The sequence below is a fragment of the Nocardioides lentus genome (assembly GCF_039529515.1).
GTDB lineage: Bacteria > Actinomycetota > Actinomycetes > Propionibacteriales > Nocardioidaceae > Nocardioides > Nocardioides lentus.
The window spans coordinates 508,598-564,708 of sequence record NZ_BAAAMY010000001.1 but is presented as its reverse complement, the minus strand read 5'-3'; the positions used below and the strand labels follow the sequence as shown (position 1 = coordinate 564,708).

52 protein-coding genes and 1 pseudogene (1 of these 53 cut by a window edge) are annotated in these 56,111 nt (G+C 75.5%); 23 read left to right on the top strand and 30 right to left on the bottom strand.

Annotated elements, in window-relative coordinates:
- The 5 genes from ABD158_RS02760 to ABD158_RS02740 all read left to right on the top strand — a co-directional run.
- Positions 1–678, top strand: the end of a protein-coding gene (locus ABD158_RS02760) for a class I SAM-dependent methyltransferase (protein WP_344003371.1). Its footprint begins 693 nt before the window's first position; 678 of the gene's 1,371 nt are visible here — the last part of the coding sequence; its start codon lies off the left edge, out of view; the stop codon is at positions 676–678.
- Between the two features lie 10 nt (positions 679–688).
- The gene (locus ABD158_RS02755; RefSeq protein ID WP_344003368.1) at positions 689–2,020 is read left to right on the top strand and encodes a class I SAM-dependent methyltransferase; all 1,332 of its coding nucleotides are present in this window, start codon (positions 689–691) and stop codon (positions 2,018–2,020) included.
- Positions 2,021–2,270: 250 nt separating this feature from the next.
- A complete protein-coding gene (locus tag ABD158_RS02750) occupies positions 2,271–3,344 on the top strand; it encodes an NYN domain-containing protein (protein ID WP_344003365.1) in 1,074 nt (357 codons plus the stop codon).
- Positions 3,345–3,361: 17 nt separating this feature from the next.
- Entirely contained in the window at positions 3,362–3,631 is a 270-nt protein-coding gene (locus tag ABD158_RS02745) for a hypothetical protein (RefSeq protein WP_344003362.1), read from the top strand.
- A gap of 3 nt (positions 3,632–3,634) precedes the next feature.
- Positions 3,635–4,009 (top strand): hypothetical protein, encoded by a 375-nt coding sequence (locus ABD158_RS02740; protein WP_344003359.1) that lies wholly within the window; start codon positions 3,635–3,637, stop codon positions 4,007–4,009.
- 82 nt (positions 4,010–4,091) lie between these two features.
- On the opposite strand, the gene ABD158_RS02735 is transcribed toward ABD158_RS02740, so the two are convergent.
- Genes ABD158_RS02735 through ABD158_RS02705 form a run of 7 tightly spaced genes read right to left on the bottom strand, consistent with a single transcriptional unit; the run spans position 4,092 to position 13,187 of the window.
- Positions 4,092–5,273 (bottom strand): acyl-CoA dehydrogenase family protein, encoded by a 1,182-nt coding sequence (locus ABD158_RS02735; protein ID WP_344003356.1) that lies wholly within the window; start codon positions 5,271–5,273, stop codon positions 4,092–4,094.
- Entirely contained in the window at positions 5,270–7,243 is a 1,974-nt protein-coding gene (locus ABD158_RS02730) for an acetyl/propionyl/methylcrotonyl-CoA carboxylase subunit alpha (protein WP_344003353.1), read from the bottom strand. The genes ABD158_RS02735 and ABD158_RS02730 overlap by 4 nt, the downstream gene beginning before the upstream one ends.
- Positions 7,240–8,808, bottom strand: a complete 1,569-nt coding sequence (locus ABD158_RS02725) for an acyl-CoA carboxylase subunit beta (protein ID WP_344003350.1) — start codon at positions 8,806–8,808, stop codon at positions 7,240–7,242. The genes ABD158_RS02730 and ABD158_RS02725 overlap by 4 nt, the downstream gene beginning before the upstream one ends.
- Positions 8,805–9,986 carry an acyl-CoA dehydrogenase family protein gene (locus ABD158_RS02720; protein WP_344003347.1) on the bottom strand — a complete coding sequence of 394 codons (1,182 nt, stop codon included), beginning with the start codon at positions 9,984–9,986 and terminating at the stop codon, positions 8,805–8,807. Before ABD158_RS02720 ends, ABD158_RS02725 begins: the two co-directional genes overlap by 4 nt.
- Positions 9,983–11,749 (bottom strand): acyclic terpene utilization AtuA family protein, encoded by a 1,767-nt coding sequence (locus ABD158_RS02715; RefSeq protein ID WP_344003344.1) that lies wholly within the window; start codon positions 11,747–11,749, stop codon positions 9,983–9,985. Before ABD158_RS02715 ends, ABD158_RS02720 begins: the two co-directional genes overlap by 4 nt.
- A complete protein-coding gene (locus ABD158_RS02710) occupies positions 11,746–12,582 on the bottom strand; it encodes a TIGR03084 family metal-binding protein (protein ID WP_344003341.1) in 837 nt (278 codons plus the stop codon). Before ABD158_RS02710 ends, ABD158_RS02715 begins: the two co-directional genes overlap by 4 nt.
- The gene (locus ABD158_RS02705) at positions 12,579–13,187 is read right to left on the bottom strand and encodes a TetR/AcrR family transcriptional regulator (protein WP_344003338.1); all 609 of its coding nucleotides are present in this window, start codon (positions 13,185–13,187) and stop codon (positions 12,579–12,581) included. Before ABD158_RS02705 ends, ABD158_RS02710 begins: the two co-directional genes overlap by 4 nt.
- 161 nt (positions 13,188–13,348) lie before the next feature.
- On the opposite strand from ABD158_RS02705, the gene ABD158_RS02700 reads away from it, so the two are divergent.
- From ABD158_RS02700 to ABD158_RS02690, 3 genes are read left to right on the top strand one after another with little or no spacing between them, the layout of a single operon-like run.
- Positions 13,349–14,194 (top strand): DUF4282 domain-containing protein, encoded by an 846-nt coding sequence (locus tag ABD158_RS02700; protein WP_344003336.1) that lies wholly within the window; start codon positions 13,349–13,351, stop codon positions 14,192–14,194.
- Between the two features lie 48 nt (positions 14,195–14,242).
- Positions 14,243–14,989, top strand: a complete 747-nt coding sequence (locus ABD158_RS02695; protein WP_344003333.1) for an RDD family protein — start codon at positions 14,243–14,245, stop codon at positions 14,987–14,989.
- A gap of 46 nt (positions 14,990–15,035) precedes the next feature.
- Complete coding sequence (locus ABD158_RS02690; RefSeq protein WP_344003330.1) at positions 15,036–15,794, top strand: SDR family oxidoreductase; 759 nt, start codon at positions 15,036–15,038, stop codon at positions 15,792–15,794.
- A 133-nt stretch (positions 15,795–15,927) separates the two neighbouring features.
- Here ABD158_RS02690 and ABD158_RS02685 read toward each other — a convergent pair whose 3' ends face one another.
- Positions 15,928–16,599, bottom strand: coding sequence for a histidine phosphatase family protein (locus ABD158_RS02685; RefSeq protein ID WP_344003328.1), 672 nt, complete (start codon positions 16,597–16,599; stop codon positions 15,928–15,930).
- A 117-nt stretch (positions 16,600–16,716) separates the two neighbouring features.
- Here ABD158_RS02685 and ABD158_RS02680 point away from each other — a divergent pair, with 117 nt between their 5' ends.
- Positions 16,717–17,265, top strand: a complete 549-nt coding sequence (locus ABD158_RS02680; protein WP_344003326.1) for a hypothetical protein — start codon at positions 16,717–16,719, stop codon at positions 17,263–17,265.
- Between the two features lie 76 nt (positions 17,266–17,341).
- Here the strand turns inward: ABD158_RS02680 and ABD158_RS02675 are convergent, their stop codons facing one another.
- The 4 genes from ABD158_RS02675 to ABD158_RS02660 form a co-directional block, all read right to left on the bottom strand.
- A complete protein-coding gene (locus tag ABD158_RS02675) occupies positions 17,342–18,829 on the bottom strand; it encodes a hypothetical protein (RefSeq protein ID WP_344003324.1) in 1,488 nt (495 codons plus the stop codon).
- A 136-nt stretch (positions 18,830–18,965) separates the two neighbouring features.
- Positions 18,966–19,685, bottom strand: coding sequence for an ABC transporter ATP-binding protein (locus ABD158_RS02670; RefSeq protein ID WP_344003321.1), 720 nt, complete (start codon positions 19,683–19,685; stop codon positions 18,966–18,968).
- 76 nt (positions 19,686–19,761) lie between these two features.
- Complete coding sequence (locus tag ABD158_RS02665; protein ID WP_344003318.1) at positions 19,762–21,987, bottom strand: 3-hydroxyacyl-CoA dehydrogenase NAD-binding domain-containing protein; 2,226 nt, start codon at positions 21,985–21,987, stop codon at positions 19,762–19,764.
- A 175-nt stretch (positions 21,988–22,162) separates the two neighbouring features.
- Positions 22,163–23,404, bottom strand: coding sequence for an acetyl-CoA C-acetyltransferase (locus tag ABD158_RS02660; RefSeq protein WP_344003315.1), 1,242 nt, complete (start codon positions 23,402–23,404; stop codon positions 22,163–22,165).
- A gap of 114 nt (positions 23,405–23,518) precedes the next feature.
- On the opposite strand from ABD158_RS02660, the gene ABD158_RS02655 reads away from it, so the two are divergent.
- Both ABD158_RS02655 and ABD158_RS02650 read left to right on the top strand, forming a co-directional pair.
- Positions 23,519–24,565 (top strand): DUF7218 family protein, encoded by a 1,047-nt coding sequence (locus tag ABD158_RS02655; RefSeq protein ID WP_344003312.1) that lies wholly within the window; start codon positions 23,519–23,521, stop codon positions 24,563–24,565.
- 198 nt (positions 24,566–24,763) lie between these two features.
- On the top strand, positions 24,764–25,120 hold the full coding sequence (locus ABD158_RS02650; protein ID WP_344003309.1) for a YciI family protein: 357 nt from the start codon (positions 24,764–24,766) through the stop codon (positions 25,118–25,120).
- Positions 25,121–25,151: 31 nt separating this feature from the next.
- Here the strand turns inward: ABD158_RS02650 and ABD158_RS02645 are convergent, their stop codons facing one another.
- Positions 25,152–25,706 carry a dihydrofolate reductase family protein gene (locus tag ABD158_RS02645; protein WP_344003306.1) on the bottom strand — a complete coding sequence of 185 codons (555 nt, stop codon included), beginning with the start codon at positions 25,704–25,706 and terminating at the stop codon, positions 25,152–25,154.
- A gap of 309 nt (positions 25,707–26,015) precedes the next feature.
- Here ABD158_RS02645 and ABD158_RS02640 point away from each other — a divergent pair, with 309 nt between their 5' ends.
- The 4 genes from ABD158_RS02640 to ABD158_RS02625 are packed head-to-tail and all read left to right on the top strand — an operon-like array spanning position 26,016 to position 29,651.
- Entirely contained in the window at positions 26,016–27,035 is a 1,020-nt protein-coding gene (locus tag ABD158_RS02640; protein ID WP_344003303.1) for an ABC transporter ATP-binding protein, read from the top strand.
- Positions 27,032–27,823: an ABC transporter permease gene (locus tag ABD158_RS02635; protein WP_344003300.1), complete on the top strand. Its 792-nt coding sequence runs from the start codon at positions 27,032–27,034 to the stop codon at positions 27,821–27,823. Before ABD158_RS02640 ends, ABD158_RS02635 begins: the two co-directional genes overlap by 4 nt.
- On the top strand, positions 27,820–28,992 hold the full coding sequence (locus tag ABD158_RS02630) for a sensor histidine kinase (RefSeq protein ID WP_344003297.1): 1,173 nt from the start codon (positions 27,820–27,822) through the stop codon (positions 28,990–28,992). The genes ABD158_RS02635 and ABD158_RS02630 overlap by 4 nt, the downstream gene beginning before the upstream one ends.
- Positions 28,989–29,651 carry a response regulator transcription factor gene (locus ABD158_RS02625; RefSeq protein WP_344003294.1) on the top strand — a complete coding sequence of 221 codons (663 nt, stop codon included), beginning with the start codon at positions 28,989–28,991 and terminating at the stop codon, positions 29,649–29,651. Before ABD158_RS02630 ends, ABD158_RS02625 begins: the two co-directional genes overlap by 4 nt.
- Positions 29,652–29,732: 81 nt before the next feature.
- Here the strand turns inward: ABD158_RS02625 and ABD158_RS02620 are convergent, their stop codons facing one another.
- Together ABD158_RS02620 and ABD158_RS02615 are read right to left on the bottom strand one after the other, a co-directional pair.
- Positions 29,733–31,208, bottom strand: a complete 1,476-nt coding sequence (locus tag ABD158_RS02620; RefSeq protein ID WP_344003291.1) for a DEAD/DEAH box helicase — start codon at positions 31,206–31,208, stop codon at positions 29,733–29,735.
- Positions 31,209–31,368: 160 nt separating this feature from the next.
- Complete coding sequence (locus ABD158_RS02615; protein WP_344003288.1) at positions 31,369–31,779, bottom strand: RidA family protein; 411 nt, start codon at positions 31,777–31,779, stop codon at positions 31,369–31,371.
- Between the two features lie 50 nt (positions 31,780–31,829).
- On the opposite strand from ABD158_RS02615, the gene ABD158_RS02610 reads away from it, so the two are divergent.
- Positions 31,830–32,282 (top strand): MarR family winged helix-turn-helix transcriptional regulator, encoded by a 453-nt coding sequence (locus ABD158_RS02610; protein WP_344003285.1) that lies wholly within the window; start codon positions 31,830–31,832, stop codon positions 32,280–32,282.
- Here ABD158_RS02610 and ABD158_RS02605 read toward each other — a convergent pair.
- On the bottom strand, positions 32,242–33,471 hold the full coding sequence (locus ABD158_RS02605; protein WP_344003282.1) for a macrolide family glycosyltransferase: 1,230 nt from the start codon (positions 33,469–33,471) through the stop codon (positions 32,242–32,244). The genes ABD158_RS02610 and ABD158_RS02605 overlap by 41 nt on opposite strands.
- 73 nt (positions 33,472–33,544) lie before the next feature.
- Between ABD158_RS02605 and ABD158_RS02600 the strand changes: the two genes are divergently transcribed.
- Positions 33,545–34,153: a TetR/AcrR family transcriptional regulator gene (locus tag ABD158_RS02600; protein WP_344003279.1), complete on the top strand. Its 609-nt coding sequence runs from the start codon at positions 33,545–33,547 to the stop codon at positions 34,151–34,153.
- 43 nt (positions 34,154–34,196) lie between these two features.
- Here ABD158_RS02600 and ABD158_RS02595 read toward each other — a convergent pair whose 3' ends face one another.
- The 10 genes from ABD158_RS02595 to ABD158_RS02550 all read right to left on the bottom strand — a co-directional run bounded on the left by ABD158_RS02595 (position 34,197) and on the right by ABD158_RS02550 (position 43,932).
- Positions 34,197–35,165: an endonuclease/exonuclease/phosphatase family protein gene (locus ABD158_RS02595; RefSeq protein ID WP_344003277.1), complete on the bottom strand. Its 969-nt coding sequence runs from the start codon at positions 35,163–35,165 to the stop codon at positions 34,197–34,199.
- Between the two features lie 74 nt (positions 35,166–35,239).
- On the bottom strand, positions 35,240–36,178 hold the full coding sequence (locus tag ABD158_RS02590) for an endonuclease/exonuclease/phosphatase family protein (RefSeq protein WP_344003275.1): 939 nt from the start codon (positions 36,176–36,178) through the stop codon (positions 35,240–35,242).
- 68 nt (positions 36,179–36,246) lie between these two features.
- Complete coding sequence (locus ABD158_RS02585; protein ID WP_344003273.1) at positions 36,247–37,404, bottom strand: CaiB/BaiF CoA transferase family protein; 1,158 nt, start codon at positions 37,402–37,404, stop codon at positions 36,247–36,249.
- 169 nt (positions 37,405–37,573) lie between these two features.
- A complete protein-coding gene (locus ABD158_RS02580) occupies positions 37,574–38,212 on the bottom strand; it encodes a TetR/AcrR family transcriptional regulator (RefSeq protein WP_344003270.1) in 639 nt (212 codons plus the stop codon).
- 18 nt (positions 38,213–38,230) lie between these two features.
- Positions 38,231–38,992: an amino acid ABC transporter ATP-binding protein gene (locus tag ABD158_RS02575; RefSeq protein ID WP_344003267.1), complete on the bottom strand. Its 762-nt coding sequence runs from the start codon at positions 38,990–38,992 to the stop codon at positions 38,231–38,233.
- The gene (locus ABD158_RS02570; RefSeq protein ID WP_344003263.1) at positions 38,989–39,885 is read right to left on the bottom strand and encodes an amino acid ABC transporter permease; all 897 of its coding nucleotides are present in this window, start codon (positions 39,883–39,885) and stop codon (positions 38,989–38,991) included. Before ABD158_RS02570 ends, ABD158_RS02575 begins: the two co-directional genes overlap by 4 nt.
- Entirely contained in the window at positions 39,882–40,763 is an 882-nt protein-coding gene (locus ABD158_RS02565; RefSeq protein ID WP_344003260.1) for an ABC transporter substrate-binding protein, read from the bottom strand. The genes ABD158_RS02570 and ABD158_RS02565 overlap by 4 nt, the downstream gene beginning before the upstream one ends.
- Before the next feature lie 72 nt (positions 40,764–40,835).
- Positions 40,836–41,759 (bottom strand): hypothetical protein, encoded by a 924-nt coding sequence (locus ABD158_RS02560; protein ID WP_344003257.1) that lies wholly within the window; start codon positions 41,757–41,759, stop codon positions 40,836–40,838.
- Positions 41,759–42,793: a hypothetical protein gene (locus ABD158_RS02555; protein WP_344003254.1), complete on the bottom strand. Its 1,035-nt coding sequence runs from the start codon at positions 42,791–42,793 to the stop codon at positions 41,759–41,761. The genes ABD158_RS02560 and ABD158_RS02555 overlap by 1 nt, the downstream gene beginning before the upstream one ends.
- Complete coding sequence (locus ABD158_RS02550) at positions 42,790–43,932, bottom strand: sulfotransferase family protein (RefSeq protein WP_344003251.1); 1,143 nt, start codon at positions 43,930–43,932, stop codon at positions 42,790–42,792. Before ABD158_RS02550 ends, ABD158_RS02555 begins: the two co-directional genes overlap by 4 nt.
- Positions 43,933–43,962: 30 nt before the next feature.
- Between ABD158_RS02550 and ABD158_RS02545 the strand changes: the two genes are divergently transcribed.
- From ABD158_RS02545 to ABD158_RS02530, 4 genes are all read left to right on the top strand, one after another.
- The gene (locus tag ABD158_RS02545) at positions 43,963–44,691 is read left to right on the top strand and encodes a pirin family protein (RefSeq protein ID WP_344003248.1); all 729 of its coding nucleotides are present in this window, start codon (positions 43,963–43,965) and stop codon (positions 44,689–44,691) included.
- A gap of 77 nt (positions 44,692–44,768) precedes the next feature.
- Positions 44,769–45,824: a sigma-70 family RNA polymerase sigma factor gene (locus ABD158_RS02540; protein ID WP_344003245.1), complete on the top strand. Its 1,056-nt coding sequence runs from the start codon at positions 44,769–44,771 to the stop codon at positions 45,822–45,824.
- Positions 45,821–46,567, top strand: a complete 747-nt coding sequence (locus ABD158_RS02535; protein WP_344003242.1) for a DinB family protein — start codon at positions 45,821–45,823, stop codon at positions 46,565–46,567. Before ABD158_RS02540 ends, ABD158_RS02535 begins: the two co-directional genes overlap by 4 nt.
- Positions 46,568–46,639: 72 nt before the next feature.
- Positions 46,640–47,656 carry a DUF2332 domain-containing protein gene (locus ABD158_RS02530; protein ID WP_344003239.1) on the top strand — a complete coding sequence of 339 codons (1,017 nt, stop codon included), beginning with the start codon at positions 46,640–46,642 and terminating at the stop codon, positions 47,654–47,656.
- A gap of 3 nt (positions 47,657–47,659) precedes the next feature.
- On the opposite strand, the gene zwf is transcribed toward ABD158_RS02530, so the two are convergent.
- Entirely contained in the window at positions 47,660–49,123 is a 1,464-nt protein-coding gene (zwf, locus tag ABD158_RS02525) for a glucose-6-phosphate dehydrogenase (RefSeq protein ID WP_344003236.1), read from the bottom strand.
- Positions 49,124–49,257: 134 nt separating this feature from the next.
- Here zwf and ABD158_RS02520 point away from each other — a divergent pair, with 134 nt between their 5' ends.
- Both ABD158_RS02520 and ABD158_RS02515 read left to right on the top strand, forming a co-directional pair.
- A complete protein-coding gene (locus ABD158_RS02520; protein ID WP_344003233.1) occupies positions 49,258–49,785 on the top strand; it encodes a hypothetical protein in 528 nt (175 codons plus the stop codon).
- A 13-nt stretch (positions 49,786–49,798) separates the two neighbouring features.
- A complete protein-coding gene (locus ABD158_RS02515) occupies positions 49,799–51,319 on the top strand; it encodes a flotillin family protein (RefSeq protein ID WP_344003230.1) in 1,521 nt (506 codons plus the stop codon).
- Between the two features lie 24 nt (positions 51,320–51,343).
- Here the strand turns inward: ABD158_RS02515 and ABD158_RS02510 are convergent, their stop codons facing one another.
- From ABD158_RS02510 to ABD158_RS02500, 3 genes and pseudogenes are all read right to left on the bottom strand, one after another.
- Complete coding sequence (locus tag ABD158_RS02510) at positions 51,344–52,807, bottom strand: NAD-dependent succinate-semialdehyde dehydrogenase (RefSeq protein ID WP_344003226.1); 1,464 nt, start codon at positions 52,805–52,807, stop codon at positions 51,344–51,346.
- A 239-nt stretch (positions 52,808–53,046) separates the two neighbouring features.
- The gene (locus tag ABD158_RS02505; RefSeq protein ID WP_344003224.1) at positions 53,047–55,776 is read right to left on the bottom strand and encodes a LuxR C-terminal-related transcriptional regulator; all 2,730 of its coding nucleotides are present in this window, start codon (positions 55,774–55,776) and stop codon (positions 53,047–53,049) included.
- 7 nt (positions 55,777–55,783) lie between these two features.
- Positions 55,784–56,111, bottom strand: a pseudogene (locus tag ABD158_RS02500) (TerC family protein); the annotation flags it as partial.

Genomic DNA, 56,111 nt, shown 5'->3' with positions numbered 1-56,111 from the left:
CTGCTCGACGTCACCGAGGTCGGGCCCGGCACCCGGGTGCTGGAGATCGGGACCGGCTGGGGCGAGCTCGCGATCCGCGCCGCCGCCCGCGGCGCCTCGGTGCACTCGGTGACGCTGTCGACCGAGCAGCAGGCGCTGGCCCGCCAGCGGATCGAGGCCGCCGGCCACGGCGCCGCGGTCGACGTCGAGCTGTGCGACTACCGCCTGGTCGACGGCACCTACGACGCGGTGCTCTCCGTCGAGATGATCGAGGCGGTGGGCCACGAGTACTGGTCGACGTACTTCCGCACCATCGACCGGGTCCTCGCGCCCGGCGGTCGGGTCGGCATCCAGGCGATCACGATGCCGCACGACCGGATGCTCGCCACCCGTCGCACCTACACGTGGATCAACAAGTACATCTTCCCCGGCGGCTTCCTGCCGTCGGTGCAGGTCCTCGACGAGGTCACCCGCGCCGACACCGACCTGCGCCTGACCGGTCGGCTCTCGATGGGCCGGCACTACGCCGAGACCCTGCGCCAGTGGGACCGCCGCGCCGACGCCGCCGCCGAGGAGGTCCTCGGTCTCGGGTTCGACGAGACGTTCCTGCGGATGTGGCACTTCTACCTGGAGTACTCCCGCGCCGGGTTCGCCTCGGGCTACCTCGACGTCAACCAGCTGCTGTTCACCCGCCCCTGAGAGGGACCCCATGAGCTCGCGCACCACCGCCGGACCCACCGGCCCCACCTCCTCCGGCCCGCTGGCCGACCGCCCGGTCGCCGACCTCCTGGCCTCCGCGCTCGAGCCGTTCGTCGGCGGCGAGCTGCCCGTGCGGCTGCGCGGCTGGGACGGCTCCGAGGCCGGCCCCGTCGGCGCGCCGCTGGTCGAGGTCCGCACCCCCGACGCGCTGCGCCGCCTGCTGTGGGCGCCCGGCGAGCTCGGCGCCGCCCAGGCCTACGTCACCGGCGAGATCGAGGTCCACCACGACCTCGACGACGCCCTGACCCACGTGTGGTCCGTGGCCGCCGAGCGCGGGCTGTCGGGCATCCGGCCCACGCCGCCGACCCTGCTGCACGCCCTGCGCACCGCGCGCGCCCTCGGGGTCGTCGGCCGTGCCCCCGCCGCGCCCGCCTCCCAGGCCAAGCTGACCGGCCGGCTGCACTCCAAGCGTCGCGACCGCCGTGCGATCAGCCACCACTACGACCTGTCGAACGAGTTCTACTCGCTGATCCTCGACCCCCACATGGCTTACTCGTCGGCGTACTTCACGCGCCCCGGCGACGACCCGTCGTACTCGCTGGAGGACGCGCAGGCCGACAAGCTCGACCTGGTCTGCCGCAAGGTCGGGCTCCGGCCCGGCATGCGGTTCCTCGACGTCGGCTGCGGCTGGGGCTCGCTCTCGCTGTACGCCGCCGAGCACTTCGGCGCGCAGGTCGTCGGCGTGACGATCGCCGCGGAGCAGAAGAAGTTCATCGACGCCCGGATCGCCGAGCGCGGCCTGGCCGACCGGGTCGAGATCCGGCTGCAGGACTACCGCGAGGTCCCGGAGACCGACTTCGACGCCGTCGCGAGCCTCGAGATGGGCGAGCACGTCGGCCAGGGCAACTACCCGACGTACGCCGAGGTGCTGCGGCGCGCGGTCAAGCCGGGCGGACGTGTGCTGGTGCAGCAGATGTCGCGCTCCGGCGGCCGCAACGGCCACCCCGGCGGCGGACCGTTCATCGAGTCCTTCATCGCCCCCGACATGCACATGCGACCCGTCGGCGAGACGGTCGCGCTGCTCGAGGCCGGGGGCCTGGAGGTCCGCGACGTCCACGGCATGCGCGAGCACTACGTGTGGACCGTCGACCGCTGGCTCGAGACCTTCGAGAAGAACGCCGCCCGCCTCACCGAGCTCGTCGGCGAGGAGGTCGTCCGCGTCTGGCGCCTCTACCTCGTCGGCGGCCGCATGGCCTTCCGCGACGGCCGCATGGGCGTCGACCAGATCCTCATGGTCCGCCCCGGCGCCGACCACACCCTCCCGCGGGTGCGGGAGTTCTGAGGGCGGCCGGACCCCGCTCCCGGGCCCAGCTCCCGGACCCCGCTGCCGGGTAGTCCCTGACGTTCCGACCCCCCACGAGGCCCGATCACGGCCACGACGTCAGGGACCATCCCGCCCGCCGAATCCCGGGCCCCGGTGCCGGGTAGTCCCTGACGTTCTGACCCCCCACGAGGCCCGATCACGGCCACGACGTCAGGGACTACCCCGGGGGACGGGGGCCGACGGGGCAGGTTCTGGGAGAGTGGGCGCAATGAGCACTGCGATCGAAGAGCTGCCCGGCCGCGTCGCGGTGTACGTCGACTTCGAGAACCTCGTCATCAGCCTGTACGACGCGACGCACGGCGAGGGCGCCTGGCGCCGCGACGACGCCCGCAAGCGCGCCACGCCCGCGATCGTGGACAAGCTGGAGTCGGCGCGCCTCGACCTCGACGCGATCATCGACTACGCCGCCTCGATGGGCGTCGTGACCATCTGCCGGGCCTACTGCGACTGGACCGTGCCCGCGTTCGCGGCGTACGGCCGGGCGCTGACGCGCCGCTCGGTCGACCTCGTGCAGATGTTCCCGATGTCGGGCTCCAAGAACGGCGCCGACATCCGGCTCGCCGTCGACGCGCTGGAGGACCTCGAGCGGTTCCCCTACCTGACCCACCTGATGGTCGCGGCCGGCGACTCCGACTACGTCCCGCTCGCCCAGAAGGCCCGCCGCCTCGACCGCCGCGTCATCGGCGTGGGCGTCGCCGGGTCGGTCGGGCGCTACTGGGAGCTGGCCTGCGACGAGTTCCGCCAGTACGACGTGCTGGTCACCCTCGACGACGACGACGACGACGACGACACCGCCGACGAGGCGACGGACGAGACGGCCGGATCGGGGACCGAGCCCGCGGCCGACGGGTCGACGCCCGACGCCGCCGACGCCCCCGCCGAGGGCACGAAGCCGCAGGTCACCCGCCGCCGCCGCGGCGCCCGGAAGTCGGCCGAGGGGACCCCCGGGGAGACCACGGGTCAGGTCGCCGAGGAGCCTGCCGAGGAGGACTCCCCCGCACAGGGCTCCGCCCGCGGCCGTCGCTCCGACGACCCCGCCCGCACCGCTCGCAAGCTGCTGCTGCGCGCCCTCAAGCTGGGCCACGAGCAGCGCACCGACGACTGGGTGCCGCTGTCCATGGTCAAGACCCTGATGCTGCGCCTGGCCCCCGACTTCTCCGAGCGCGCGATCGGCTTCCCGACGTTCAGCGCCTTCGTGGAGTCGCACCGCGAGATCGTCATGTACGACACCGACCACAACGCCGCCCGCCTCGCCTCGATGGGCAAGCCCCGCAAGGGTTGAGCGACTAGCCTCCCGCCATGGCGACCATGACGCCCCGCGAGGCCGCGGACTACCGGACCCGGGCGTTCCTCGGCTGGGGCGCCGCGCTCCTGGGGCTCGCGCTCGTCCTCTGGATCCTTCGCGGGCTCTACGCTCCCGGCCCCGTCGGGGACTCGAACGACGCGACGATCTACGGCGTGCTCACCCTGGTGGCCCTCGCCCCGGGCGCCGTGCTGACGTTCGTCGGCCTGGTGGCCGTCGGCGTCCGCCTCGGGCTCGCGGCGCACGGCGTCGAGCCGCGGGACTGAGCCGTGCGCGTCGCGCCGGCCGCCGTCCTGCTGGTCCTCACCGGGCTGGTCGCGGGCTGTGGCGGCGGCGACGACGGGACCGACGACCGGCGTCCCGACGACTGCGCCGCCCGCCTCGGGCTCGACGGCGACGTGTACGAGCCGCTCGGCCGGCCGCCGCAGGGCGCCGGCGTCGGCCGGGCCGACCGCGCCGAGGTGCTGGGCTGCGAGGACGAGGTCGTCGCGGAGGTCGCCGTACGGCGGCTGCCCCCGCGCGGCGCGACCGAGCTGCTCGCCGTGCGCTCGGGTCCCTACCGCGGCTTCTACCTCCGCGAGGACGCGGCGCCGAGCCCGGTGCCGCTCCCCCCGCCGTCCGCGACCGCCCCCGACCCCGGGTAGTCCCCCACGACGATGCCGCCGGCGGGGCCCTGCGGCCGTTTCGTGGGGGACCACCCGGCCGGGGCCGGGCGGGCAGCGGACCTCAGTACGACTTGGGCAGGCCCAGGGAGTGCATGGCCACGTAGTTGAGGACCATCTCGCGGCTCACGGGCGCGATCCGGGAGGCCCGGGACGCCACGAGCAGCCCTGCGATGCCGTGCTCGGAGGAGATGCCGGCGCCGCCGTGGGTCTGCACGGCGCGGTCGACGGCGTGGCAGGCGGCCTCGGCGGCGGCGTACTTGGCGATGTTCGCCGCCTCGCCGGCGCGCTCGTCGAGACCGGCGTCGCAGAGCGCCGCCGCCTTCTGGTTCATCAGCCGGGCCATCTCGATCTCCATGTGCGACTCCGCGAGCGGGTGCGCGATGGCCTGGTGGGCGCCGATGGGCTGGCCGAAGACGGCGCGGTCCTTCGCGTACGCCACGGCGCGGCCCAGCGCGTGCCGGGCCAGGCCGAGGGCGAACGCCGCGGCCATGATCCGCTCGGGGTTGAGCCCGGCGAACAGCTGCAGCAGGCCGCCGTCCTCCGAGCCGACCACGGCGTCGGCGCCGAGGCGGACGTCGTCGAGGAAGACCTGGAACTGCTTCTCCGGGCTGACGATCTCCATCCCGATCGGCTGCGCGGTGAAGCCCGGCGCGTCGGTCGGCACGACGAACAGCACCGGCTTGAGCCGTCCCGTGGCGGAGTCCTTCATCCGGGCGACGACGAGCACGTTCGTCGCCTCGTCGACGCCGGAGATCCAGATCTTCTGGCCCCTCAGCACGTAGTCGTCGCCGTCGCGGGTCGCGGAGGTGGTGATCGCGTGGGTGTTGGTGCCGGCGTCGGGCTCGGTGATCGCGAAGGCCATCGTGCCGGTGCCGTCGCAGATCCCGGGCAGCCAGCGCTGCTTCTGCGCACTCGTGCCGAACCGGCCGATCACGGTGCCGCAGATCGCGGGCGACACGACCATCAGCAGCAGCGGGCAGCCGGCCGCGGCGAGCTCCTCGCAGACCGCGGCGATGTCGCCGATCCCGCCGCCGCCCCCGCCGTACTGCTCCTCGACGTTGATGCCGAGGTAGCCGGCCTTCGCGATCTCCATCCACAGCTCGGTGGACTTCTCCCCCGCCCGGGCGCGGTCGGTGAACCACTCGCGTCCGTACGACGCGGCGAGCCTGGCGACCTGCCGTCGCAGCTCGGTGCGCTCCTCGGTCTCGTCGTACGTCTGCGCGATCTCGGTCAGCTGCGTCATCGGTCCGGCCCTTCGTCGGTCTCCACGACCACGAGCACCTCGCCCGCGGCCACCTGCACCCCCTGCTGCACCGCCACCGACGCGACGACCCCGTCGGCCGGCGCGCTCACGGTGTGCTGCATCTTCATCGCCTCGAGCACGAGCAGCGGCTGGCCCGCCGTCACGGTGTCCCCGACCGCCACGTCGAGGCGGACGACGGTCCCCGGCATCGACGCCGTCAGGCTCCCCGACGCCACCGCGTCGGCCGGGTCGGTGAACCGCGGCACCTCGCGCAGGTGCACCGAGCCGAGCGGGCCGTCCACGAAGACGTCGCGGTGACCCGGCAGCGCCGCGGGGTCGAGGACGACCTGCGCCCACGACGCGACCCCCTCCCAGGTGAGGTCGACGCGCCACCCGTCGTCGGCCCGGCGCACGCCGGCGACCGTGAGGTCCGCCGACGGGTGCTCGATGCCGCCCCCGCGGGCGGGCACCCAGGCGACCTCGTGGGGGTGCTCCTGACCGACGACCTCCCAGCGGGTGACCTGCGGGGCCGCGCGGACGTTGCGCCACCCCGGCGGCACCCGGTGCTGCACCCCGTGCCGGTCGCGCCGCCGTTCCACGGCCTCGGCCACCACGGCGTGGGTGGCCGCGAACGAGGCCGCGACCCGGTCCGCCCGCGACGGACCGGAGAGCTCCGGGTGCTCACCGAGGAAGGCGGTCGTCGGCGCCCCGGCCAGGAACGCCTCGGACGTCAGCACGGCGACCAGCTGGTCGCGGTTGGTCGCCACGCCGTGGATCCGCGCCCGCCGCAGCACGCCCGCGAGCGACCGGGCGGCCGCCGTCCGGGTCGGGCCGTGGGCGACGACCTTCGCGAGCATCCCGTCGTAGTACGGCGTGACGTCGTCGCCGGCGGCGTACGTCGCGTCCACCCGTACGCCGGCCTCGCGCGGCACCTCGAACGTCACCAGCCGCCCGGTGGTCGGCCGGTGGTCGTGGTGGGGCTCCTCGGCGTACAGGCGCACCTCGATCGCGTGCCCGGACGGCGCCGGGACCTCGACCGGGCCGGTGCCGCCCTCGGCGGCGACCAGCTGGAGCTCGACGAGGTCGAGACCGGTGACCGCCTCCGTGACGGGGTGCTCGACCTGCAGGCGGGTGTTCATCTCGAGGAACCAGAACCGCTCGGCGTCCGCGTCGTACAGCAGCTCGACGGTGCCGACGCCGCGGTAGCCGAGGGGCTCGGTCAGCGCGAGCGCCGCCGCGTGCATGGCCGCGCGGACGGCGTCGGGCAGGTCGGGGGCCGGGGCCTCCTCGACGACCTTCTGGTGACGGCGCTGCACCGAGCAGTCCCGGTCGCCCAGCACCTGCACGGCACCGTGGCCGTCGGCCCAGACCTGGACCTCGACGTGGCGCCCGCGCTCGACGTACGGCTCGACGAAGACCTCGCCCGAGCCGAACGCCGCCGCGGCCTCCGCCGCGGCGCCGTCCAGCGCCTCGGGCAGGTCGGCGAGGTCCCGCACCACGCGCATCCCGCGACCGCCGCCGCCCGCGCTGGCCTTGACCAGCAGCGGCAGGTCGGCCTCGGTGGGGTCGGTGACCGAGAGCACCGGGACGCCGACGGAGGTCGCGTGCCGCTTGGCGGCGACCTTCGAGCCCATCAGGTCGATCGTCGCGGGCGGCGGGCCGACCCACGTCAGCCCGGCCGCCTCGACGGCGCGGGCGAAGCCGGCGTCCTCGGCGAGGAACCCGTAGCCGGGGTGGACGGCGTCGGCGCCCTGGTGCTCGCCCCAGGTGAGCAGCGCGTCGACGTCGAGGTAGGTCTCGGCGGGCGTCGCGCCCGGGAGCCGGACCACGAAGTCGGCCTCGGCGACGTAGCCCAGGTCGGCGTCGGCCCCGGAGCAGACCGCGACGGTCTGCACGCCGAGGCGGCGGGCGGTGCGGAAGACCCGCGAGGCGATCTCGCCGCGGTTGGCGACCAGCAGTCGGGTGATCACGGGCGGAACACCCCGTACGCCGTCGCGCCGGTCCAGGCGGTGTTCTCGGCCACCGACAGGCAGATCCCCAGCACCGTGCGGGTGTCGCGGGGGTCGATCACCCCGTCGTCGTACAGCAGCCCACTCAGGACGAACGGCAGGCTCTGCTCCTCGACCATCTGCTCCACCATCGCGCGCATGCCGGCGTCGCCCTCCTCGTCGTACGGGGCCCCCTTGGCCTCCGCGGCGGCCCGCGACACGATCGACAGCACCCCGGCGAGCTGCTTGGGGCCCATCACCGCGGACTTCGCGTTGGGCCACGCGAAGAGGAAGCGGGGGTCGTAGGCGCGGCCGTTCATGGCGTAGTTGCCCGCGCCGTACGACGCGCCCATCAGGACCGTGAAGTGCGGGACGGTGGAGTTCGAGATCGCGTTGATCATCATCGCGCCGTGCTTGACGATGCCGCCCTGCTCGTAGTCGGTGCCGACCATGAAGCCGGTCGTGTGGTGCCAGAACAGCAGCGGGGTGCCGGAGGCGTTGGCGAGCTGCACGAACTGGGTCGCCTTCTGCGCCTCCTCGCTGAACAGCACGCCCTGGGCGTTGGCGAGGACGCCGACCGGTCGCCCGTGCAGCCGGGCCCAGCCGCACACGAGCGAGGTGCCGTAGAGCGGCTTGAACTCGTCGAAGGCGACCGGGTTGTCGACGCTGACGCCGTCGCAGACCCGCGCCACCACCTCACGCGGGTCGAACGGCTCGGTCAGGTCGGTCGGGGCGAGCTCGAGCAGCTCCTCGGGGTCCGCGTCGGGCTCCGCCCAGTCGTAGGTCGGCGGCGCGACCGGCTTGTGGCGCTCCCAGCGCGCGACGACCCGACGGGCGATCCGGATCGCGTCGTGCTCGTCCGCGGCGAGGTGGTCGGCGAGCCCGGAGACGCGGGCGTGCATCTCGGCGCCGCCGAGCGACTCCTCCTCGGCCTCCTCGCCGGTGGCCATCCTCACCAGCGGCGGCCCGCCGAGGAAGACCTGCGCGGCGCCGCGGACCATCACCGTGTGGTCGCTCATCCCGGGCACGTAGGCGCCACCGGCGGTGGCGTTGCCGAACACCACGGCGAGGGTCGGCTCGCGCCGGGCGCTGGCGCGGGTGAGGTCGCGGAAGATCCGCCCGCCGGGGCTGAAGATCTCCTTCTGCGTGGGCAGGTCGGCGCCGGCGGACTCGACCAGGGAGATCGTCGGCAGCCCGTTGCGCTCGGCGACCTCGTGGGCGCGGAGCAACTTCTTGAGGGTGAACGGGTTGGTCGCGCCGCCCTTGACCGTCGGGTCGTTGGCGACGACGAGGCACTCGGTGCCCTCGACGACGCCGATGCCGGTCACGACGCTCGCGCCGACGGTGTAGTCGCTGCCCCACCCGGCCAGCGGGGACAGCTCGAGGAACGCCGAGCCCTCGTCGACGAGCAGCTCGATGCGCTCACGGGCGGTGAGCCTGCCGCGGGCGCGGTGGCGGCCGACGTACTTCTCCCCGCCGCCGGCGACCGCCTTCGCGTGCTCGGCCGCGAGGGCGTCGAGCTGGTCGTGGATCGTGGTCTCGCTCATCGCGCTCCTCCGTAGCCAAGCAGTCCGGCGGCCAGGTCGGCCAGGACCTCGGTCGACCCGCCGCCGATCCCGAGCAGCCGGGCGTCGCGGTAGTGGCGCTCGACCTCGCCGCGCACGTAGCCGGCACCGCCGTGGAGCTGCACCGCCGCGTCCGTCACGTACGCCGCGCACTCGACGGCCGTCTGCTTGGCCAGGCAGGCGTCGGCGACGACCCGCGGCTGGTCCGCGGGCCCGGCGGCGCGGTGCTCGGCGACGACGTGGTGGACGTAGGTGCGGGCGACCTCGACCCGCCGGTGCATCTCGACGAGCCGGTGGCGCACGACCTGGCGGCCGGTCAGGGGCCGGCCGAAGGTCTCCCGGTCGCGGCACCAGGCCGCGGCCAGGGCGAGCGCGCGGGCCGCGATGCCGTAGCCGTGCACGGCGAGGACGATCCGCTCGGTCACGAACTGCTCGCCGATCTGGGCGAACCCGCCGCCCTCCTCGCCGATCAGGTGCCCGACGGGCACGCGGACGCCGTCGAGGGCGACCTCGCCCGTGTCGGAGCAGTGCCAGCCCATCTTGGGCAGCGGCCCGGTGACGGTGACGCCGGGGCGGTCGGTCTCGACCACGAGCAGCGACACCCCGCCGGCGCCGGGGCCGCCGGTGCGGACGGCCACGGTCAGGAAGTCCGCCCGCACCGCGCTGGTGATGTAGGTCTTGGCGCCGTCCACGACGTACTCGTCGCCCCCCGGGCCCGGGACGCGCCGCGCGCGCGTGCGCAGGTGGGCCACGTCGGAGCCGCCGTCGGGCTCGGTGATCGCCAGCGAGCCGATCGCCTCCCCGGCGAGCGTGGGCCGCACGAAGCGGTCCACGAGGTCGGCCGAGCCGTGCGCCGCGAGGTGCGGCAGCGCGATGCCCCCGGTGAACAGCGCCGCCAGCAGCCCGCTGGAGGCACCCTCGGCGAGCATGCCCTCGGTCACGGCGACCACGTCGGCGAGGTCGCCGCCCTGGCCGCCGACCGCCTCCGGGAAGGAGATGCCGAGCAGCCCCTGCCGCGCCGCCGCGACGTGGAGCCCGCGCGGCACCAGGCCGGCGGCCTCCCAGTCGTCGAGGTGCGGGACGACCTCGCGGCGGGTGAACTCGGCCGCGGTGGCCCTCAGGTCAGCGTCCAGCGGGCTCGGGTCCAGCAGGCTCGTCACGGGGTCTCCTCCAGCAGGTCGACGGGGACGGCCACGCGGCGCCCGCGGGCCCACTCCCCCAGGCCCTTGGCCTGGGGGTCGAAGCGCGACGACGCCGCGACGCCCTCCCCGAGCAGGCCGGGCAGGAGCACGTTGACGCCGCCGAGGCGCGGCAGCGGGTGGACCTCGACCGGCAGCCCCCGCGCCTCGGGGAGCAGGGCCGCGACCCACTCCGGCGTCACGGTCGCGAGCAGCCACCCCACGCGCGCGTCGTACGACGGGCCGCCGCGGCGCACCCACAGCCCGAGGTTGGCGTCGCCCCCCTTGTCGCCGGACCGTGCGTGCACGAACGTCCCGAGCGGCACCTGCGCGGTCGGTCCCGTCACCGGGTCTCGTGGCCCACCCCCGGAGGTCGAGGCGCGAGGGCCCCCCGGGCCCGAGCCACGAGACCCCGCGAGCCGACCACCGGCGTCGGGGACGACCTCGCGGCGCCCGTCGGCGTGGACCACGACGACCTCGACCTCGTCGCGGTCGACCCAGGCCGCGCGGTGGACGCCGTAGGGCGTGGCGGGGGCGGGCGGGGCGAGGGGCGCGAACCCGGGGTAGGAGCCGAGGGCGAGCTCGACCACGGCCGCGGTGAACTCCCGGTCGACGGGCGCCTTCTCGGGGTCGCGGACGGTGCAGCGCAGCAGCAGCGACGCCCCCTGCTCGGTGTCGGCGTCGGGGTCGGGCAGCGCGGAGCGCGACCAGGTGACCGAGGCGGCCCGCAGGCGGGGCTCGAGCTGCGTGCGGACCCACGCCTCCTTCTCGGCGAGGTCGAGTCCGGTGAGCACGAGGTCCACGTGGTTGCGCATGCCGCCCAGCGCGTTGACGGACACCTTGAGCCGCGCGGGCGGGGCCTCGCCGACGACCTCGGAGACGCGCACCCGGCCCGGCCCGTCGTCGTCCAGCCGCACCGTGTCGAGGCGGACGACGACGTCCGGGGTGACGTAGCGGGCCGACTGCACCTCGTAGAGCAGCTGCGCGGTGACGGTGTCCCGGGTGACGAGCCCACCGGCGCCGGCCTGCGTCGTAACCACGGCGGAGCCGTCGGCGGCGACCTCGGCCAGCGGGAAGCCCAGCGGCGTCGCGTCGCGGGGCAGGTCGAGGAAGCCCGAGAAGTTGCCGCCGGTGGCGTGGGTCCCGCACTCCAGGACGTGGCCGGCGACGGTCGCGCCGGCCAGGGCGTCGAGGTGGGCCGGGTCGTCGTAGGACCAGCCGTGGTGCCAGGCCGCGGGCCCGACCACGAGCGAGGCGTCGGTGCAGCGACCGGTGACCACGACGTCGGCGCCCGCCACGAGCGCCGCGGTGATGCCGGCGGCGCCGAGGTAGGCGTTGGCGGTGAGCAGGTCGGGGTGCGCGTCCACGTCCCGGGTCCGCACGAGGTCCCGCACGTCGTCACCCTCGACGTGCGCGACGTCGACGTCGAGGCCGAGACCGGCGGCCACCTCGCGCAGGCGCACGGCGAGGCCGGCCGGGTGCAGCCCGCCCGCGTTGGCGACGAGCCGGGCGCCGCGCTCGAGCAGCAGGCCGAGGCAGTCCTCGGCCTGGCGCACGAACGTGCGGGCATAGCCCAGCGCGGGGTCGCGCAGCTGGTCGCGACCGAGGATCAGCATGGTCAGCTCGGCGAGGTAGTCCCCGGTCACGACCGCCGGCACCGGGTCCCCGGTCAGCAGCTCGCGCATCGCGCCCAGGCGGTCGCCGTAGAAGCCGGAGCAGTTGCCGACGAGCAGCGGCGCGCTCACGCCCGCGCCCCGCTGCCGGCGCCGGGCGGGCCCGCGAAGCACTGGGCGACGTCGAGCCAGGCCTCGGCGACGTCCCCGGTCGCGACCAGCGCGAGGGCGGAGCGCGGGCGCCGCTGGGTGACCCGCAGGCAGAAGTCGTAGGCCGGGCCGGTCACGCGCTGCTCCGCGTCCTCCGGTCCCCAGGTCCAGCGCGCGCCCGACGGGGCGACGAGCTCGACGCGGACCTCCGCCTCGGGCACCGGGCGGCCGTGCGCGGCGAAGGCGAAGCCGCGGGTCCGGACGCCGAGGTGGGCCACGTGCCGGATCCGGTCGGTCGGCTCGGGCGCCGCGCCGAGGGCCTCGCGCACGTCGTGGGCGTGGGTCCAGGTCTCCATGAAGCGCGCGGTCGCCATGGAGGTGGCCGACATGGGCGGTCCGAACCAGGGCATCCGCGTGCCGCCCGGCAGCGCGCGCAGCGCCGCGGCGAGGTCGGCACGCGCCGTCTCCCAGCGGGCGAGCACCTCGGTGGCGGGCCGGTCGCCGGCGGCGAGCGCGGCGGCGTCGACGAAGCCGTCCGGGTCGCCGAGCGCGTCCGTCACGACGGCGTCCCACGCCGCGGCGTCGCCGGCGGCCGCGCGGGCCGCCAGGGCGGCGACGTCGTCGGTCCAGGTCAGGTGGCCCACCTGGGTCGCGACGTCCCAGCCCGGCGCCGGCGTCGGTCGTCGCCAGCCGCCGGCGTCGTCGGCCAGGGGCACCAGCCGGGCCGCCAGCGCCGCGGACTCCGCCTCCAGGTCGCCCAGCACCTGCTCCAGCACGGACGCCGCGCCGGGCCCGGTCGTGGTCGGCTCCGTCATCGCGGGCTCCCCGGCAGCTGGTCGTCGAGGACGCGGGCCCACCGGTCCAGCACCCGGTCACGGCGTCGGCGGTCGTCGCTGAGGGTGGCGGCCAGGCCGAGCCCGCGCACGAGGTCGAGGGTGGCCTGCACCAGCTCGCGCTGGGCCTCGTCGGTGTCGTCGGCGCCGAGCAGCTCGACGGTCGTGCGGTGGGTCTGGCGGCCCAGCCACTGCTCCAGGGGAGCGACGGCGGCCATCAGGGTGCGGTCGGTGCGGGCGGCGACCCACAGCTCCAGCGCCGCGGTGAACGCCGGGCCGGTCACGTGGTCGGCCAGCATCGCCAGCACCGCGCGGGTGCGGCCCTCGCCCGCGGGCAGGTCGGCGGCCGCGACGGCCAGCTCCGCCGTGCGGCGCTCGGCCACGTGCTCCACCGCGGCCAGCACCAGCGCCTCCTTGGAGGGGAAGTGGTGCAGCTGGGCGCCCCGGCTCACCCCCGCCCGCTGCGACACGAGGGTCGTCGAGGTGCCCGCCCAGCCGCGCTCGAGCAGGCACTCGACCGCGGCCTCGAGCAGCCGCAGGCGCATCACGCGGGTGCGCTCGCTCTGCGGGACCCGCGTCGTCGTCACGCCCGCCACCCTCGCCCGTGACGACACAAACAGTCAAGACTGACTTTTACCGGTCGGGTCGTTCACGTTTGCCGGTCCGGACCACCGGGGAGGAGCCCCGCGCATGCGGCACACTCGGGCCGCACGGACCCGCCCACGACACCCGACCACGCGAGGTGCCCATGTCCCAGTACGGCTCCCCGCCGCCCTCCGACCCCTCCGACCCCTCCGGGGGCGACCCGGCGGCCGACCGGGCGGCCGACGACGGCCGCACCCGGATCCCCGGCGAGCGCACGCCCGACCCGTCGCCCACGCAGCAGTGGGAGATGCCCCCTCGTCCCCGGGAGCCCCGGGAGCCGTCCGCGGACGCCGCGGGCACCCCGGACCGCCCGGGCGCCACCCCGGCCCCGGGCGGCTGGGACGAGGCCCCGGGCTCCTGGCAGCAGCCGGCGGAGCGTCCCTCGTGGTCGCAGCCCTCGCCGTACGGCGACGAGAGCCGCACCCGCGCCACCGAGGCCGCCGAGCCCCGCGCGCAGCAGGCTCCCCCGGCCGCCGCCCCGGCCGCGTCGTACGGCCCGCAGCCCGGCCCGTACGGCCAGCCCTCCCCGCAGGGCGGCTGGGACCAGCAGCAGCCGGGGCCGCAGGCGGGCTGGGACGAGCAGCACGGGCAGCCGGCGGGCCCCCAGACGGGCTGGTCGTCGTCGGGGCCGGCGGCCTCGCTCCCGGGTGCGGGCGAGGCAAAGGGCTTCGTCGGCGCACTCCTGGACTTCTCGTTCTCGACGTTCGTGACGCCGATGATCGTGCGGTTCGTCTACCTGCTCGCCGTGGTGGCCCTCGGTCTCGGCTTCCTGTTCTCCCTCGTCGTGGCCGTCGTCTCGGGCTCGGTGCTGCTGATCCTGGCGACGCTGGTCCTCGGCCCGGTGCTGGTCCTGATCTACCTGTGCTTCATCCGACTCACCCTCGAGCTGTACCTCGCCATCACCCGCATGAGCGAGGACGTCCACCGTCGGCTCCCCGACCCGTCCTGACCACCCCGAGCACCCGCACACCGCTCCCCTCCCGAGAGGACCCCACGCATGTCCCAGTACGGCAACACCCCCGAGGACCCCGACCCCTACGGCGGCCAGGGCGGCCAGCAGCCCGGCGGCTACGGCCAGCAGGGCTACGGCCAGCAGCAGCCCGGTGGCTACGGCGACCAGCAGGGCTACGGCCAGCAGGGCTACGGCGACCAGCAGGGCTACGGCCAGCAGGGCTACGGCGACCAGCAGGGCTACGGCCAGCAGGGCTACGGCCAGCAGCAGGGCTACGGGTACGGGCAGCAGGGCGGCTACGGCCAGCAGCAGGGCTACGGCCAGCCCGGCTACGGCTACGGCGCGCCCGCCGCGTACGCCCACTGGGGCAAGCGCGTCGGCGCCTTCCTGATCGACGGCCTCTGCGTCCTCGGCGCCTACATCCCCTTCTACCTCGTCGGCGGCCTGATCATCGGGGGCTCCGACGGGACCGGGGGCGCGGCGGCGCTCGGGAGCATCGTCGTGCTGCTCGGCGCGCTCGCCGGCCTCGGCGTCTTCATCTGGAACACCTGCCTCAAGGGCGGTGGCACCGGCTGGTCGATCGGCAAGGGCGTCATGGGCATCCGCCTCCTCAGCGAGCAGACCGGTCAGCCGATCGGCGGCGGCATGGCCTTCGTCCGCTACCTGGCCCACATCCTCGACGGCCTGCCCTGCTACGTCGGCTACCTCTGGCCGCTGTGGGACGCGAAGCGCCAGACCTTCGCCGACAAGATCCTGTCGACGATCGTCGTGGAGCAGCCCAAGCAGTCCTGACCGGACGCGTCACCGGCCCGGGACGTCGCGCTGACATCCTGGGCCGGTGACGACCACCCTGATCACCGGCGCCAGCTCCGGACTCGGCGCCGAGATGGCCCGCCAGCTCGCCGCCCGCGGCGAGGACCTCGCGCTGTGCGCCCGCCGGCTCGACCGGCTCGAGGCCCTGCGCGACGAGATCACCGCCCGTCACCCGGGCCGCCGCGTCGCCCTCCGGGCGCTCGACGTCACCGACGCCGACGCCGTGCCGCGGGTCTTCGACGAGCTGCGCACCGAGCTCGGCGGTCTCGACCGCGTCGTCGTCAACGCCGGTCTCGGCAAGGGCGCCCCGCTCGGCACCGGCCGGGCCGACGCCAACCGCGAGACCGCGGTGACCAACTTCGTCGCCGGGCTCGCCCAGGTCGAGGCGGCGATGACGGGCTTCCGCGCCCAGGCCTCGGGCCACCTGGTCGTGGTGTCCTCGATCGCGGCGCTGCGGGGCCTGCCCGGGTCGACCACGGCGTACGCCGCGTCCAAGGCCGGGATCGCGCACCTGGCCGAGGGGCTGCGGCTCGAGCTGCTCGACACCCGGGACCGGATCGACGTGACCGTGCTCTTCCCCGGTTACATCGCCTCGGAGATGAACGACCGCGCCGACGGCCGGGGGGCCGGACCGATGATGGCGTCGACCGCCCGCGGGGTCGCCTCGATGGTCCGGGCGATCGAGGCCCGGAAGGCGTCGGCGTACGTCCCCGGGCTGCCGTGGGCGCCGCTGGCGGTCGTCCTGCGGCACGCGCCGCTGCGGCTGCTGCGCCGCCTGGTCTGAGTGCCCGCCCGGGCCGGGACGGTGGTCCCCCATGCACCACCGTCCCCGTCATCGGAGGCTCTCATCCGACGCACAGGTCTGGCTAGCAGCTCGCGCCCGGCGTGACCCCCGTGTGACCCGACGGGTCCCGTGCTCAGCGGAAGGTGCGCTCGACCCGCTCGAGGTGGGAGTGGTCGTTGAACGAGACCAGCGACAGGCCGCGCGGCGCGAGGGCCACCTTGGTCACCGAGGTGTTGACCACGACGGAGTTCATCCGGCTCCAGGCCGACGCCCACGGCCGCGCGTCCTGCTCGGGCCCCCACCCGGCCCACAGCGCGGCGCTGACCCAGGCGATCGGCCCCCCGCAGGTGACGACGACGGCGGTGGCGTCGGGCGCGAGACGGGAGACCAGGCCCAGCTTGGCGCGAGCCACCCGCCGGGCGAAGTCGCCGAAGGTCTCGGCGTACTCGTGGTCGTGGGCCCCGGAGGCCCAGCGCAGCCACGCCTGCTCGGTCCACTCCTGGAACTCCGCCCGGGTCGGCTCGGCGTCGCCGAAGACCGGCTCGTGGCGGGCGAGGACGGAGGCGTGGTCGAGGTCGTTCCAGCCCTCGTCCTCGAGGACGTCGACCGGCTGGTCGTCCGTCATCGCGGCGACCGTCTGGCGGTGCCGGTCGAGGGTGCCGGTGGCGACGATGGCGGGGTCGACGCGGCTCGCCGACATCGACGCGCCCAGGCGTCGACCCTGCTGCCACCCCAGCGGCGAGAGGTCCCCCGACGGAGCGTCGAGGGAAGCCTGGGCGTGCTTCACGAAGTAGAGGACGCCCATGGCCGTATCCTCCCGCCGTCGCGGGACTCCCGGGGGTCGAACGGGCTTTTTGCACTACGGTGCACACGCGTCCTCGTCGGGCGCAGCCGGGCCGCCGCACCCCCAGGAGGACACCCCGTGGGCACCACCCGTCGCAGGACCCGTGCCGCCGTTGCGCTGGCCGTCGTACCGGTGCTCTGGCTGGGGGCGTGCGGGCTCGACGAGCAGGCCCAGCAGGTGGCGGACGGCATGACCACGGCCCTGTCGCAGGGCGACGACGACGAGGCCGCCCGCGACCTCGCGCAGTGCACCGCGGAGCGGTGGGTGGGCGAGACCGGCGTCGACCGGCTGCGCGAGGACGGGCTGGTGACGGGCGAGCAGGACGTGGTCGCCGACAACGTGCGCGCCACCTCCGAGGGGCGACGCCCGGTCTCGCAGGAGACCGCCCGCGACTACGCCCTGGCCCGGGTGTCGTGCCTCGACCTCGACGCGCAGGCGCTGGCCACCCGCGACGAGTTCCCCGGGGCCACCGCCCGGCAGCGCGACGACTACGCCGACTGCCTCAAGGAGATCGACACCGACCTCATGGAGGACGCGCTCACCCAGCGCACCCTCGGCAACGCCGACGCGCCGGCGGTCGGGCGTCTCGAGCGCCAGGTCCAGCGCTGCCGCGAGACCCTGCGCTGAGGTCACGGCACCGACCCCGACCCGGACCCCTCCCCCAGCGGCCCGGGCGGGTCCGCGCACCGGCGAGGGCGGGTCCTCAGGCGGCGACGGTCGTGACCACGCGGGCGCGCCGGTGCGGGTCGCACCACGCGTCGCGCGCCCGTCCCAGCCGCACGGCCGACCACAGCACGAACGGCGCCGCGAGCAGCAGCGGCAGCCGCCAGTCCGGCACCTGGGTCAGCGCCGCGAACAGCACCCCCGTCAGCGTCGTGGTCAGCGCGAGCTTGGCCGAGTAGACGACCATCACCGGTGGCGGCGCCGGGGTGGCGCGGGCGCTGCGCAGGTCCACCGCGTACGGCGCGCGGGCCGACCACGTCATCGACGCGGTCACCGCCTGGGCGACCACGACCACCCAGGCGCTCCCCACGGCCGCCGCCTCGGCGGCGGTCGGGACGCCGGCGCGGAGCGTGGCGAGCAGCAGGGTCACGCCCGACGCCGCGAGCAGCGCCTCGGCCAGCACCGTCGCGCGGGCGCCGAAGACCCACCCGGGCGCGACCGGCAGCGACTCGCGCCACAGGGCGCCGCGGCCGTCGAGGCACCAGGCGTTGACCCCGAACAGCAGCGCCCCGCCCGACGCCACGAGACCGGGCAGGATCACGGCGCTGCTCCACGGCATCGCCCCGAGCACGGCCACCAGCCCGGGCACGACGGCGAGGACCGCCAGTCCCCTCCGCATCGGGACCGCCCGCCAGACCGACGCCCGGTCGACGCGCAGCAGCGCCCCGAGGTCGGTGCGCGGGTCCCGTCGTACGGCGCGGCGACCGGTCTCGGCCTCGGCCTCCTCCCGCGGCGCGCGACGGGCGGCGAGGGCCGCGGCGCCGGCGCCGGCGACCACGGAGCCGACGCCGAGCGCCACGAGCACCGCGAGCGTCGCCGCCCAGCGCCACGAGAAGCCCGCCTCGCCACCGACCCCGGCGAGCACGAGCTGGTCGGTCGGCAGCCGGTCCAGGACGTCGGTCAGGCGTCCGGCGAGGTGCAGGCCGCCCAGCACCGCGCACGCCGCGCCGAGCAGCCCGCGCACCGCCCACACCCCGTGCCGACGTCGGCGCAGCGCCTCCAGCAGCCACGCGGCGACCTGGGCGAGCGCGGTCGCGCTCAGCAGCCACGCCACCACGACGGCCTGCGCGGCGACCAGGTACTCCGGCCCCACGGCGTAGGCCGTCGCGCCGAGCAGCAGCCAGGCCTGCAGGATCCAGGCGATGTTGAGCGGCGCCATCACGAGGGCGCCGAGGTGGTCGGTGGTGGTGCTCACGGGGTACGGCGTGGCCGCCTCGCGCGGGAGCAGCTCGCGGCCGCCGCCCGAGGCCACCGCGGAGACCAGCGCGAGGGCCAGGAACGCGGCGTGCGCGGTCGGCAGCACCACGAGCACCTCGAGGGCGCGCTGGTCGTCGCGGCCGCCGAGCTGCCCCGCGAGGGCCGGGGCCACGGCGACGGCGAGCGTGCCGAGCAGCAGCACCGGGAGCAGGCGGCGACCCCGCCCCGAGGTCGCGCCGCCGCGCAGCCGCAGCAGGTGGCCGAGGTCCACGACATGGCGACCCCCGGGGAGCCGGTCGAGCCGGTCACCCAGCCGGTCACCCAGCCGGTCACCCAGCCGGTCACCCAGCCGCCGTCCCCGGCCGGGCCCGTGCCGCGGCCGGGCCGGGCGCGGGCCGGGCCGCGGCTCAGTCGAGGAGGCTGCGGTAGGCACGGGCGCCCTCCTCGCCGGTCATGGCGGCCGCGTCGAGCACCGCGACCCGGGAGCCGCCGCGCAGCACCACGGCCTCGCCGCAGGCCTGCACCGCCAGCTCGCGCAGGTGGGTCGACAGCAGCACCGTGGCCCCGCGCGAGCGGGCGTCGGCGACGACGTCCATGGTCGCCTCGACGCCGACCGGGTCGACGCCGTCGAACGGCTCGTCGAGCAGGAGCACGTCGGGGGCGTGGAACGCCGCGAGCAGCACCGAGAGCCGGCGGCTCATGCCGTGGGAGAAGCCGGAGGTCACCCGGTGGGCGACGTCGCCGAGCTCGAAGCGCTCCAGCAGGTCGCGGGCGCCGGGCTCCCAGTCCCGCAGCCGCCGCAGCCGGGCCGCGAGCTGGAGGTGCTCCCACGGCGTGGCGCGCGGGACCAGCCCGCCCACGTCGGGGCAGTAGCCGACCGCCCGCTTGACCCCGAGCGGGTCGCGGACCGCGTCGCGCCCGGCCACCCGCACCTCGCCCGCGGTCGGCGGCACCACGCCCGCCAGGACCCGCATGGTCGTGGACTTGCCGGCGCCGTTGCGCCCCAGCAGGGCCGTCGCGGCGCCCGCCCGCGCGACGAGGTCGACGCCGTCGACCGCGACCACGGGGCCGAACCGGACGTGGAGGCCGCGGACCTCGACCGCCGCGGGCGGCTGCTCGTCGTGCACCCGAGCAGTCTGCCCGCGCCGGGGCCCCGCCGTACGCCGAACGCCGGCGCCGGCGTCGGCGCCGGCGTCGGCGCGCTCAGCGGGGGAAGTCCTCCCCCGCGGCCGCCATCTCGCGCAGGCGCGCGGTGGGGCGGAAGCGGTCGCCGTAGGCGTCGGCGAGCTCGTCGGCCCGGGCCACGAACGCGGCGAGCCCGCGCTCGCCGGAGCCGTCGGCGGTGGGCCGCTCGTAGCCGGTCATGAACTGGGCCGCGCCGCCCGTGTGGGCGGGGAAGCCGATGCCCATGATGGAGCCGATGTTGGCGGCGGCGGCCGAGGTGATGACGCCCTCCTCGAAGCACTTCGCGGTCTCGATCGCCTCGGCGAACAGCATCCGCTCCTTGACGTCCTCGAACGGCACGGCGTCGAGGCGCGAGCCGAACTCGTCGGCCAGGCCCGGCCACAGGCCCGCCCGGCGGCCGTCGGCGTAGTCGTAGAAGCCGGCGCCCTTGAGTCGCGAGGGCCGCTCGAGCTCGAGCATGCGGTCGACGACGGCGTCGCCGGCGTGGGCGGCGTACGGCGTGCCGTCGCGCTCCGCGGCCGCCGCGGTGGCGGCGCGGATCTTCTTCATCAGGTCCATGTTGAGCTCGTCGGAGAGCTGGAGGGGGCCCACGGGGTAGCCGGCCTGCGTCGCGGCGCGCTCCAGCGACATCGGCATCACGCCCTCGGCGAGCATCGCGAGGCCCTCGTTGACCATCGTGCCGATGACGCGGCTGGTGTAGAAGCCGCGCGAGTCGTGGACGACGATCGGGGTCTTGCGGATCGCCTGCACCACGTCGTACGCCGCGGCGAGGGCCGCGTCGGATGTCTCGCGGCCCCGGATGATCTCGACCAGGGGCATCTTGTCGACGGGGCTGAAGAAGTGCAGCCCGATGAAGTCGGCCGGGCGGGCCACGCCGTCGGCGAGCTCGGTGATCGGCAGCGTCGAGGTGTTGGAGCACAGCAGCGCACCCTCGGCGAGGTGCGGCTCGACCTCGGCGAAGACCTTCGCCTTCAGGGACGGGTCCTCGAAGACGGCCTCGATGACGAGGTCGCAGCCGGCGAGGTCCGAGGGGTCGGCGGTCGGGGTGATCAGGTCGAGCAGCGCCGCCTTCTTCTCCGGCGTCGAGCGACCCTTCGCGATCGCCTTGTCGAGGAGGGTCTCGGAGTAGGCCTTGCCGCGGTCGGCGGCGGCCTGCTCGACGTCCTTGAGCACCACCGTCATGCCGGCCTTCGCGCAGACGTGGGCGATGCCCGCGCCCATCATCCCGGCGCCGAGCACGCCGACCTTCGTGGGCCGGAACGGCGGGAAGCCGTCGGGGCGCAGCGAGCCGGCGTTGATGGCCTGCAGGTCGAAGAAGAACGCCTGGATCATGTTCTTCGACTGCTGGCCGGTGATGAGGGAGGTCAGGTAGCGCGACTCGATCCGCGAGGCGGTGTCGAGGTCGACCTGGGCGCCCTCCACCGCGGCCGAGAGGATCGCGCGCTGCGCGCGGTAGACCGCGCCCTTGGTCTGCTGGCGCAGCAGGGCCGGGAACGCCGGGAGGAACTGCGCGAGCTTGGGGGTCGAGGGCGTGCCGCCGGGCATCCGGTAGCCGGCGCGGTCCCAGGGGTTGGCGGCCGCGTCGGCGTCGTCGCGGTGGTCCAGGACCCACGCCTTCGCCGCGGGGACGAGGTCGTCCGCGGAGGCGACCAGCTCGTCGACGAGGCCCTTGTCGCGGGCCTGGGAGGGCGAGAAGCGGGTGCCGGGCAGCAGCACCTCCATCAGCGCGGACTGCAGCCCGAGCATCCGGGTGACGCGGGTGACGCCACCGCCGCCGGGCAGCAGGCCGAGGGTCGCCTCGGGGAGCCCGAGCTGGACCTTGCGGTCGTCCAGGGCGATGCGGTGGTTGGCGGCGAGGGCGATCTCCAGGCCGCCGCCGAGCGCGGCGCCGCCGATCGCGGCGACCACGGGCCGCGGGAAGGTCTCGAGGCGGCGCAGGGCGGCCTTGACCTCCTCGACGGTCGCGAACAGCTCGGCCGCGTCCTCGGGGCGGGCCTGCTGCATGAGGCCGAGGTTGCCGCCGGCGAAGAAGGTCTTCTTGGCGCTCGTGATGATCACGCCGACGACCTGCTCGACCTCGGCGTGCAGCCGCTCGACGACCGCGGTCATCGACCGGCGGTACAGGTCGTTCATCGTGTTGGCGCTCGCGCCGGGGTCGTCCAGCGTCAGCGTGACGATCCCCTCGGAGTCGCGGTCGTAGCGCACCGCGGTCTGGTCGGTGTCGTCCTGGGCGATGGTGCTCATGGGTTCTCCTCGGTTGGCGCCGGGCCGCGAGACCATGGTCGCGGTGGCGCGGGGCTGCCTGTCGTCTCACCGGGTCCCGACACGCTCGGTCGCGACCTCGTTCCTCGGTCGCGCTCGCTGCTCGACCACCGTGGATCGCCTCGGTGGTGGCGGGGCGTCGGACCTCCTTGGTCGGTCAGACGCGCTCCACCACCGTGGCGATCCCCATCCCGCCGCCGACGCAGAGCGTGGCGAGGCCGCGGCGCAGGTCGCGGCGCTCCAGCTCGTCGACGAGGATGCCGAGGATCATCGCGCCGGTCGCGCCCAGCGGGTGGCCCATGGCGATGGCGCCGCCGTTGACGTTGGTGATCTCGTGGCTGATGCCCATGTCGGACATGAAGCGCATCGCGACCGCCGCGAAGGCCTCGTTGATCTCCCACAGGTCGATGTCGGAGGTCTCGAGACCGGCCTTGGCCAGCGCCTTGCGGGCCGCCGGGGCGGGGCCGGTGAGCATGATCGTCGGGTCGGCGCCGGACACGGCGGTCGCGAGCACGCGGGCCCGCGGGGTGAGCCCGGCCAGCTCGCCGGCGCGCTCGGAGCCCATCAGCACCAGGGCCGCGCCGTCGACGATGCCCGAGGAGTTGCCGGCGTGGTGGACGTGGTCGATCCGCTCGACCCAGTGGTACTTCTCGAGCGCCACGTCGTCGAAGCCGGCCTCGGCGCCGACCGTGGCGAAGCTCGGCTTCAGCCCGGCCAGGGAGTCGGGGCTGGTGTCGGGGCGGACGAGCTCGTCGTGGTCGAGCACGGTGAGGCCGTTGCGGTCGGTCACCGGCACGACGGAGCCCGAGAAGCGGCCGTCCGCCCACGCCTTCGCGGCCCGGGCGTGGGACTCCGCGGCGTAGGTGTCGACGTCGTGGCGGCTCCAGCCGCCGAGGGTGGCGATCAGGTCGGCGCCGATGCCCTGCGGCACGAAGCCGGTGGTGAGGGCGGTCGCGGGGTCCATCGCCCACGCCCCGCCGTCGGAGGCCATCGGCACGCGGCTCATCGACTCGACGCCGCCGGCGAGGATCAGGTCCTCGAAGCCGGAGCGCACCCGCTGGGCGGCCTGGTTGACGGCCTCGAGGCCGGAGGCGCAGAAGCGGTTGAGCTGCACGCCGGCGACGGTGTCGGGGTAGCCCGCGGCGAGCGCCGCGGTCTTGGCGATGTCGGCGCCCTGGTCGCCGACCGGGGTCACCACGCCGAGGACGACGTCGTCGACGAGGGCGGGGTCGAGGCCGGGGTTGCGCTTCCGGGTCTCGTCGAGCAGGCCGACGACCAGGTCGATCGGCTTGACCTCGTGCAGCGCTCCCGCGGCCTTGCCCTTGCCGCGCGGGGTGCGGAGGTGGTCGTACACGTACGCCTCGGGGGCTCCCCCGGCGCTGCCTGTGGTGCTCGTCATGCAGCGATCATGACACCGATGGTGTCACGATCGGAAGGTGATGCGGGCCACTCCCGCCTCGCGGTGCGACCCGGCACCGGGCGACGCTGACACCGGTGCTGTCACGATACGGCCGTGAGCACGTCGTACGACCCCGGCACCGCGGGCCCGCCCGGCGACGCGGCGCCGCTGCTGACCCTGGCCGAGCTGACCGCGCGCGTGGGGATGAGCGTGCGGACGATCCGGTTCTACACGACCCGGGGGCTGGTGCCCCCGCCGATCCGCCGGGGCCGGTCGGGCTACTACTCCGCCGAGCACGTCGCCCGGCTCGGGCTGGTCGCGGAGCTGCAGGAGCACGGCTTCACCCTGGCCGCGATCGAGCGCTACCTCGCGGGCGTGCCCGACGACGCCACCCCCGACGAGCTCGCGCTGCAGCGGGCGATGCTCGCGCCCTGGACCTCGGCCGACCTGACGCTGCTGTCCACCGACGAGCTCACCGCGCGCGCCGGCCGCGAGCTCGGCGAGGACGACCTCGCCACCCTGGCCGGCCTGGGGATCGTGACCCCGACCCCCGACGGACGGCACCGGGTCGGCGTCTCCCAGCTGCCCGTGGGCCTCGACCTCATCGACCTCGGCTTCCCGCCCGAGGCCGCCCACGCCGTCGCCGGGGTCTACGCCGCCCACGGGCGGGCCATCGCCGACGAGCTGTACGACGTGTTCCGTCGTCAGGTCTGGCCGGCCTACCGCGACGCCGGCACGCCGCCCGCGCTGCTGCAGCAGGTCGTGGAGCGGCTCAAGCCGCTGTCGGTGGCCGGACTCGTGCGCGCCTACGAGGAGGGCATGGACTCCACCCGGCGCGAGAACATCGCCCGCCGGGCCGGTGGGTACTCCCCCTCCATGGCCGACAAGAAGCACGAGGACGACCCGTCGCTGAAGGACCCGGACCTCTACGAGGAGCTGCGCGAGCAGGGCAACAGCCCGGAGAAGTCCGCGCGCATCTCCAACGCCAAGGCCCGCTCCGACGCCGGGGACGGGCCCGATCCGTCGAAGCGCGGCGGCGCCCACCCGTCGTACGAGGAGTGGACGGTGGACGAGCTGCGCGAGCGGGCCGCCGAGCTCGACATCGACGGCCGATCCACCATGAACAAGGACGACCTCGTCGCGGCCCTGCGCGACCACTGACGCCGAGTCGTCACCAGCTCCCGCCCCACCCCCGCCGACCCGGCGCGAGCTCCCGCCCCACCCCCGCCGACCCGGCGCGAGCTCCCGCCCCACCCCCGCCGAGTCGGCGCGAGCTCCCGCCCCACCCCCGCCGAGTCGGCGCGAGCTCCCGCCCGGCCGACCCTGTCCTCATCGCTCGGCGCATGGCACCGTGGGGCGATGAAGTACCTCCTGCTCTTCTGGACCGACGCCCTCCCCGAGGGCTCTCGGCACCCCGAGGGCTTCGGGACCGAGGCCGACCACCGGGCGTGGGCCGACTTCCAGGCCCAGCTCGAGGCCGCGGGCTCGTACGTCGACGGCGGCGACCTCGAGCCCCCGCCGTCGGACCGCTTCGTGCGGCCCGACCTGGCGACCGGGGACGGACCCGAGGTGGCGGCCTCCGGCCCCTCGGTCCTCACCGGCTACTACGTCGTCGAGGTCCCCGACGAGGCGGCTGCGCGCACCGTGGCCGCGTCGGTGCCGCTCCACGGCACGGTCGAGCTGCGACCGATCGTCGACCACGACGGCGAGTGGTGAGCCCTCCGGGGTGACGCGACCCGGACGCCGCTCAGGCCCGGGGGGTCAGCACCAGCACGGTGATCCCGGACGCGAACGGGACGCGGTCGCTCACGGTGAGGTGGGTGGCGCCGTCCGTGCCGGGCAGCACACCGTCGAGCAGTCGGTCGCCGGCGCCCGCGACGCAGGGGAACAGCCACAGGTGCAGCTCGTCGAGCAGGCCCTCGCCGATCAGCGTGGCGTCCAGCTCGCCGGTGCCGAACTTCAGCAGGTCCCCGCCCTCGGCCGCCTTCAGGGCGCGGACGCCCGCGGCGGTGTCCTCGCCCAGCCACGCCCCGTTCCACCCGGAGAAGTCGCCGCCGGTGCGGGAGGCGACGTGCTTGGGGCGGGCGTTCATCGCGTCGGCGCCCGGGTCGCCAGCCATCGACGGCCACACCTCGGCGAAGCCCTCGAAGGTCTCGCGTCCGAGCAGGAGGGCGTCGGCGCGGTCGTCCAGCCGGGCGCCGTACGCCGCGTGCTCGTCGTCCCAGTAGGGCGAGCCCCAGACGTGGGGGTCGGAGACGACTCCGTCGAGGGTGACGAACGTGGACTCGATGAGGGATCGCACGGGCTTCTCCTGTCGTGGGCCCGGAGGCGTCCGGGCGGGTGTGCTCGGGTCGACCGGCGGTCCGACCCGGAATCATCGTCCGGCGGGAGCTAGCGCCGACTCGGCGGGCAGACGGCGGGAGCTCGCGACGACTCGGCGGGCGGACGGCGGGAGCTCGTGCCGACTCGGCGGGCAGACGGCGGGAGCTCGCGCCGACTCGGCGGGCAGACGGCGGGAGCTCGCGACGACTCGGCTCTGCCTGCGGGGGGAGGTCGGGTTCTGCCTGTGGGCCGATGCGCCGGTGGGGGTGGCAGGAGCAGAGTCGTCCCCATGACCTCCACCACCGACCTCGCCGTCACCGTGCGGGGCCTGCGCAAGTCGTACGGCGGCCGCGCGGTCGTCGACGGCCTGGACCTCGACGTCCCCGCCGGGCAGGTCGTCGGCCTGATCGGCGCCAACGGGGCCGGCAAGACCACGACCGTCGAGTGCCTCCAGGGGCTGCGACGTCCCGACGCCGGGGAGATGCGGGTGCTGGGCCTCGACCCTCGGCGCGACGCCGCCCGACTGCGGCGCCTGGTCGGCAGCCAGCTGCAGTCCTCCGCCCTGCCCGACCGGCTCCGCGTCCGCGAGGCCGTCGCCCTGTTCGCCGAGGCCGGCTCCCGCGACCCCGCGACGGGCTCGGCCCGACGCGGGGACGACCTGCTCGCGCAGTTCGGGCTCGCCGAGCGGCGGCGCTCGCCGTTCGCGGGCCTCAGCGGCGGCGAGCAGCAGCGCCTGTTCCTGGTGCTCGCGCTGCTCAACCGCCCGCGGCTGGTGATCCTCGACGAGCTCACCCAGGGCCTCGACCCGGCCGCCCGCCGCGAGGTGTGGTCGGCGGTCGCCCAGCTGCGCGACGAGGGCACCACGGTCCTGCTCGTCACCCACGAGCTCGCGGAGGCCGAGGCGCTGTGCGACCACGTCGTCGCCATGCGCTCCGGGCGGGTCCTCGACGCCGGCAGCCCCGCCGAGCTCGTCGCCCGCCACGCCGCCCGCGCGACCACGGCGTTCACGCTGCCCGGCGCCGCCGACGCCCTCGCCGCGGTCCGCGCGCTGCCCGGCGTGCGGACCGCCACCGCGCAGGGCGACCTCGTCACCGTCGAGGGTGACCGGCGCAGCATCGCCCACGTCGGCGCCTGGCTCGTCGCCCGCGGCCCCGACGCCGTGCCCGCCGACCTGCGCGTCGACGTCCCGGACCTCGAGTCCGCCCTCCTCACCCTCCTCGACGCCCCCGAGCACGACCCGGGCCCCGCGGGCGCCACGAGCGCTGTGGGCGACCCGGCCACCTCCTCCCTGATCGGAGCCACCTCGTGACCACCGGCACGCCCTCCCCCACCGCAAGCCGCACCGCCGGCCGCACCCGACGGGTCGCGCCGGCCTCCCAGCGCCTGCTGGTCACCGAGCTGCGGCTGCTGCTGCGCGACCCGCTGACCCTGACGTTCGTGTTCGTCTTCCCGGTGGTCTCGATGCTGATCATCGGCGGCTCGTTCGGCACCGAGCCCGACGCGGTGTTCCCGGTCAACCCGAGCCACTGGTACGTCGCCTCCTACATCGCCACCGTCCTCGCCTCCACCGGCCTCGTGATGGTCCCGGTGCACATCGCCTCCTACCGGGAGCGCGGCGTGCTCCGCCGCTTCGCCGCGGCCGGGTTCCCGCGCTGGTCGTTCGCGTCGGCGCAGATGCTGGTCGGCCTCGTGACCGTCGCCCTCGGCGTCGTCGCGCTGCTGCTCGTCGCCTGGCCCGTGTACGGCGTGCCCGCGGTCGAGGACGTCCCCCGCGCGGTGGCCGGGGTGGTGGCCGGTGCCGTGCTGTTCCTGGCGCTCGGCACGCTGCTCGGCTCCGTGCTGCCCTCGGCCCGCGCGGCGCAGGCCGTGGGGCTGATGCTCTTCGTCCCGTCGTTCCTGCTCGGCGGGGGCGGCCCGCCGACGGCCGTCATGAGCGACACGCTCGCCGCCGTCGCGGAGTGGACGCCGCTGGGTCTGGTCACCGAGTCGGTGCGCCAGCCCTGGCTGGGCCTCGGCGACGGCACGACCGAGCTGCTCGTCGTGTGCGGCGCGGCCGTGGTCGCGCTCGCCCTCTCGGCCCGCCGCACGGCGCTGTGAGTCTCGCCCCCGGCGTCGGCCCGGGCACCGGCCCGGGTGCCGCCCCCGCCTCCGCGCTGAGCCGGGGCGAGTGGTGGGCGGTCACCGTGGTCCTCGCGGCACTGGTCCTCGTCGGGGCGGCCTCCAGCGGCCGGCCCCCGGCCGTCGTGGTCGCCGCGACCGTGGTCGCCCTCGGCCTCACCGCGGCCCTGCGCCACGCGGGGGCCCGGACGCTCCTGGTCGGCGTGGTCGTCGTCAGCGCCGCCGTCGCCCTGCTGTGCTCGGGCGGTTCCGGCACCGTCGGCTGGCTGGCGAGCTGCGTGCTGGTGGTGGTCGCGTCGTTCGGGGCGGGGCTCCGCCACGGGCTCGCGCTGGCGGTCGCGTGGCTGGCGGTCTTCGCCGGCAACGCGGCGGCGGTCCCGGAGCCCGGCTGGGCGGCCTGGGTCGGTGGGCTGGCCCTGACGGTCTTCGCCTGCTGGTCGATCGACCGGCAGCGCCGCCTCGTCGCCGAGCTCGAGGCGGCGCAGGCGGGTCTCGCGGCCCGGGCGGCGTCCGAGGAGCGCGCCCGCATCGCCCGCGAGATGCACGACGTGACGGGCCACGCGCTGACGGTCTCGCTCCTGCACATCACCGCCGCGCGCCTCGCCGTGGAGGACGAGCCCGAGGTCGCCGCCGCCGCCCTGGCCGAGGCCGAGCGGCTCTCGCGCCGCAGCCTGGAGGAGGTCCGCGCCGCGGTCGGGGTGCTGCGCGACGGGTCCCCGCCCGGGACGCCGCTGCCAGGGGCCGCGGACCTGCCCGCGCTGGTCGACGCGGTCGCCCGGAGCGGCGTCGGGGTCACGCTGAGGACCACCGGCGACCTCGGCTCCCTGCCCGGTGTCGCCGGCCTCGCGGCGTACCGGATCGTGCAGGAGTCGCTCACCAACGTCGCCCGTCACGCCCCGACCGCCCCCACCACCGTCGAGCTCGAGATCGGCGGGGACGGCGGCGACGAGGGTGGGTGCGTCCGGCTCCGGGTGGACTCGGCGGCACCGGGGCGTGACGTCGGCGCCGGAACCGGCCTCGCCAGCATGCGCGAGCGCGCCGAGGCGCTCGGCGGCCGGCTCTCGGCCGGGCCGGGAGGACCCGGCTGGCGCGTCGAGGCCACCTGGCCCCGGCAGCCGGCCGGGTCGCGGCCCCGGGTGGGACCATGACCGCCGTGACGCGGGTGCTGCTGGTCGACGACCAGGAGCTGGTGCGGACGGGGCTGCGGGGGATCCTGCGGCCGCGGCTCGGCTTCGAGATCGTCGGCGAGCTCGGCTCGGGCGCGGACGTCGTGACGGCCGTCGGGGCACTGGCCCCGGACGTGGTCGTGATGGACGTGCGCATGCCCGAGGTCGACGGCGTGGCCGCCACCGCCGCGCTCGCGGCCTCGGGCTCGCGGGTGCCCGTGCTGGTCCTGACGACGTTCGAGGACGACGAGGTGCTGGCCGGCGCGCTGCGGGCGGGCGCGGCCGGGTTCCTGCTCAAGGGCGTGCCGGCCGAGGACCTCCAGCGGGCGGTCCACGCGGTCGCCGCGGGCGAGCACTGGCTCGATCCCGCGGTGACCGGACGGGTCCTCGCGACCTACCGCGACGGCGCCGCGACCCTGCCCGCCGCGCGTCTGGAGGTGCTGACGGGCCGGGAGCGCGAGGTGCTGGCGCTGGTCGGCGCCGGGCTGTCCAACACCGAGATCGCCGCCCGGCTCGTGCTCGGCGAGGGGACCGTCAAGACCCACGTCGGCCACGTCTTCGCCAAGCTCGGCCTGCGTGACCGCGCGGCCGCCGTCGTCTGCGCGTTCGACCACGGCCTGGTCCGGCCCGGGCCCCGCTGAGGCCCGTCGTACGCCGCTCCGCGCGGCCGTTGGGGCGCTGCGGCCGGCGGCAGGAGCCGACGGGGGCTCAGCGGCGGCGGCTCAGCGGCGGCCGGAGCTGAACGACGCGGGGCTGTGGCTGCCGGAGCCGGAGCCGGTGGACGCGCCGGAGCGACCGCGGCCACCGCCGGAGCGGGAGCGCCCGCCCTGCCCGGCCGGCTTCTGCCCGCCCGAGGACGAGCCGCCCTGGCCGGAGCCGCCGCGACGACCGCCGCCACCCGAGCCCGAGCCCGAGCCGCCCGAGCCCCCGGAGCCCGAGCCGCGACGCCGGTTGCGCCCGCCTCCCGCACCGCCGCCGCTGCGGGCCGGCGGCTGGGCGGGACGGTCGAGCACGACGCCGCCGAGCACGACGGTCCGCTCGCCGGGGGCGAGCTGGGCGAGCACCGGGTCGGCGGTGCCGGAGATCTTGGTGGTGGTCGGCTTGATGCCGGCCGCACGGGTCAGGGCGCGCACGTCGCGGACCTGCTCGTCGAGCATCAGCGTCACGACGGTGCCGGCGGCGCCGGCGCGCGCCGTGCGACCGGAGCGGTGGAGGTAGGCCTTGTGCTCGACCGGCGGGTCGGCGTGGATCACCAGGGCGACGTCGTCGACGTGGATGCCACGGGCGGCGATGTCGGTCGCGACCAGCGTCTCGGCCTTGCCGGAGTGGAAGGCGTCGAGGTTGCGGGTGCGGGCGCCCTGGGACAGGTTGCCGTGCAGCTCGACCGCGGGCACGCCGCGCTTGTTGAGCTGCTTGGCCAGGCCCTTGGCGCCGTGCTTGGTGCGGGTGAAGACGACCGTGCGGCCGGGTGCCGAGGTGAGGTCGGCGAGCACGTCGACACGCTGGTCGCGGTTCGACAGGTGGAGCACGTGGTGGCTCATCGCGCTGACCGGCGCCTGCACCGAGTCGGCCTCGTGGGTGACGGGCTTGCGCAGGAACTTCTGCACGAGCACGTCGATGGCGTTGTCCAGCGTGGCGGAGAAGAGCAGCCGCTGGCCGTCCTTCGCCGTGGCGGTGAGGATGCGGCGCACACCGGGCAGGAAGCCGAGGTCGGCCATGTGGTCGGCCTCGTCGAGCACGGTGATCGCGACGTCGCCGAGCGAGACGTGGCCCTGCTTCATGAGGTCCTCGAGCCGCCCGGGGCAGGCGAGGACGATGTCGGCGCCCTGGCGCAGGCCGGTGACCTGGGGGCCCTGGCCGACGCCGCCGAAGACGGTCTGCGTGGTGAGGCCGGCGGTGGCCGCCAGGGGCGTCAGCGCCTCCTGGATCTGGCCGACGAGCTCGCGCGTCGGGGCGAGGACGAGCGCACGCGGACGCCCGGGGCGGGTGCGGCGACCGTCGGCGACCAGGCGCGCGACGAGCGGCAGCAGGAAGGCGTAGGTCTTGCCCGAGCCGGTCCGGCCGCGGCCGAGCACGTCGCGCCCGGCCAGCGAGTCCGGCAGCGTCGCCGCCTGGATCGGGGTGGGGCTGGTGATGCCGCGCTCGGCGAGCACGGCGGAGAGGGACTCGGGCACGCCGAGCAGGGTGAAGTCAGACACGGGAAATCGCTTCCGTCGGGGGTGGGTGCCCGCGTCGGGGACCAGGGCTCGACGGACCGGCAAGGTGCCTCGTGGTGTCCGGAGCCCGGGAGCGGGCCGTGACCCCAGCCTACGGGCCCGGCGCGCGCAGCCGTGAATCGCACGCCCCGGGCCCGCGCGCTCAGGCGAGCACGGCGGTGACCTTGAGCTCCACCAGCTGGTCGGGGCCGAACAGGCTCGCCACGCCGATCAGGGTGGCCGGCGGCGTGTGCGTCGTGCCGACCCGTGCCGCGCCGCGGGTCATGCCCTCGACCAGTGCCGGCACCTTGTCGGCCGACCAGTCCACGACGTACGCCGTGAGGTCGACGACGTCGTCGATCGTGCCGCCGGCGCCGGCCAGGGCCGTGGCGACGTTGGCGTAGCACTGCTCGACCTGCGCGGCGAGGTCGCCGGGGCCGACGGGGGTGCCGTCGGCCTCCTGGGCGACCTGCCCGGCGAGGGAGACGAGCCGCGAGCCGGTCGCGACCGACACCTGGTGGTAGAGCCCGGTCTCGGGGAGACCGGGGACGTCGAACGTAGTCACTTCACTCATGAAATGAACTGTACCCCGGATTCCTTCATCCGTGAAGTAATGTGCGTCCCATGACCGACGATCCCTGGCTGAGCGAGCCGCAGAAGGACGGCTGGTCGGCCCTCGGCTCCCTGGTGATGCTCGTGCCGACCCGCGTCGAGGCGGCCCAGCGGGCGAGCGGGCTGTCGCTGTTCGAGTACCTCGTGCTCAGCGGGATCTCCGAGGCGCCGGGGCTGACGCTGCGCATGGGCGAGCTCGCCTACCTCTCCGGCGGCGCGCCGTCACGGCTGTCCAACGCCGCGAAGCGCTTCGAGGACCGCGGCTGGCTGACCCGGAGGGCCGACCCCGACGACGGCCGCGCCACGCTGGCCACCCTCACCGACGCGGGCCTGGCGGTGGTGCGGGCCGCGGCGCCCGTCCACGCCCGCGCCGTGCGCGAGGTCGTCGTCGACCGGCTCGACGACGACGACCTGGCGGCGCTCGTCAGGATCGCGGGGCGGCTGGGGACGTGGGCCCCGGGCTGAGCATCGACTCGACCACCGCGACCGCGGCGTCCGCCCCGCCGGCGCGGGCGAGCCCGGTCGCGACCTCCCGGCTGCGCGCCACGACGGGGTCGGCGGTGACCTGCTCGAGCGCGTCGCGCAGCTCGCCCACCGAGGCGGTGGCCGCGTCGAGGCGCACGGCGACGCCGGCGGCCACGAGGGCGTCGGCGTTGTCGAACTGGTCGACGTCCTGCGGCACCGCGATCATCGGCGTGCCCGTCGCGAGGCCCTCGACCGACCCGCCCATCCCGGCGTGGGTGACGAACGCGGAGGCGTGCTCGAGGACCTCCAGCTGCGGCACCCAGGCGGCGATCTCCACGCCGTCGGGCACCGGCCGTCCCCCGGTGACCTCCGCCGGGTCGACGTGACGACCGACCTGGAGCACGAGGTGCCAACCGGGGCGCCCGCCGTACGCCTCGAGGCAGCGGCGGTAGAAGTCCGGATGCGCGGTGAACGCCGTCCCGAGCGAGACCAGCAGGACCCGGCGGCCCTCCGGCGGGCTCCACGCCCCCGGGTCCGGCCGCCGCAGCGCAGGGCCGACGAAGGTGTGGACGGCGCGGTCCACCCGGTCGGCATGGGGCTGCATCGCCTCGGGCACGAGCACGACGCAGCGCGGCGGGCGCCCGAGGTAGGTCAGCGCGTCGGTGGTGATGCCGTGCGCGGCGAGCATCGCCTGCTGGCGGGCGAGGTACGCCGCGCCGCGGGGGTCGGCGCGGACGCCGTCCCAGAAGGCGCCCAGGTCCTCGTCGTAGCCCTCCCACGCGACGTACGTCGGGGAGAGCTGCAGCGCGGGGACGCCCCAGGAGTCGGCCAGGATCCGTCCGGGCACCCCGGCGATGTCGTAGAGCACGAGGTCGGGCCGGTCCGGCTCCAGGGCCGCGCGGGCGGCGGGGAGCATCGCCTCGTACTCGTCCTGGAAGGCCGCGAGGTGGTCGACGGCGTCGCCGTCGTAGGAGTCCCCCGGCACACCGTCGGCGCCGGCGTGGTTGGCGCGCGGCAGCACCGAGCGGTACGGCGCGAGCCGGGCCCCGGTGCTCTCGACGACGTCGCGGAACGCGGGGTCGTTGACGTAGGTGACCCGGTGGCCCCGCGCGACCAGCCGACGGATCACCTCGAGGCTCGGGTTCACGTGTCCGGGCGCCGGGATGCTGACCATGGCGAGGTGGGCCATGCGAGGACCTCCGTGGGTGCGGGCGACCACATACGAAACGAGTCGTTTCGTTTTATGAGGATAGCCTGACGCGGTGCCGACCAGCCAGCCCGCCGCCCACGGTCCGGGGCGACCCCGCTCGGGCCGCTCGCGCGCGGCGACGCTGGAGGCCGCGCTCGCTCTCGCCGCGGAGGTGCCCTGGGCGCGGGTGACGGTCGGGGCCATCGCGGACCGGGCAGGGGTCAGCAAGGCCACGATCTACCGCTGGTGGCCGTCGCGGGGCGCGATCCTGGTCGAGGCCCTCGCTGAGGCCAACGAGCGCGACCTGGCCTACGGACTGCCCGACACCGGCGACCTCGTCGCCGACCTCGCGGTCGTGCTGCGCGGCGTGGTCGACGAGCTCGCCGACCCCGCCTGGGACGCGCTGCTCCGGGCGCTCACCGTCGAGACCCTGCTCGACGCCGACCTGCGCGGCCGGGTGCTGGCGTCGATCTTCGCCCCGCAGCTGGCGGCCTTCGAGGTCCGCTTCGCCGCGGCCCGCGCCGCCGGCCAGGTCGCCGCCGACGTCGACGACCTGGCCGCGACCGAGCTCGTGGTGGCCCCGGTCTTCCACCGCTGGCAGCAGGGCTCCGGGCCCCTCACCCACGCCTACGCCGACGGCGTCGCCGCCCGTGCCGTGCGAGCGCTGTCCCCCCGGGGCTGAGGGGCCGGCCCCCGGCCGCACCGACCCTCGGACCTGCCGGGCCTCAGACCAGCCGGACCACGGCCTGCACCGGCGTGTGGTCGCTGGGCCAGCGGTCCTCGCCGACCCGGGTGTCGTACGTCGTGGTGTTGATCGCCGCGCGCTCGACCCGCACGCCGTCGGTGGCCAGCACCCAGTCGATGCGCCGCTCGCCCTCCACGGCCGGCGCGTAGTTCGGGAACGTCCCCCAGGCGGGGGTGAGGCGGCGGCGGGCGGTGGTCCAGGTGTCGGCGGTGGTGCCGTTGCCGGTCAGCACGTCGTACGGCGCGGAGGACCCGGCGGGCGCGTTGAAGTCGCCCGTCACGACGGCCGGGACGTCCAGCCCGGCCACCTGGGCACGCAGCACCTCGGCGGAGCGGACGCGTGCGTTCTCGGACTGGTGGTCGAGGTGCGTGTTGAGGTGCACCAGCTCGTGCCCGGTGCGGCGGTCGGCGAGCCGCGCCCAGGTGACGATCCTCGTGACGGTGTTGCCCCACGTCGCGGAGCCGATCACGTCCGGGGTGTCGGAGAGCCAGTACTGGTCCCACTCCAGCGCGGTGAAGCGCTCGGCGTCGTAGAGGATCGCGGAGTACTCGCCGCCGCTGCCGCCCTCGCGGCCGAAGCCCAGCATGCGGTGGGTGCGACCCACCCCGCGCTCCACCTCGTCGAGCTGGCCGTAGGTGGCCTCCTGGATCCCCAGCAGCGTCGGGCGCTCGGTCGCGAGCAGCCGGGTGACCAGCGGAGCGCGGTCCCCCCAGTGGTCGGCCTGGCCGGGCGAGGTGGCGGTCCCGCGGTCGAAGCGGATGTTGAAGGTCATCACGTGGATGTCCGCGCCGCGGGCGGGGCCGACCAGCGGCCTGCCCTGCCGCCCCGGACCGCGGCCCGGACGGCGGCCCGGCGCCGCGGTCGCGCTGCTGGTCCCCGCCGCGGTCGCGCCCGCGACGGCGGCCCCGCTCGACAGCAGGGCCCCGAGAGTCGTCCGTCGTGTCAGCATGCGCCCAGCCGATCCCGCCGCGGTGACACCCGGTTGAACGGACGCCGACCTCGACGCGACCCGCCGTCGACGGCTCAGGCCAGCCGCAGCACGGCCTGGACCGGCAGGTGGTCGCTCGGCCAGGCCCCGTCGTACGACGTCGCGTTGACGGCCGCGGCCAGCACGGCGACGCGCGCCGGGACGAGGACGCCGTCGATGCGGCGCCCACCCTCCTCCGGCTCGCCGTAGCTCGGGAAGGTCCCCCACTCCGGCGTGCGGCGCCGGGCCGCCGCGACCCAGGCGTCGCGCAGGCCGGCCCCGGCGAGGACGGCCGCCGGCAGGCTGGCGTCGACCGGCACGTTGAGGTCGCCCAGCAGCACGACCGGCACGTCGACCTTGGCGAGCCCGTCGCGGATCATGGTCGCGGACTGCACCCGCGCGAACTCCGAGCGGTGGTCGAAGTGGGTGTCGACGGCGAGCAGCTCGCGGCCGGTCGTGCGGTCCGCCAGCCGCGCGAGCAGCACACTGCGGGGGAACATGGCCCCCCAGCCGTGGGTCGTCGGCTCCTCGGGGGTCTCGGAGAGCGCGTGCTGCTCGACGTCGAGCAGGTCGAACCGGTCGGTGTCGTAGGCGAGGACGGGGCGTCCGGCCAGGGTGTCGGGGCCGAAGTCGAGGCCCAGCAGCCGGTGGCCGGGCAGCGCGTCGGCGACGACGTCGAGGTGTGGCTCGCAGACCTCCTGCAGACCCACGAGGTGCGGGTGCTCGGCGGCGAGCAGGCGCCCGGCGAGGGGGGCGCGGTCCGGCCAGTGGTCGGCCTCGCCCGGGGCGGTCCCCGGCTGCGGCGCGCGGAGGTTGTAGGTCATCACGTGCAGCGCGTCGTCGGCGACCGGGCCGACGAGCGGCTCGCCCCGGGCGCCGGCCGAGCGGGCCGTCCCGAGGACGGCGGCCCCCGCGCCCGCCGCCGTGGCGGCGCCCGCCGCGGTGATCCCCGCCAGTCCGAGGGTCCTGCCCAGGACACCGCGTCGTGTCAGCACGACCCCCAGCCCACCGGGCGCGGGTGACGTGGGCCTGAACGGCGCCGCTCACCGCGACGTACGTCGGCTCACGCCTGGGCGACGACCCCCCGCTCGAGCAGGCCCTCGACGTCCGTCACGCCCCACGCGGTCAGCGCCGCCCGGGTGTCGGAGCCCGGGGTGGTCGGCCCGGTGGTCAGCGCGCCGGGCGTGGCGGAGAAGCGGGGAGCGGGCCCCGGCTGCAGGAGGCCCTCGTGCTCGACGAGGGTGCCGCGGGCGACGTTGTGGGGGTGCGCGGCCGCCTCCCGCATCGTCAGCACCGGCGCGACGCAGGCGTCGGTGCCCTCGAACACCGCGGTCCACTCGGCCATCGTCCGCTCCGCGAAGCGCGCCGCGACCAGTGTGCGCAGCTCGTCCGCGCGGGCCGGGTCGAAGCGGTCCGGCGCGTCCCCGGCGATGCCGAGCAGCTCGGTGAACAGCGCGTAGAACTGCGGCTCCAGGGGGCCGACGCTCATGTGGCGGCCGTCCGCGGTGGCGTACAGGTCGTAGTACGGCTGGCCCCCGTCGAGGAAGTTCGACGCCCGGCGCTCGACGTGCCCACCGCCGGCGAGGAAGCCCATCGTCATCGCGTTGAGGTGGGCGGTGCCGTCGGTGATCGCCGCGTCGACGACCTGCCCGCGCCCCGAGGTCCGCGCCTCCAGCAGCGCTGCGAGCACCCCGATGACCAGGTACGTCGACCCGCCCCCGAAGTCGCCGAGCAGGTTCATCGGGAAGTGCGGGCGCCCGGGGTCCTGGCCGAGGCCGTGGAGCGCGCCGGTGAGGGCGACGTAGTTCATGTCGTGCCCGGCGGTCGAGGCCAGCGGACCGTCCTGGCCCCAGCCCGTCATCCGGCCGTAGACCAGCGCCGGGTTGCGCTCCCAGCACTGCTCGGGGCCGATCCCGAGGCGCTCGGTGGTGCCGGGCCGCATGCCCTCGACGAGCACGTCGGCCGACGCGACGAGGTCGAGCACGAGCCCGGCGGCCTCGGGGTGCTTGAGGTCGAGCGCGACGCTGGGTCGGCCCCGGGTGAGCAGGTCCGTCGCCCCGCCGCCGACCGCACCGCCGCCGGGGCGCTCGAGACGGACCACGTCCGCGCCGAGGTCGGCCAGGATCGTGCACGCGTGCGGGCCCGGTCCGATCCCGGCGATCTCGACGACCTTCACGCCGCGCAGCGGCCCCGACCTCGCGCCCAGCGGTGACTCGCCCATGGCCGGATCCTGCCAGCCGGGGACGGAGCGGCGGCGGATCCCCCACCCGCCCGCCGACGCTCCGCTCCCCCGGCCTGGTGACGCACAGTCATTGACTGCGCAACCACCGTAACCAATCCGCGGACCCGGTGCACGCGCGTCCCAGGACCGGCGCACCCCCCCGCGCCGCTCAGCAGGTGCGGATCGCCGGGATCGCGGCCCGCGTCCAGGCGAGGTACTCCTCGTGGGTGAAGCCGTAGTCGACGACGAGCTGGACGTAGGTCTCGGCCGACATCGTCAGGTTGACGAGCGCGGTGAAGCGGTCCGTCAGCTCCTCGGGCACGGCGTCGCGCGGCACCACGCCGGTGCTGATCAGCCAGCGGGCGGTGATCCCGTAGGAGTCCCGCTTGTAGCGCACCAGGTCGTCGTACTCGACCTTCACCAGCGGGTCGACGAGGGCCGTGGTGCGCAGCACGAACCACAGCCGCGCGGAGCTGCGGTGGGCCCGCCCGATCCACTCGGTCACGGCCGCCACGGCCTCGACGGGGTCGGTCAGTGCGTAGATCGCCTGGGCCTCGGCGTCCTCCTGGATCGAGGTCCAGCCACCGCGTCCGACGTAGCGGGTGCGGAACGCCTCGACCAGCAGGAAGGCCTTGGTGCCGACGCCGTGCACCGTCTTCGCCGACACCCCGGCGCGCCGCGCCACGGCGGCGATGGTCGTGCCCGACCAGCCCAGCTCCTCGAAGCAGCGGGCCGCCGTCTCGACGACGAGCTCACGCGTCTCCGCAGCACGCTGCTCGCGGACGGGCGAGCGGTAGGGACGGCTCACGGGTGTGACGCTAGCGCCTCACTCCGGTGCGCTCGGCGGCCGCTCGGGCAGGACGCGACGCAGGAAGCGACGTGTCGCCTCCTCGCGGGGGTCCGAGAGCACCTGCGCCGGCGGGCCCTGCTCCAGCACCCGGCCCCGGTGGAGGTAGGCGACCCGGGTGGCCACCTCGCGGGCGAAGGCCATCTCGTGGGTCGCGATCAGCATCGTCATGCCCGCCTCGGCCTCGGCGCGCACCAGGTCGAGCACGTCGCCGACCAGCTCGGGGTCGAGCGCCGCCGTGATCTCGTCGAGCAGGAGCAGGCGCGGCTGGGTGCACAGCGCCCGGACCAGCGCGACCCGCTGCTGCTGGCCGCCCGAGAGCCGGTCGGGGTGCACGTCGGCCTGGGCCGACAGCCCGAACCGGTCGAGCAGCCCGCGGGCCCGCTCCACCGCCTCCGCCCGCGGGACGCCGTGCACGCGCACCGGGGCGAGCGTGCAGTTGTCGAGCGCGGTGAGGTGGGGGAACAGGTTGTAGGCCTGGAAGACGACCCCGATCTCGCGCCGCACGTCGCGGGGGTCGGCGCGGGGGTCGGTGATCTCGGCGCCGTCGAGCAGCACCTGCCCGTCGTCGACGGACTCCAGCAGGTTGACGCAGCGCAGCAGGGTGGACTTGCCGGAGCCCGAGGCCCCGATCAGGCAGACCACCTCGTGGGCGCCGACGGAGAGGTCGAGGCCGTCGAGGACGACACGCTCGCCGTAGGTCTTGCGGAGGTCGCGGACCTCCAGCAGCGGGGTGCTCACCGGCCACCCCGCTCGCGCTCGGCCACCCGCCGACCGAGCCAGTCGGTCAGCCGGGCCAGCGGGATCGTCAGGGCCACGAAGAAGAGGCCGGCGACGAGCAGCGGTGTGTAGTTGAAGTTGTAGTTGCCGTAGTCCTGGGCGGCGAAGAGCGCCTCGAAGACCCCCACCGAGGCGACCAGGGCGGTGTCCTTCTGCAGGGAGACGAAGTCGTTCATCAGCGGCGGCACGACGCGCCGGCCCGCCTGCGGCAGGACGACGTGCCGCATCACCTGGGACTGGCTCAGCGCCAGCGACCGGGCGCTCGCGACCTGGGAGGGGTGCACGGAGTCGATGCCGGCGCGGATCACCTCGGCGACGTAGGCGCCGTAGCAGAGCACCAGCGCGGCGGTGGCCAGCCAGAACAGGCTCGTGGTCACCCCCTGCAGCTGCAGGGCGGGGATCCCGAACGCGAACAGGAAGACGACCAGCAGCGTGGGCAGCCCGCGGAACAGGTCGACGTAGGCGACCGCGAGGAGCCGCACCGGGGTCAGCCAGGGCGACGTGGTGCCCCGCGCCACGGCGACCAGGGTGCCGAGCAGCAGGATCAGCGGCTCGGCGACGAGGAACATGCCCACGTTGAGCAGGAAGCCCTGCGCGATCGAGGGCAGCGCCTCGCGGGCGTGGTACGGCGACAGGAAGGTCTCCTGCACCCGCTGCCAGCCCGGCGAGAGCACGACGAGCGCCACCAGGAGGCCGAGGCCGACGACCGTGGCCACCCCGGCGACCAGCGTGCCGCGGCGCCGCAGCCGTCGGCGCACGGCGCGACGCTCGACCTCGTGCTCCGACGGCGTCCAGGCGGCCCGGGACGCCTCCGCGGTGCCGCCGGCGGCGCCGCTCGTGGTGGGGGTGCTCACTGCAGGACGGGCACGTCGACCGACTCCGAGAGCCACTCCTGCTCGAGGTCCTCCAGCGTGCCGTCCTCGCGCAGCGTGCTCACGGCCTCGTCGACGCAGCCGGTGAGCGGGCTGTCCTTCTCCAGCAGCAGGCCGAACTCCTCGGTGTCCTCGCCGGAGTAGGCGAACTGACCGGCGACCGTGCCGCCGTCGAGCTGCGCGGCGGTGATGAACAGCGCCGTGGGGAGGTCGGCCACGATCGCCTCGACCTGGCCGTTCTGCAGCGCCTGCGTGGCGGCGTTGGTGTTGCGGAAGACGAGCGGGTCGGTGTCGGGCTGGATCTCCTCGCGCACCGCGGTGAGGCTCGTCGTCCCCGACTGCGCACCGAGCTCGAGGTCCGTCAGGTCCTCCAGCGAGCCGATCTCGGGGGCCCCGTCCTCGAGCACGACGACCGCCTGGGTGGCGGTGTAGTAGCCCTCGGAGAAGTCGACGGCCCGCTCGCGCTCGGGAGTGATCGAGATCTGGTTGATGTCGAAGTCGAAGCGCTTCGGACCGGGCGCGTAGGAGTTGTCGAAGGGCACCTCGACCCAGGTGACGTCCTCCTCGCCGTAGCCGAGCTGCTCGGCCACGGCGTACGCGACGGCGGACTCGAAGCCGCGCCCGTTGGTCGGGTCGTCGTCCTCGAAGTACGGCGGGTACGCCGGGGTGTCGGTCGCGATCGTCAGGGTGCCGTCGGTGAGCGTGGGCAGCGCGCCCGGCTCGCAGGTGGCCTGGGCGTCCGACGAGCCGTCGGAGCCGGACTCGGAGGTCTCGTCGACGGGGGCGCACGCGGAGAGCGCGGTCAGCCCGACGGCGCCGACGAGGGTGCCCAGGAGGGCGGTGGTGCGGGTCGTCTGCATGCGCAGGATCGTAGGCCCACCGGGCGATGTGACCCGCGCCTCGCACCCGCCGCGAGACCCCGTGCGCCCCGCTCAGCCCGGCGGCTGGGGCGGGGGCTTCTTGCGGATCAGCGGGCGCGGGGCGCGGGGCAGCCAGTCGCGCACGACGTGGTCGACGACGTGGACGCCGGGCGGCGCGACCACGTGGGTGAGGCCCTCGACGTCGCCGGGCCGGCCCTCGCGGATGGCGCGGTCGACCTCCCACTCGCGGCGCTTGCGCGGGATCCGGACGTTCGAGAACGCGGTGGAGGACCAGTGGGCGAACTCGTCGGCGTCGAGCCACTTCAGCTCGACGCACATGCCCGGCGGCAGGTGGATGCGCTGGGTCTCCTCGGGGAAGACCCGCAGCTCCCACTCGAAGGCCTTCTTGTGCACGTACTCCGGGCCCATCGGGTAGATCCACGGCTCGCGGAAGTCGACACCGAGGTCGATCCAGGCCTCGGAGTCGGACACCACCGTCAGGGAGTGGCGCGGCACGAGCACGACGGACCCGGAGCCCTCGAGCTGCCAGGCGAGGTCGGCGAGCGTGCCGACGCCCTCCTCCGTCAGCACCATGTCGCCGTCCCACTTCATCGAGTACGACGTGCGCACGTGGCCGAAGGACCAGTTGTAGAAGTGCGTGAGGCTGTGGACCGAGTCGGCCGGGGTCGCCAGGTTCTCCGCGCCGGCCCGGGCGACCGTGAAGGGGTAGTCCAGGACCGTCAGGCGGTCGGCCGCCCCGCACTCGGCGGCCACGCGGGCGGCGACCTCGGCGGTGCCGTCGTCGGAGCCGTTGTCGACGAGCACGACGGCCTGGGTCGCGGCGAGGATGCCCGGCAGCACCCACGGCAGGTTGCGGGCCTCGTTGCGGACCCGGAAGACGCAGGTCAGGCCGGTCGGCAGCGGGCCCTCGGAGAAGGCCCAGCGGACGTCGTACCCCTCGTGGCCCTCGCGGTTGACGATGTCCGGCGCGCGCATCAGGCCCCGGCCCCCGGGGACGACACGGACGCCGCCGACGCCGTGGCCCCGCGTCGCTGCTTGGCGCGGTCCTGGGCGGTCAGGCGGCGCAGCGCGGGGTCGACGAGCGGACGCTCGGCCCGCGGCAGCCACACCTCGGTGACGTGGTCGACGACGTGGGCGTCCGAGCCGGTCGGCACCTCGATGCGGTGGATGCCGCCGCCCGCCGCGACGCCGTGCGCCTCCCACCGACCCTCGGCGAGGTCGGTGAAGAGCTGGTACTCGCGGCGCTTGCGCTGCGTGCGGGCGCTGGTCGCGAACGCGTCGGCGTCGGTCCAGTGCGCGAACTCGTCGGAGTCGAGGTACTTCAGCTCCAGGCAGGTGCCCTCGGGGAGCTTGACGTGGTCGACGCCCTCGGGGTGGATCCGCAGCTCCCACTCGAACGCCTTCACGTGCGGGTACGACGGGCTCATGGGGTAGCCGAAGGGCTCGGCGTTGAACAGGCCGAGGTCGAGGTAGGCGACGCGGTCGGACTCGACGTACAGGCTGTGGCGCGGCACGTAGAGCACGGCCTCGCGCCCCGGGAGCCGCCAGGCCAGCTCGCGCAGCAGCTCCTCGCCCTCCTGGGTGAGGACCATGTCGCCGTCCCACTTCACCGAGTAGGTGGTCGAGACGTGGGCGAAGGACCACGAGTAGAACCAGACCAGCGAGTGCACCGAGTCCGCCGGCGTGCCGAGGTGCTCCGGGCCGCACCGGCTGACCCGGAACGGGTACTCGGTGATCGTCAGCCGGTCGGCGTGGCCGCTGCGCTCCGCGACGTCGCGCGCGACCTGCGCGGTCCCGTCGGTGGAGCCGTTGTCGACGAGCACGACCTGCTGGCCCGCCCGCAGCAGCGGCGGGAGCACCCACGGCATCGACCGGGCCTCGTCCTTGACCCGCAGGACGATGCCCGTGCCGGGCACCTGCGGGCGCGACCAGGGCCAGACGATGTCGTAGTCGGTCTCGCCCTCGCGGTTGGCGGCCGAGTCGCCGACCGCACCGAGGACCGCGGTCACCGGGGGCGGCCGAGGGCCTGGCGCAGCCTGCGCCGGGCGCTCGGCGGCACCAGGGCCCGCACGTTGTGGGGCACGCGGTCCGAGAGCCGCACGCCCTCGGGGGCCGGGGCCGGCCCGCCGCGGTCGCCGCCACCCTCGAGGCGGCTCCGCTCGGCGGCCGCGCCGGCGCGCTGGGCGGCGATGGCGGTCGACTGCGACATCGCCTCCGCCTCCTCGTAGGCCTCGGTGTAGGCCTGGCGGATCTGGTCCAGCTCGACGTGGCGCTCGGGGGTGTCCCCGCCCGGGTCCGCGAGCGCGTCCAGCGCCTGCCAGGCGTCGTCCGCGATCGTGCGCAGGTGGGCCGGCACGGGCACGTCGTCCCAGGTCAGGCGCACCCGCCGCAGCGAGGGGTCGATGAACTGGTGGACCTTGCGGATGTCGCGCGCGGTCGCGGAGCGCACGGCATGCAGGTCGAAGCGCTCGCCCATGTCGTGGACCGGCACGGTCCAGTCGGTGAGCATGTCGTCGTAGCGGACGAAGGCACGCTGGTTGCCGCGGGTCGAGCGCTCGGTGTGGAGCATCATGTTGACCCAGGCGGCGACGCGGTTCACCTCGCCGAAGCGCTTGGCGTAGTACTTCTGCTTGCTGCCCACGACCTCGGTCACGGGGCGCAGCATCGTGACGTGGGAGCAGGACGCCCCGGCGCGCAGGGCCGCCGAGCGCCACAGGCCCAGGAACCACGCCAGGCGCGGGTCCTTGATCACGAGCTCGTCGCCGCCGGCCTCGAACTGCTCCTCGAGCCAGGTGTGCAGGCGCGTGCGCAGCTGCTCGGCGGTGCTGAGCTTGCCGGTCTCGAACCACGCCGACGGGCGGGCGTCGGAGACCTGCACGTTGACCCGGCGCAGCAGCTCGTCGTGGAAGTCCACGACCCACTGCGGCTCGCCGAAGCCCTTGGGGTTGGTGTCGTCGGCCGCGACCTCGGGCTGCGGCACGTGCATGCCGAGGGTCTGCAGGGTGCCCGACATGGTGCTGGTGCCGCTGCGCCCGGAGCCCACGACGAACAGCACCCGGCGCGCGCTGGGGCCGGTCGGCTCCGGGGCCTGCAGGCTGACGCCCTCGGGGCCGGTCTCGGGCTCGGGCGCGACGTCGGGGCTGGACATGGGCGACAGCCTAGACGCGACGATGGTCCGGTGACGGACACACCCTGGCTCGACCTGCGCCGCGCCGGGACGCGTGGAGTCTCCGAGCACGGCCCCGGCGTCACGGCGACCCACTCGTTCTCCTTCGGCGCCCACTACGACCCGACCAACCTCGGTTTCGGGCCGATCGTGTGCCACGACGACCACCGGCTCGCGCCCGGCGCCGGGTACGACGACCACCCCCACTCCGGCGTGGAGATCGTCACGTGGGTGCTCGACGGGGCGCTGGCGCACTCCTCCCCCGGCACCGCGAGCGGCACCGTGGGCGCCGGCGGGGCGCAGGTCCTGTCGGCCGGGTCCGGCGTCGTGCACGCCGAGACCGGCGAGCCCGGCGCCGGCACGACCCGGTTCGTGCAGACGTGGCTGCGCGCCGACGACCCCGACGCCGCCCCGTCGTACGCCGCGGGAGCGGGGCCGGTCGTGGCGCCGGCCGCCGGCGCCGGCCTGGTCCCGGTGGCCGGCGGCGACGCCGAGCTGCCCCTGGGCGTGGCCGGTGCGGTGCTGTGGCTCGCGACCGGCGGCGGGGACCTCGCCCTGCCCGAGGCCGCGCGCACCCACCTCTACCTCCCCGACGGCACGGGCCACCTCGAGGACGCCGGCGACCTGGGGGCGGGCGACGCCGTCCGACTGGAGGCCTCCGGCGGCCGACGGCTGACGCTCGCGACCGGCTCGACCGCGCTGGTGTGGTCCTTCGCGGGGGCCCGAGCCGGGGAGCGATGAGTTCGGGTGTCGACGTCGGTCGTCACTCCCGACAGACTGACCCACGACCCGCACCCGGAGGCGAAACGGTGAGCACGATGACCCCTGACGTCGACACCGCCCGCAGCGCGACCGACGAGCTGGCCGACTTCGACGCCCTCACCGGGCGCTACAGCCGGGAGCTGCTCGCCCACTGCTACCGCATGAGCGGCTCGATCCACGAGGCCGAGGACCTGGTCCAGGAGACGCTGCTGCGCGCCTGGCGCTCGCAGGGCACGTTCGGCGGCCGCTCGTCGGTGCGCACCTGGCTGTACCGGATCGCGACCAACGTGTGCCTGACCAACCTCGAGGGCCGCCCGCGCCGACCGCTGCCGACCGGTCTGGGCACCGCCGACTCGCTGGCCAGCGACGAGCTCGTCTCGGACGAGGAGGTCCCCTGGCTCCAGCCCGTGCCGGACGCGGCCGTCGTGGTCGGCGAGCGGGACTCGATCCGCCTCGCGTTCGTCGCCGCGCTGCAGCACCTCCCGGCCCGCCAGCGCGCCGTGCTGATCCTCCGCGACGTGCTGCGGTGGAGCGCCGCCGAGGTCGCGACCGCCCTCGAGACCACCGTGGCGGCCGTCAACTCCGCCCTCCAGCGCGCCCACGCCCAGATGAAGGAGCGGGCCCTCACCGAGGACACCGTCGTCGAGGAGCTCACCACCGCCCAGCAGCGCCTGCTCGAGGCCTACGTCGAGGCGTTCTGGAAGAAGGACGTCGACGCCATCGTGGGGCTCCTCACCCACGACGCGGTCTGGGAGATGCCGCCGTTCACCGGCTGGTACCGCGGCGCCGACCACATCGGCGAGCTGATCGGCACCGCCTGCCCGGGCGGGGCCCACGACATGGTGATGCTGCCGACGCGCGCCAACGGCCAGCCCGCGTTCGGGCTCTACATGCGCGGCCCGGAGGGCGACTTCGCGCCCTTCCACCTCCAGGTGCTCGACCTGGACGGCGAGCGTGTGCGCCACGTGGGCGCCTTCTTCGACACCGACCTCTTCCCCACGTTCGGCCTGCCCGCACGACTGCCCGCCGACGTGCGCACCGACGTCGGCGACGGCCCGGTCTCCCGGCCCGGACGGGGCGCGGCGGAGATCGCCGCCGCCCACGGCCGGTGACCGGGCCTCCCCCGACGACGCCCCGACCCCCCGACCTGCCGGACCTCGACGCCGCCGTCGAGCTCCTCGAGCGCGCCCTCGGCCACACCCGCCTCGCCCTCGCCGGCGTCCGCCCGGTCCACCTGGCGCGGCCCACGCCGTGCGCGCGCTGGGACCTCGACGACCTGCTGTGGCACATGGACGACGCGCTCGACGCGTTCACCGAGGCCGCGGCCGGGCGGGTCACCGGGCGGGGCACCGGGCGGGGGTCGCCGGGGAGGTCGGGCACCGCGCGGACCCCGGGCGCCGCCGGTCCACGGGCGACGGGGGTCGGGGCCCGGCTGGGGCGCCTGCAGACCAAGGCCTGCCACCTGCTCGGGCTGTGGGCCGAGCCGCCGCGCTCCGTGGTCGATGTCGGGGCGATCGATGTCGGGGCGGTCGATGTCGGGGCGGTCGATGTCGGGGCGGTCGATGTCGGGGCGGTCGACCGCGCCGGGACGTCGCTGCCGGCGTCGCTGCTGGTGGCCACGGCGGCGCTCGAGATCGGCGTGCACGGCTGGGACGTCGCGCAGGCCACCGGCGAGGACCGGCCGGTGCCCGCGGACCTCGCCGCGCAGCTCCTCCCGGTCGCCGCCGTCACGATCGGGGCCCGCGACCGGGGTCGCCGCTTCGGCTCCTCCCTGCCGGTCGCGCCGTTCGCGCCGGCCGACGTCCGGCTCCTGGCCTTCCTCGGCCGACCCCCGCTGCCCGCCCGGGCGGGGTGATCCCCCACGGGACCGGCGCCGGACGGCTCGCGGCGCGACCGTTCCGTGGGGGACTGCCCGCAGACTCGGCCCGTGAAGGTCTTCGCCGGGATCGCCGAGCAGTACGCCGACTTCGCCGCCTACGCCGAGGGCGACTCGCCCTGCTTCGCCGACTGGGCGCGCCGGGCGGCCGCCGACGACGACGTGCTGGCGTGGCTCGACACGCTGCCGGTGCCGAAGCGGCAGCCCAACCTCGTGTTCGCGGCCGCCCGGTGGCACGGCGTCCCCGCCCCCGCGCCGTACGACGTGCTGCGCGCGGCGCTCCTCGACGACGACGGGTCGATCGCCCGGACCGTGCGGGAGCGCTCGACCCAGACCAACGAGGCCGGCCGGCTCGCCACCCTGCTGCCGGCCCTCGCCCGGGTCGCCGAGCAGAGCCCCGAGCCGCTGGCGCTGCTCGAGCTCGGGGCCAGCGCGGGGCTCTGCCTGTACCCCGACCGCTACGCCTACCGCTGGCAGCCGCCCGGCGGCGACGGCGAGGACGTGGTGCTGCGCGAGGACCCCGACGCCCCGGAGCTCGTCTGCCGGGTGCTCGAGGGCCCCGGCGGTCGTCCCGACCTGCCGCGGCGGCTCCCGGTCGTCGCGTGGCGCGGCGGCATCGACCTGCACCCCCTCGACGTCGCCGACGACGAGCAGACGGCGTGGCTCACGACCCTGGTGTGGCCCGAGCAGGAGCACCGCCGCGCCCGGCTCGTCGCCGCGATCGGCGTCGCCCGCGCCGACCCGCCCGTGCTGGTCGCCGGCGACCTGCTCGAGGAGCTGCCCGCGGCCGTCGACCTCGCCGCACGGCACGGCACGGTGGTCGTGCTCCACAGCGCGGCCGCGGCGTACCTGGACCCCGCGGAGCGGGAACGGCTCGTCACCACGCTGTCCGGGATGGTCGCCGACGGCGCCTGCCGCTGGATCAGCAACGAGGGCGCCGGGGTCCTGCCGGGCGTCACCGCCACCGGGCCCGACGTGCCCGAGGGGACGGCGACCTTCGTGCTCGGCCTCGACGGGCGGGCCCTGGCCTGGACCCACGGCCACGGCGCGTCGATGACCTGGCTGTGAGCCTCAGTCGTCGTTCTCCTTCATCGTGCGCCACTTGCGCTCGAACGGCAGGCGCCACGCGTGGGGGGCGACGAGCTGGTGGATCTGGTTGGGACCCCACGAGCCCGGCTGGTAGGGCCGCACCGGCGGCGGGTCCTCGAGCAGGTGCTGGGAGACCTCCCACAGCCGCTCGACGCCCTGCGCGGAGTTGAACAGCGTGCGGTTGCCCTTCGAGGCGTCGAGGATCAACCGCTCGTAGGCCTCCAGGACGGAGCCCTGCCAGGAGGTCTCGTCCATCGCGAACTGCATGGACACCTTGTCGAGCCGGAAGCCGGGTCCGGGGCGCTTGCCGTAGAACGACAGGCTCATCTTCGGCTGGTCCGACAGGTCGAACGTGAGGTGGTCCGGACCGTGCTGACCGACGCCGGAGCCGTCGGGGAACATCGACTGCGGGGGCTCCTTGAAGGCCACCGAGATGATCCGCTGGCCCTCGGCGAGCTTCTTGCCGGTGCGCAGGTAGAACGGGACGCCGGCCCAGCGCCAGTTGTCGATGTAGCACTTCAGCGCGATGAAGGTCTCGGTCTCCGACTCGGGGTCGACGCCCTTCTCCTCGCGGTAGCCGAGGTACTGGCCGCGGACCACGTCGTCGGTGTTGATCGGCAGCATCGACCGGAAGACCTTGTACTTCTCCTCGGTGATCGACTCCGGGTCCAGCGCCGTCGGCGCCTCCATCGCGGTGAACGCCAGCACCTGGAACAGGTGGGTGACGACCATGTCGCGGTAGGCGCCGGTGGCCTCGTAGAACGACGCGCGCTGCTCGAGCCCGAGGGTCTCGGGGACATCGATCTGGATGTGGTCGATCATCGTGCGGTTCCAGATCGGCTCGAACAGACCGTTCGCGAACCGGAACGCCAGGATGTTGAGCGCCGCCTCCTTGCCCAGGAAGTGGTCGATCCGGAAGACCCGGTCCTCCTCGAAGACCTCGTGGACCGCGGCGTTCAGCATCTTCGCCGACTCCAGGTCGACGCCGAACGGCTTCTCCATGACGACGCGCCCGCGCTCGACCAGCCCGGCGTCACGCAGGCGGTGCAGCACGGCGAGGGCCGCGTTGGGCGGCACCGAGAGGTAGTGCAGCCGCTCCTGCGGCTCGGAGCAGTCGGCCTCGGCCTCCGCGACCGCGTCGCGCAGCGCCTCGGTGGTCGCGCCGGGCGCCCAGTAGAGCCGCTTCGCGAAGTCGGCCCACCGGTCCTCGCTGCAGCCCGGCTCGAACTCGTCGATCGCCTCGCGGGCGAACTGCACGAACGAGTCGCGGGTGAAGTCGTCCAGCGACGTCCCGACGATCTGCACGTGGGGCATCAGGCCCGAGCTGATCAGGTGCAGCAGGCCCGGCAGCAGCTTGCGGCGCGAGAGGTCGCCGGTGGCGCCGAAGAGCACGACGGTGGTCGGCGGCGCGGGACGACCACGCTCGCGTTCGGTGGCGTTGACCATGCGCCCAGCCTCCCACGCGGGCGCCGTCGTCCCCACCGGGCGCGAGGTGGTGTGGACAGGCTCACGCCGGGGTAGGAGTCCACCCCGGGGGCCCGGTTCTGACAGGCTGGGCACAGGCGAGGAGCGGGGGCTCGATGACGGCGTACGTGGTGATCGGCGTGTGCGGTCTCGCGGTGCTGCTCGTGTCGCTGCTCGTCGGCGAGCTGCTCGAGGGTCTCCTCGACGGGCTCGGGGGCGACTGGTTCTCGACCGAGGTCGTCGGCGCGTTCGTCGCCGCCCTCGGCTTCGGCGGCGCACTGGCCGACGGCCTCGGCGCCCCGGGGCCGGTGTCGGTCGCGGCCGGGATCGGGGCCGGCGCGGTCTTCGGTGCCTTCGCCGCGTGGCTGACCCGCCTGGTGCGCTCCGGCGGCACCGCCGGCGCGCCCGCCGCCGACGACGTCGTCGGCTGGGACGCCACCGTCGTCTCCGCCATCCCCGCGGACGGCCTCGGGACCGTCACCGTGCGGCGCGGCGGCCACCTGCTGCGCTTCAACGCCCGCGCCGAGCGGGCCCTCGAGGCCGGGACCGAGGTGCACGTCACCGCCGTCCTGTCCCCCACCGCCGTGAGCGTCGCCCCGCTCTGGCCCGACCCGCTCGAGGCCGCCGGGCCCGAGGACCCCTGAGGAAGAGGAACCGATGTCACCCACCCTGATCGCGATCCTGGGCTTCGTCGCCCTGGTCGTCCTCGTCGTGCTGGTGGTGACCAGCCGCTACAAGGTGGCCGGTCCCAACCAGGCGTTCATCGTGACCGGCCGCAAGGGCAAGGCCGTGCTCAACCCCGAGACCGGCGAGCTGTCGACGGACCTGTCGGGGCAGAAGGTCGTGCTCGGCGGCGGGGTCTTCGTCATCCCGTTCGTGCAGAAGCTCGCCACGATGGACCTCTCCAGCCGCCGGATCTCAGTGCAGATCCGCGGGGCGGTCTCCGGCCAGGGCATCAAGCTGAACGTCGAGGGCGTCGCCATCGTCAAGGTGGGCGGCAACGCCGACCAGATCCGCCTCGCCGCCCAGCGGTTCCTCTCCCAGCAGCAGGACGTCGAGCCGTTCACCCAGGAGGTCCTGGCCGGTGCGCTGCGCTCGATCGTCGGCGGCCTGACCGTCGAGCAGATCATCCGCGACCGCGCGGCCTTCGCGCAGCGGGTGGCCGACGAGTCCGAGAACTCGCTGACCGGCCAGGGCCTGATCCTCGACACCTTCCAGATCCAGGACGTCACCGACGACGGCAACTACCTCGCCGACCTCGGTCGCCCCGAGGCCGCGCGGATCGGGCAGGCCGCCTCCATCGCCGAGGCCAACGCCCGGCAGGCCGCGGAGCAGGCCCGGATCGCCGCGGAGGAGGAGATCGCGGTCTCCCAGCGTCAGCTGGCGCTGAAGCAGGCCGAGATCAAGGCCGAGACCGACGCCGCGTCCGCCAGGGCCGCGGCCTCCGGCCCGCTGGCCCAGGCCGACCGGGACCAGGCGATCCTCACCGAGCAGGAGAAGGTCGCCGTGCGCCAGGCGTCCCTGACCGAGCGCAACCTCGAGACCGAGATCCGCAAGCCCGCCGACGCCCAGCGCTACCGGGTCGAGCAGGAGGCCGAGGCGAAGCGCACCGCCGAGATCGCCGCCGCCGACGCCCGCAAGGCGTCGTCGATCGCGGCGGCCCAGGCCAAGGCCGAGGAGGCCCGCCTGACCGGTGAGGCCGAGAAGGCCCGCCGCTCCGCGCTCGCCGAGGCCGAGGCCATCGAGGGCGAGCGCCGCGGCCAGGCCGAGAAGGCCCGTCGTACGGCGGAGGCGGACGCGACCCGCGCCGAGGGCGAGGCGCAGGCCGCCGCGACCCTGGCGGTCGGCTCGGCGGAGGCGGAGGCGATGGACAAGCGGGCCGAGGCGTTCGCGCAGTACAACGACGCCGCCGTGCTCCAGATGCTGATCGAGGTGCTGCCGCAGATCGCCAAGGAGGTCGCGGCCCCGATCGCGGCCATCGACAAGCTGACGGTGGTGTCCACCGACGGCGCCGGCGCCCTGCCCAAGCAGGTCAACCAGAACGTCGTGCAGACCCTCGAGATGCTGCGCACCTCGACCGGGCTCGACCTCGAGGAGCTGATCGGCCGCTCGGTCCGCGGCGCCGCCGCGCGGCTCGCCGACGGCGAGACGGTGGAGCCGACGTCCACGACCCCCTGACCGACGCTCGGGGCCGGGGGCGCCTCACGCCCCGGTGACGGGGATGACCACGTACGTCGTCTCGAGGTACTCCTCGATGCCCTCGGGGCCGCCCTCACGGCCGTAGCCGCTCTCCTTCAGGCCGCCGAAGGGGGCGGCCGGGTTGGAGACCAGGCCGGAGTTGGCGCCGACCATGCCGTAGTCCAGCGACTCCGCCAGGCGGATCACCCGCTCGACGTCGCGGGTGAAGACGTAGGACGAGAGCCCGTACTCGGTGTCGTTGGCGCGCGCGACGGCCTCGGCCTCCGTGGTGAAGGTGGTCACCGCGGCGACCGGCCCGAACACCTCCTCGCGGGTGATGCGGGCCTCGACGGGGACGTCGCGCAGCACGGTGGGCGGGTAGAAGTAGCCCGGACCGTCGGGACGCTCGCCGCCGACCAGCACCCGCGCGCCGGCCGACACGGCGTCGCCGACGAGGTCGGTGACCTTGTCGACGGCGGCGGCGTTGACCAGCGGCCCGACGTCCACGCCGTCGTCCTGGCCGCGCCCGACCCTCAGGGCGCCCATCCGCTCGGCGAGCCGCGAGGTGAACTCCTCGGCGACGTCGACGTGGACCATGATCCGGTTGGCCGCCGTGCAGGCCTCGCCCATGTTGCGCATCTTGGCGAGCATGCAGCCCTCGACGGCGGCGTCGAGGTCGGCGTCGGCGAAGACCAGGAACGGCGCGTTGCCGCCGAGCTCGAGGCTCATCCGCTGCAGGTGGGTGGCCGACTGCGCGACGAGCGTGCGGCCCACCGGGGTCGAGCCGGTGAAGCTGACCTTGCGGAGCCGGGCGTCGTCCTGGAGGCGCTCGCTGAGCGCGGCGTCGGAGGTGGTGGGCACGACGTTGAGCACGCCGGGCGGCAGCCCGCAGTCGGTGAGCACCTCGGCCAGCGCCAGCATCGTCAGCGGGGTCGCGGGGGCGGGCTTGACCACCATCGTGCAGCCGGCCGCGATCGCGGGCCCGATCTTGCGGGTGCCCATCGCGAGCGGGAAGTTCCACGGCGTGATCAGCAGGCAGGGCCCCACCGGCTTCGGCACCGTCAGCAGCCGGGTGCCGCCGGCGGGGGCCGTCGTCCAGCGCCCGGAGATCCGCACGGCCTCCTCGGAGAACCACCGCAGGAACTCGATGCCGTAGGCGACCTCGCCGGCGGCCTCGGCGAGCGGCTTGCCCATCTCGAGGCTCATCAGCTGCGCGAACCGGTCGGTGTCCTCCCGGATCCGCTCGTACGCCGCGCGGAGGATCTCGCCGCGCTCGCGCGGGGGCGTGCGCTGCCAGTCGTGCTGCGCGGCGACCGCGGCGTCGAGGGCCGCGACGGCGTCCTCGACGGAGGCGTCGGAGACGCCGGTCAGCACCGACTCGTCGGCGGGGTCGACCACCTCGAAGGTGGAGCCGCCCGTGGCGTCCCGCCACTCCCCGGCGATCAGCAGGCGGCGGTGGTCGGTCCTCAGCAGCGCGTCGTCGAGCATGCGACACAGCGTGGCACGACCGCGGTGACGGCTCCCGGACCCGTCCGGACCGCGTCGGCGCACCGTCCGGGAACGGTCGTGATCGACGAGTTGTGGCAAAAGTGCCGGACCCCGGTGACGCGCAACCCCACCCCCGCTAAAGTAGTGGGTACCGAACCCCTTGCCGACCCCATGCGGCGAGGGGTTCGGTCTGTCCGGGATCGTCCGGGATCCCGCCGACGGGGCGGTCCCCCACCCGCTCAGGACGCGTCGTCGCCGCGAGCCCGGACGAGCGCGGTCAGCTCGGTGCGCGAGCGCACCCCCAGCTTGCGGTAGATGCGGGTCAGTGCCGCCTCGACGGTCTTCACGCTCAACCACAGCCGCTCGGCCGTCTCCCGGTTGGTCGCGCCGTCGGCGACCGCCAGGGCGACGCCCCGCTCGGCGTCGGTGAGCGCCCCCAGCAGTCCCTCCCCGTCGCCGGGGGCGGGGCCGGCGCCGGCCGTGCCCTGCTGCTCGGCCTCGATCTGCGCCACCCACGGCCGCGCACGCAGGCCGGCGAAGTGGGCGTGGGCGTCGGCGAGCGCGTCCCGCGCCGCGGCGGCGCGGCGGCGGCGGCGCTCCAGGTGGGAGCGGGTGAGCAGGGCGCGCCCGACGTCGATGCCCATCCGCAGGTCCCGGCAGACCTTCTCCGAGCGGTCGAGCAGCTCGACCGCGTCGTAGGTCGCGCCGCGCGCGGTGAGCAGCTCGGACTCCACGCGGTCGAGCTGGGCCGCCACCCCGTCGGTGCCCGTGCGACCGTCGAGCGCCTGGCGGGCCCGCGCCAGCACCTCCGCGGCCTCGTCGACCTCGCCGAGCGCGAGGAGCGCCGAGACCAGGTCGGGCTGCCACCGGTTGACCGTCGGGTCGCTGATGCCGTGGCCCTCCTCGACGGCCTCGACCCGGCGCAGCGCCTCCGCCGCCGCCGCGGACTCGCCGCGGCGCAGCCGCGCCTGGCCCATCAGGATCAGGTGACGCTGGAGGTAGCGGTTGTCGCGCTCGGCCTCCGCGACCTCCGCTCCCCGGGTGGCCAGGGCCAGCCCGCGGTCCAGGCGGCCTCCCGCGAGCTCCGCGAGCGCCGAGACGAACCAGACCGAGTACGCCGCGAGGTCGTGCTCCTCCGCGAGCGCCGCCGCCCGGCCGGCGTGGTGCAGCGCGGTCTCGCAGTCCCCCCGTCGCACGGCGACCTCCACGAGGCTGCGGAGCAGGTGGACGCGGTCGGAGGCGGGACCCCGCTCGGCGCGGACCAGCAGGCCGCGGAAGGCGCCGAGCGCCTCGTCGAGACGGTCGTCGTAGAGCGCGAAGCGGGCGGCCATGTAGGCCGGCGTGAGGTGGACCAGGGGCTCGGCGTCCACCGGCAGCGACAGGGCCTCCGCCAGGACCGCGTCGTGGTCGCCGCGGCCGGTCCAGCGGCGCGTCACCGCCAGGACCGGGATCGCCGTCGCGAGGGCGGTGGTGGCCTCCGCCACCCCTGCGGCCGGGCCGGAGCCGCGCGCCTCGCGGAGCAGCCGGACGCCCTCCTCCGCGGCCGCGCCGGCCTCCACGGGCCGGGAGTCGACCATCAGCAGGCGCGCCCGCTGCATCAGCACCTCGCCGAGCAGGCGGGCGTCGTCCCCGGCGTCGGCGAGCGCCGCGACGAGGACCTCCTCCATCGCCATCACGCCGGTGCCGGCCACCTCGAGCAGCGCGAGCCGCACCCGCACCCGCTGGGCCGGGCTGGGGGCCGCGTCCCAGAAGTCCTCGAGGGCCGCGAACACGGCGTCGACCGCGTCGCCGCGGGCGCCGGCCTCGACCGCACGGGCCAGCCACTCGGTCCGGTCCTGCGACTGGTCCGCGGTGGCGCGCTGGGCGGCGAGCAGCCAGAGCGTCGCGGCGCCGCCGCGGTCGCTCCCGGCGGCGGCCCCGGCGCCGAGGTCGGCCAGCGACGCCGCCAGCGCGGCGTCGGGGCGGGGGTCGGCGAGCGCCTGGTGGCGGGCGCGCTCGGCCGGCGTGGTGGCGACCCGGGCGAGCTCGGTGTGGGCGCGGGCGCGCTCCTGAGCCCCCGCGCGGTCGCGGAGCAGCCCGGCCAGCAGCGGCGGGGCGAGCCGCAGGGTCCCGCCGTCGCGCTCGAGCAGGCCCTCGCGGACGGCGAGCCGGACGTGGTCCTCCGCGTCGGCGACGCCCGCCCGCTCCAGGTGCCGCACGCTGGGCCGCGTCATCAGCGCGACCCGCAGCAGGCTCGCGCGGGTGTCCGCGGGCAGGGCGTCGAGACGGCTCTCCAGGACCCGCGCGAGCTCCGCGGGCAGCCCCACGGGGCGGCCGAGCACGGTCGGGCGGTCGCGCACGGCACCGCCCAGCGCCAGCGCGAGGGCGGGCACACCGCCGGACTGGACGTGCAGCCGCTGGGCCGTGCGGGGACCGATGCCGTGGGCCGAGAGCAGCTCGATCGTCGCGGCGCTGTCGAGGGGGCCCAGCTCGACGACCTGCAGCCCGGGCAGGGCGAGCGCGTCGGGCAGCGGCCGCGCGGCGTCGGCCGACACCACCAGCGAGACCCGCCCGACGAGACGGCGGCACGCGAAGCCGAGGACCCCGCGCGACGCGGGGTCCAGCAGGTGCGCGTCGTCCACGAGCAGCAGCACCGGTCCCCGCTCGGCGAGGGCCGACAGCCGCTCGCGGGTCCGCCGGGCCGGGTCGGGGTCGCCGGTGCTCGAGGTGGTGCTGGAGGTGGTGCTGACGTCGCCCGGCAGCTGGTCGAGCAGGTCGTGCACCGCGGCGTACGACAGGTCCCGCTCGGCGAGGACGCCTCCGGCGCGCAGCACGGTGGCGCCGGCGGCGGAGGCCTCGGCGGCGAGGACCTCCAGGACCGCGCTGCGACCGACGCCCCGCCGCCCGGTGAGGGCGACGGGGGTCCCGGCGTCGAGCAGCGCGCGGAGCCGCGTCAGCGGCTCCGCGCGACCGACCAGCGCCGGTGCCACGGCTGGCTCAGCGGCCGTCCGTGGTCGAGCCGCTCTCCGAGGTGCGGGCGGTGTCGCGGTCGGCGTCCGAGGAGGGCGTCGAGGGCGTGTCGTCCTCGTGCTTGATCTCCTCGCGCTCCTCCTTGCCGGCCTTCGCCATCTCGCGGCCCTTCGGGCTCATGAGGGAGGCGATGACCGTGACGACCAGGACGCCCATGATCACGCCGAGCGACAGGAAGGTCGGGATCTCGTAGACCGGGACCATCTCGCCGCCGTTGATGAACGGCAGCTCGTTCTCGTGCAGGGCGTGCAGGACCAGCTTGACGCCGATGAAGGCCAGGATGACGGCGAGGCCG

What these genes read in the sequence shown, in the direction of transcription:
- ABD158_RS02755 (WP_344003368.1), top strand. Translation starts at nt 689, where the DNA reads ATGAGCTCGCGCACCACCGCCGGACCCACCGGCCCCACCTCCTCCGGC.
- ABD158_RS02750 (WP_344003365.1), top strand. Translation starts at nt 2,271, where the DNA reads ATGAGCACTGCGATCGAAGAGCTGCCCGGCCGCGTCGCGGTGTACGTC.
- ABD158_RS02745 (WP_344003362.1), top strand. Translation starts at nt 3,362, where the DNA reads ATGGCGACCATGACGCCCCGCGAGGCCGCGGACTACCGGACCCGGGCG.
- ABD158_RS02735 (WP_344003356.1), bottom strand. Translation starts at nt 5,273, where the DNA reads ATGACGCAGCTGACCGAGATCGCGCAGACGTACGACGAGACCGAGGAG.
- ABD158_RS02725 (WP_344003350.1), bottom strand. Translation starts at nt 8,808, where the DNA reads ATGAGCGAGACCACGATCCACGACCAGCTCGACGCCCTCGCGGCCGAG.
- ABD158_RS02710 (WP_344003341.1), bottom strand. Translation starts at nt 12,582, where the DNA reads ATGACGGAGCCGACCACGACCGGGCCCGGCGCGGCGTCCGTGCTGGAG.
- ABD158_RS02700 (WP_344003336.1), top strand. Translation starts at nt 13,349, where the DNA reads ATGTCCCAGTACGGCTCCCCGCCGCCCTCCGACCCCTCCGACCCCTCC.
- ABD158_RS02695 (WP_344003333.1), top strand. Translation starts at nt 14,243, where the DNA reads ATGTCCCAGTACGGCAACACCCCCGAGGACCCCGACCCCTACGGCGGC.
- ABD158_RS02685 (WP_344003328.1), bottom strand. Translation starts at nt 16,599, where the DNA reads ATGGGCGTCCTCTACTTCGTGAAGCACGCCCAGGCTTCCCTCGACGCT.
- ABD158_RS02665 (WP_344003318.1), bottom strand. Translation starts at nt 21,987, where the DNA reads ATGAGCACCATCGCCCAGGACGACACCGACCAGACCGCGGTGCGCTAC.
- ABD158_RS02660 (WP_344003315.1), bottom strand. Translation starts at nt 23,404, where the DNA reads ATGACGAGCACCACAGGCAGCGCCGGGGGAGCCCCCGAGGCGTACGTG.
- ABD158_RS02650 (WP_344003309.1), top strand. Translation starts at nt 24,764, where the DNA reads ATGAAGTACCTCCTGCTCTTCTGGACCGACGCCCTCCCCGAGGGCTCT.
- ABD158_RS02640 (WP_344003303.1), top strand. Translation starts at nt 26,016, where the DNA reads ATGACCTCCACCACCGACCTCGCCGTCACCGTGCGGGGCCTGCGCAAG.
- ABD158_RS02625 (WP_344003294.1), top strand. Translation starts at nt 28,989, where the DNA reads ATGACCGCCGTGACGCGGGTGCTGCTGGTCGACGACCAGGAGCTGGTG.
- ABD158_RS02615 (WP_344003288.1), bottom strand. Translation starts at nt 31,779, where the DNA reads ATGAGTGAAGTGACTACGTTCGACGTCCCCGGTCTCCCCGAGACCGGG.
- ABD158_RS02610 (WP_344003285.1), top strand. Translation starts at nt 31,830, where the DNA reads ATGACCGACGATCCCTGGCTGAGCGAGCCGCAGAAGGACGGCTGGTCG.
- ABD158_RS02605 (WP_344003282.1), bottom strand. Translation starts at nt 33,471, where the DNA reads ATGGCCCACCTCGCCATGGTCAGCATCCCGGCGCCCGGACACGTGAAC.
- ABD158_RS02595 (WP_344003277.1), bottom strand. Translation starts at nt 35,165, where the DNA reads ATGCTGACACGACGGACGACTCTCGGGGCCCTGCTGTCGAGCGGGGCC.
- ABD158_RS02585 (WP_344003273.1), bottom strand. Translation starts at nt 37,404, where the DNA reads ATGGGCGAGTCACCGCTGGGCGCGAGGTCGGGGCCGCTGCGCGGCGTG.
- ABD158_RS02565 (WP_344003260.1), bottom strand. Translation starts at nt 40,763, where the DNA reads ATGCAGACGACCCGCACCACCGCCCTCCTGGGCACCCTCGTCGGCGCC.
- ABD158_RS02560 (WP_344003257.1), bottom strand. Translation starts at nt 41,759, where the DNA reads ATGCGCGCGCCGGACATCGTCAACCGCGAGGGCCACGAGGGGTACGAC.
- ABD158_RS02550 (WP_344003251.1), bottom strand. Translation starts at nt 43,932, where the DNA reads ATGTCCAGCCCCGACGTCGCGCCCGAGCCCGAGACCGGCCCCGAGGGC.
- ABD158_RS02540 (WP_344003245.1), top strand. Translation starts at nt 44,769, where the DNA reads ATGACCCCTGACGTCGACACCGCCCGCAGCGCGACCGACGAGCTGGCC.
- zwf (WP_344003236.1), bottom strand. Translation starts at nt 49,123, where the DNA reads ATGGTCAACGCCACCGAACGCGAGCGTGGTCGTCCCGCGCCGCCGACC.
- ABD158_RS02520 (WP_344003233.1), top strand. Translation starts at nt 49,258, where the DNA reads ATGACGGCGTACGTGGTGATCGGCGTGTGCGGTCTCGCGGTGCTGCTC.
- ABD158_RS02515 (WP_344003230.1), top strand. Translation starts at nt 49,799, where the DNA reads ATGTCACCCACCCTGATCGCGATCCTGGGCTTCGTCGCCCTGGTCGTC.
- ABD158_RS02510 (WP_344003226.1), bottom strand. Translation starts at nt 52,807, where the DNA reads ATGCTCGACGACGCGCTGCTGAGGACCGACCACCGCCGCCTGCTGATC.